Source organism: Scytonema sp. NUACC21, from assembly GCF_054684315.1.
On record NZ_BAAFZH010000085.1, the window covers coordinates 1 to 57671 of the forward strand.

Sequence of the window (57671 nt, forward strand, 5' to 3'; positions counted from 1 at the left end):
ATATTTGGAGTGCGATCCAGTTGTTTTCTGTCCCCATCCCGATGGAAAGTACTTCTTAGGACATAAATCTTTAGAAAAAACTTGCGCCGAAATCGCCCGTTACAGCGATCGCGATGCTAAAAAGTACGCAGAATTTACAAACTATTGGCAGCGAGCGCTTGGTGCAATGATCCCCATGTTTAATGCACCACCAAAGTCTGTTTTAGATATTCTTGGCAACTACGATATTGCAAAGCTAAAGGATTTATTTTCAGTCATTGGTTCTCCCAACAAAACGCTGGATTTTATCCGCAATATGTTGACCAGCGCTGAGGATATTCTGAACGAGTGGTTTGATTCAGAATTTTTGAAAGCACCCCTTGCAAGACTTGCTGCAGAACTGGGCGCACCACCGTCACAAAAAACCATTTCCATTGGGGCAATTATGATGGCAATGCGTCACGACCCAGGTATGGCAAGACCCCGTGGCGGGACTGGGGCATTGGTACAGGCATTGGTAAATTTAGTAACCAGTAAAGGCGGCACCATCTTAACGGATCAACAAGTTAAGAAAGTTTTGATAGATGATGGTCGTGCAGTTGGCGTGCAGGTTGCCAACGGTACTGAATATCGTGCTAAGTATGGAGTCATCTCTAATATTGATGCCAAGCGACTGTTTCTACAATTAATGGATGCAAGCGATGTTGATGCTGCCGACCCAAACTTAAGGGAAAGATTAGAACGGCGCATTGTTAACAACAACGAAACTATCCTCAAGATAGACTTAGCTTTAAATGAGCCTCTGCGTTTTGAACACCACCAACATAGGGATGAATATCTGATTGGTTCTGTTTTAATTGCAGATTCTATCACTCACGTGGAACAGGCTCATAGTAAATGTACCTTGGGAGAAATTCCAGATTCCGACCCATCCATGTATGTGGTCGTGCCAACAATGTTAGATCCGTCAATGGCACCCCCAGGAAAGCATACCGTGTGGATTGAGTTTTTTGCGCCATATCAAGTTGCAGGTGCAAATGGCACGGGGTTGAACGGTACGGGTTGGACGGATGAACTCAAGCACCAAGTTGCAGATAAGGTGATTGACAAACTAGCAGACTACGCGCCAAACGTGAAAAATGCAATGATTGCCCGTCGTGTAGAAAGCCCTGCGGAACTAGGAGAAAGATTGGGCGCGTATAAGGGGAATTACTACCACATTGATATGACTTTGGATCAAATGGTATTTTTCCGTCCTTTGCCAGAAATCGCGAATTACAAAACACCAATTGAAGGTTTGTTCCTTTCAGGTGCGGGAACTCATCCGGGTGGTTCAATTTCAGGAATGCCGGGACGCAATTGTGCGCGAGTCTTTTTGCAGACACAACGCCCCATAGTGCAAACTTTTAAGGATGCACGGGATTCTATTCGGTCAACTGTTGAGTCGGTGTTTAAGATTACCTGAGTTCGATAAAAAATGCTCGAAACTCAGCAGGGTAGAGTTTATAGTTTAATACGGTTCAGATTAGACCAAAACCCTTACTATACTAAATCCGGTTTATAAACCCCTTTTTTATGGAACCGCCAAGACGCGAAGAACGCCAAGAAAAAACAAATGAAGATAAAGGGGGTAGCTAACCCGGATTTGGTATTAAAACCTCAATGTAGAGACTAGCCATGCTTAGTCTCTACACATCGCGGAATCCCACCAAAAATCCTTAACTAACCTGAGTTTGGCGTAAGAAAAAGTCTGAAAACCAAGCAGGTAAAGATTGTAGCAACACATACCAGGTTGATGTGTATGGAATTAGAGAACCTATTTTGTGATGTAGATGGCTTTTGTCAACAAATGGTTAATATTATTGGTGCTTTAATTGCTTATACCTATTAAGATAAAAGACTCCATGAACACGCGATTGGTCGATTCACTAATACAAATAATCGAATCCCTCACCCCAGAGGAACGCATCTTTTTACAAGAGCAACTGAGCAGCAAGCCAATTCAAGTGACATCTGGGATCTGCGCTGGACAGCCACGCATTCGCAACACCCGCATTCCTGTGTGGACACTGGTTGCTTTTCGCCAACAGGGAGCAGATGACGAAGAGTTACTGCGAAACTACCCTACCCTTACCACTGATGATCTAACAGCTGCATGGGCATACTATGAACAGCACCGCGAACAACTAGATCGGGCAATCATCACTTTCACAGAGGATGAAGATGATTAAGCTTTATTCTAATGAGAACTTTCCAATGGATATAGTGCGAGAACTGAGACAGTTTGGCTGTGATGTCCTGACTTCCTACGAAGCAGGGCAAGCAAATCAAGGCATCCCTGATGAGGAAGTTCTTACCTTTGCCACTCAAAACCAGAGAGTTGTCATCACTCTCAACCGTGACGACTTCATCGCCCTACATCGTAGCAGTATTTCTCACAACGGAATTATTATCTGCAAAACTGATAGAGACTACATAGGACAAGCTCAGTTCCTCCACGCCAACCTGCAAGATATAGAATTACAAGGTCATTACACTGAGGTGATACTGCAAAATCGCCTGATTCGCGTCAAAAAGCAGAATCAGCCTAAATCCAGCAGACAAGTTTTCATTATTCAGGAATACCCAAGATAAAAAACTTTTAACTGAAAAAATATCCCATGCCTGAAGGTCGAAATAACGTCGAGGTTGACTAGAGGGGAGAATAATCTTATCCAGTGACACCTTAGTAGGAATTAAATTTTCATCATCAACCAATTGATTAATTCCTACCCAACAAATTAGGCTAGACACGCTAGTAGGTAGGGCACTGCCGCACAACAGTGAACGTGTGTTATTACCACGGTTTTCTTCCTTACCCAGCCAGACTATAAGGCAGAAATTGGGAGAAAGCAAAGTACAGTGAGGAATTTTGCACCATACTTGGATTACCACTGGAACCATCTAAGTAGACCAGAGTAGTAGCGATCGCCCGCCCCATACCAATAACATAATTAAATGGTACAGCTTAGCCTTTAGAGTTGCGATCGCAGATAATAGACCTGTCATTTCTGCTAGAAAAAGTAAAGTTAAAGGAATTGGGGTGAATGAAAAAGCTGAAGCAGATACGAGAGTCCTTAAAAGATTTAGGGAAAATTGTAGAATTTGGAGCAGAGGGGTCTAAAGCTACCTTAGAATTTGCAATGGCTGTAGGTGTATTAAGTGCTGCTGTAATTCCGGTTGCACAGCCGATTGCTGCTTCTTTAGCGTTTGTTGGATTAACAAACAAAGGGATAGACCTATACCGAAGTAAGAATAAGGAACCAGATTTAGAGGAGTGGGTCGCAATTGCATTTCCTCTAGCTTATATAGAAAGTTTTGATGCTTTGGTTCAAAAAAATGAATGGTTAAGACAGAAGATGAGTGCTGGCGTATCGGGTCAAGAAATTAAGCAGCACTTTGATGATGAGTTAGGAGAAGTTGAATTAACTCAGGAACTCGTTCAAGAGGCTTTAACGAAATTTCCAGAATCGCTGTTGGGACTTGCGCTCAATAATCAATTATCTGCTTACTTAAAGCAAGTGGGATTAGACCAATATACCATTCCTATAGTGACTGGATGGGTTGCTTGGGGAACCAGAGCAAAGATTGAACAACTTTTAGCTTATGAAGAATCAAGCAAGAGGAATATAGCTGTTCAAGTCAAACCGTACATAAAAGCAGCCCAAGAAATTGGTGCAACTCAAACATTTGGTAGTATCGAAGCTTACTTACTTGAACAGATATCTCCCAATCCTAGCGATTCATTGCGAGAGGACAAGTGGAGAGTCTTTGATGAACCCTTTAAAATTCCCGATGTCTACGTACCTCTCAGGCGCTTACCTCTTTCGCGCTTACCTCTTTCGCGCTAACCTCTTTCGCGCTAACCTCGTTCGCGCTAACCTCTTTCGCGCTAACCTCTTTCGCGCTAACCTCTTTCGCGCTAACCTCGTTCGCGCTAACCTCGAAGGCGCTAACCTCGTTCGCGCTAACCTCGAAGGCGCTAACCTCGTTCGCGCTAACCTCGAAGGCGCTAACCTCGAAGGCAACTATGGAGAGATTACTTGGGATGAGACGACAAACTGGAAGGATGTACATGGGTTAGAAACCGCAATCCTGCCAGAAAAATTAAAACAAGAGTTAGGTCTTGCTTAAAGGGGTTACCATGCCATTTTGCGTGTTGCTAGAGAAGCTGTCACCCAATGCCTACACAACTAATTTATTTCTGTATTTATGTAAATACGCTTACTCCCTTCCCGCTAGAAGATTACCTACAGATGTAGGTAGGGCTATGCCGCACGTTAACAGCTGGTGGGCAGTGCCCACCCTACAAAAATCGGTAATTTTGGAGTGGAAAATTTGACTTTGTATATAATTTGTCAATCCATTACTCTGTCGTGGTATGTTCCTACAAGTTTAGGCAGTCAAATAGTAAATAGCGATCGCTACTTTTTACAAAGTTTCATCAGTGCGATTTGTTTTTGATAGACTTCCACCATTGACCGAGAGAACTAGATTCAGCCTTTTGACGAAAATATTCAATCTGCTCTTTGGGAGTAAGACTTTTAATATCTTCTGAAATTTCTTCTTGAGCTTGCTGTTTAAATTCAAGGCAATCAAAATCTTTCTCAATTTTCGTTTGATTCATCGAATGTAACCTCTCTGGGGGAAACAATAGTTAGAATTCCGTAGCCGTTGAGTAAATTAACTTGGTTGTATGCCCTCATTCTATCAAGTCGAACAATGTGTTTGAAATTCCAAGATACAATCGCATCGGCTCTGGCTACCGTAGCCGCAGCCACATGAGTAGCATCATTAATAGATTTAGATGTAACAACTCCATTAGCTATATAAGTATCTCTGAGGGCTATGATTTCTTCTGTTAGTGGAACGTTTTCGATAACCTCAGTAGGAATTGTAGTAAGTATATTACGAACTTCTGGTGGAGCGTTTGCTAGCTCAATAATGACTAAATCACTCAAAAGCATGATTACTGTTTTATTACGAATAATCTCTATAACCCGTTGTGATTCTATTGCAAACTCTATATCCAGACAACCACCAATTACTGAAGTATCAACATAAATTCGTAAACGCTTCATATTTTATACGTCTGAAATTAAATATATTTTAGATAAAGCGAGCGCAGATGTTGCCATTCTTGCATCCTTGTTTAACAACCAGATTAAATCTCAACAGTAAAAATTGCTCCTTGTGGCTTGTTGTTTTCTACTTTAATGTATCCCCCATGAGCTTCGACTGTCATTTTACAAAAAGCTAAACCCAATCCAATCTGAGGTGTTTCTTGGATGGGAGTGCCCACTTGGTATTTTTCAAAAATAATTTGTTGCAATTCCTCTTTAACTCCCGGTCCCGAATCAGCTACCTGAATTCTTGCTCGTCCCGGTTTTGGATACTCAGCGCTCAGCACAATTTGGCTGTTTGCAGGTGAGAATTTAATAGCATTAAACAGTAGGTTATCAAGAACTCGACGGAAAAGATTGGCATCCAGACTGACACTACCACCAGGTGCTGGTAGATTTGCCAGCAATTGTAGTTTGTTTTGAACTGCAAATATTTCGATATCGGAAATGACTGAAGAACAAAGGGCAAACAAATCGACATCTCTTCGTTGAAGAACCATCTTGCCAGATTCTAATTTCGCAATGAGCAACAAACTATCAATCATGGATTGCAATTGTCGTCCGGCTCTAACAATCTGGTTGGTTTTCTGTTGCTGGAGTTCGGGTGAAAAGTTAGTGTTTCCTAAAATTTCTGCAGCCATTATAATTGTGCTGAGGGGGTTACGCAGATCGTGAACGATCATCTCGGAGAGGTTTTCCCTCAACCGCAGAGTTTCTTGCTGGGCATCGTATTGTTGCTTGATACGCAACATTGCTCTGATTCGCGATCGCAGTTCTATGCCATTCAGGGGTTTGCTAATAAAGTCGTCGGCTCCTAATGCGAGGCACTTGGATAAATCTTCTTTAGCAGTAAGAGCCGTTACTATAATCACTGGAATATGCTTCCATTGAGGATGAGACTTAAATTTCTGGCAGAATTCAATGCCATTTATTTGAGGCATCATCACATCTAGCAAAATGACATCGGGTTGAAACGCTTCTAGCAGAGCAAGGGCTTCTTTCCCACTTGAGACGTAGTTTAATTGATAGCCTTCGTTATCCAATAATGTATCAATAACATCAAAGTTATCGGGTTCATCATCGATAATCAAAATGGTAGGTGCAGTTCCCATAATTAGAATGAGTAAGAATTACTCTTTATTTAATAGGTGTTTTATTTTCTCTACTAGCTGTTTCAGCTTTACAGGTTTGGCTAAATAATCATTTGCTCCTGCGGCTATACAGTTTTCCCGATCGTCTGGCATAACTAATGCAGTCATGGCAATGATTGGAGTATGAATAAACCGTTCATCGGAACGAATAAGGCGCATTGCTTGCAACCCGTCCATTCCAGGCATTTGAATGTCCACGATCATGAGGTCGGGGCATTGCGCTTTGGCAAGGGACACGGCTTCTTCTCCGTTCCTTGCTAATAGTAAGCGATATCCACGAGCACTCAAATAACTGGATGTTGTGGCAATATTGGCTTCGTTGTCCTCTGCTAGTAAGATTAAAGCAGGAGCAGTGGCTTCGATGGGGGAAACTTTTGGAGCAATAATCAGCGCAGTTGTTGGGAACTGTTCTGGGTGCTGAAGTTTGTCTAGAGTATGGCGGAACTTTTCACGAGTAATTGGTTTAACTAAATATTCACTTGCCCCCAAGCATAACGCTTGCGATCGCTCATCCACCACCGAAATCACTACAACAGGAATGTTTTGCGTTTGTGGATGTGCTTTGAGTTGTTTGAGGACTTCCCATCCAGATAAGTTAGGCAACAGGAGATCCAAAAAAATGAGTGCTGGTTGAATGCGGAGTGCTGCGTCGATCGCCCCTTCGCCCTTAGGATAAATAGCAGCGTGCATATTCAGTTCCCTCAAATACCGGGCGATTTGTTCTGCTGCGACACTGGAATCTTCAACTATCAACACCTGTGAGTTATCATCTGACATGACACTCCGGTTCATTGATTGGGGAATAGGTGGGGTATGTGAGGTAGCATAAGGTAAGTAAACCGTGAAACAACTCCCCTGACCCACTTCACTGGTCACTTTTACCGTACCTCCATGAAGTTCTACCAGTTGGCGCACCAAGGCTAAACCCAAACCGGTTCCCGTATGCTGGCGGTTCAAGCTACTGTCAATCTGAACAAAGGGCTGGAACAATTTATTCATCTCTTCTTGAGCAATACCAATTCCAGTGTCAATTACGGAGAAGCAAAGAACTTCCTTTTCTTGCTGCTGCTTGGGTTGCACCACAAGCTTGACACTGCCTTCATTGGGGGTGAATTTCACCGCATTGTTGAGTAAATTAATCAGCACTTGGCGGATGCGTCGCTCGTCCACAACAATTTCGGGTAGCCCTGTTGGGACTTCTATAGTAAGTTGAAGGTTCTTCTTAATTGCTTGCTGCCTCACAAATGCCATACTGGATTCACACAGATAGCCAACGGCAACAGGAGTCCTTTGCAATTCTAGTTTGCCAGACTCAATTTTCGACAAATCGAGAATATCGTTAATCAATTCCAGAAGGTGTTTACCGCTGCGTTCAATGGTGGCGATTGCCTGTTGCTGGCGAGGGTTCAACGTCCCAAACACTTCTTCCTGTAACCCTTCTGACATCCCCAAGATAACGTTGAGGGGAGTCCGCAGTTCGTGACTCATATTGGCGAGAAACTCATCCTTGAGGCGGGTTGCTTGATGCAATTCAGCATTTGCTAAACTCAATTGCTCATTCATGTGCCTGAGCTGTTTCTCAACTTGCTTTCGCTTGCTAATATCGCGGCACACACAAATTAAATCCCCACTTTCTGTAATCGTTAAAGACAGTCCCTCTGCAAAAGTACTGCCGTCTTTTCGGGTTCCGGTTGCTTCTCCTTGCCAGTAGTGCTGCTGCATTAAGATGGGAAACACGTTTTGTTCAAAACGGTTGATTTCTTCAGGAGAGTACAATTTTCGCCAGGTACTGCCTATGAGTTCTTCATCGCTTTCGTAGCCGAAAAGTTCCAGGTGTGCCTTATTTAAATAAGTGTAGGTATCGCCCTCCAGAATAGCAATGCCATCAATGGCTGCTTCAATCGCTGCAAGCTGCCGGTTCAAGATTTCTTCTGCTTGCTTGCGTTCGGTGATATCAGTTTCAGAACCAGCCATGCGAATAGCATTGCCTGTCTCATCCCACAATGCTTGACCCCGATCCAACACCCACATATAGGAGCCATCTTTCCGTTGCACTTGGTACTCTTGTTGAAAAAAGGGAGTTGTGCGGGCAAAATGTTCTGCAAAAGCTGTAAGGACGCGATCGCGATCGTTGGGGTGAATTCGGCTCAACCATTCCTCAAGATCGTTACCAATCTCATCCTCTGCAAAACCCCGCATCTCTTTCCATCGGGGTGAGAAAAAAACTTGATTGGTTTGAAGATTCCAATCCCAGATGCCATCATTGCTGCCTCGAAGTGCTAATTGCCAGCGTTCTTCACTCTCACGTAAAGCAGAGGTACGTTGTTCTACCCTCAGTTCAAGCTCCTGATTGAGCTGACACAAAGCTTCCATTGCTGCCTGACGTTCCAGTTCAGCGCTAACTCTGGCTCCAAAAATCTGTAGTATTGTCGCGATTCGCGGGATATTTGTTAATGGTTTCTTGTCGAAAATGCATAAACTGCCAATAACATTACCGTGAATGTTGGTCAGGGCAGTCCCAAAGTAACTTTCAATTTTGAAGGTAGATAAAAATTCGTTTTTGGGAAACCTTTGTTGCATGCCCTCAGTACAGTAGAACATTCCTTCTGTCATCGATATATGACAGGGAGTATTCTCGAACAAGAAAGAAAAGTTGGGCTGAAGTTGTCCGTTTCCCCAGAACCCATAACTGCTTAGGAAATTGCCTTCTTGTTTGGCAACTAACACATAAGCCACATCCAAGGCAAGTGCTACGTACTTTACAAGAACTGGAAAAAAGTCTTGACCTGTGACAGATGCCGCTCCCTCAACCAAGCTTTGTAAGTCCATCTGTGCTTGTTTGCGATCGCTGATATCAGTAATTGTACCGATGTATCCCGTGGTTTCCCCATCTGCTCCTTGTTCTGCCACAACCTGACCAAACACCCAAGTGACTTTACCGTCTGGGCGCTGAAATCGGTATTCCAAACGAAAGGGTTCTTTTTCTTTGACAGAGCGATTCCATTCTTCAAAAATAAGGTCTTGGTCATCGGGGTGCAATCCTCTGACCCAATCAGTGCCCATCGCTTCTACCGGTGTTAGTCCCGCAATCTCACACCAACGGTCATTCACGTATAAACAATGCCCTTCGGTATCGGTACGAAAAATACCGACAGGAGCAGCAGATGCTAGAGACGCATACCGATGTTCGCTTTGACGCAAAGCCTCCTCTACTTGCTTGTGCCAAACGAGCTGAGCCAGTTGAACGGCGACGGAAGTAATGAGTTGCAAAAGGCGTTTATTGAGTTCATACTGTTCATCGGCAAAGAATACCAAGATTGCGATCGCCCTCTCCTTTGCCAAAAGCGGGACACCAAATACCCCTTTCAGCCCACATTCTCGGGCTACTTCAACCCTAAAACATTTCTCTGCTGACTCTTCGGAAAGATTGCAGATCCACTCGGGTTGCTGTGACACCCACACCCGCCCTGGTAAGCTTTGATTTGGAGCAAAGGTCAGTGCGTTGCTAGCAAGCCTAAAGAACTCTAAGTCAGGATTGCTGCAGTACCAAGCTGGGCTAAGTTGAAGATGGGTATTGTCTGGAGAAGGAAGCCACACCTCTCCAAAAGACCAGTGAGTGAATTCACAAATTTGACGCAAAATGACTTCTAGAGCAGCATTAGAATCCTTGACTTCACCAATTGCTGAGGTGATGTTGTAAAGCAGCTTGATTTTCTGCTCCATCTGTTGTCGCTCTGCCAATTGTTGTTCACAGCATTTTGGAGAGTTGGCTTGCTGGGTTTCCCTCGCCACTTGAGTTGCCAGATATTGGAGCAAGTTTTCGTGGGTGAGCACTCCAACGACTGCGCCACCATCATCTAGAACGGGGATATGACGAATCCGATGGCACTGAAATAGGTTTAGTGCAGCGAAAATATCGCTTAATTCTGACTTTTGTAGGGTGACAACAGAGCGAGTCATTACATCAGCGATCGCGACTCCTGCAATCTTTTGCCCATCAGCAATCAGACGTACCACATCCCGTTCGGTAAAAATGCCTACCAGTTGCTTTGCCTCCACAACCAATACACAACTGGCGCGAGCATCAGTTAATAAGTAATTGATATCAAATTTTGTATTTTTTAATATACTCGTTGCTTGTGCATCATTCATGTGCGCGATCGCATCAATTACAAGTGTATCGGTGGTAACAATCAGAGGGTTAAAAGTAATGACCTGTTCCAGATTGTTTGATTCTAGAAGGGAAGTGCAAAACATGAGTAGTTAACAGGGTGATAAGCGGTGTCAGGCGGTTAATATTATGCGGAAATTACTGATAAATTAAAAATAAAGTAATTTTAATAACGTTATTATAAGGATAATACTGCCTAAATTACCGCTACTGTTAAAATTAAAAGAAAAAATTTTGTCTATACCAAGGGTTGATCGATCTGTTTTTGGTAGGTTATGAATGTTCTCGTAGTGAATTGGGAATTGAAAATACTGAGGAGGAGGAAGATTTTTATGGAGAGTTTCAGCCTTGGTTACAGAAAAAGCTAGGAATAACAACAGTAAGCTCATGGGCGAAAATGATTATGCTTTACTGTCACGATGAAAAGGCGGGTTTTGAAAAGTTTTTTAATTTATTGTCAGAGTTTAAACAACGAAATCAGCATTTAGATAGAAATGAGGCTAATAATATATCTGAAGTAGCGGCGACTGTAAAACATTGAAACTAATATTGGACTTTAGACAAAAAACTGAGTTCGGGGGGATACTGGCGCTCTAGCCCATAGACGCTAAGAACGCTAAGGGAAGAAAGAGCGAAAAGCTTTATATAGCTAGTTTCAAGTTTGTTGGCTTGTCCGGAATAATGAACATTAAATTCGCTTTGTCTGGTTTTTCTTCTGTAGGTGGAGTTAATTTCAGCCATTCATGGAAACTAATTCCTAATTGCGCGATCGCTTGTACTTCTAACTGATACGCCTCAAAACGGCGATTTGTTTCAACCATAGATTCTACAACTTCCAAAATTTGAGGAAGTCGTTTCCAAGCTTCTTGCTTCAAATCATCTTTATTTGGACCAAACCAACCTCCTTTAACTTCAACAGGCGTCAAAATTGCTGCTGGTAGCGAGTCTATCCATTGATTGGGGTCTTGCACGAGCTTAACCAGATTTTCACGTTGCATATCAAATACAGCATTTTCATCTAACGTAGGATCGAGCCATTGATAAATACGAGTTAATCTACGTAAATCAATCTGACCTTTAAACTTTGGCTGTAAATATGCTGCTGGATTAGAAGTTAACAAAAGTTCAACATATTTTTGAATTCGCGATCGCAAAACTGTTGCCCCTTCTTGGAAGCGATGAAGCGCTGTTTCGTGTTCTTCTAATTCCAAATAGCAACGTGCCTCAGCAAGGTAAGCTAACGATAAAGTCAGCAGATATTCGTCAGCAATTTGGCTCTTTTGCTCAAGTTCTATATCTGTATAGTCGGTGTAAATATGTTCGGCTTCTAAGAAACGATTAATAGCTTGTAGGGCGCTGCTTCTGCGATTTTCGGGTTTGCTCATTGTAAAAGCATTAACTGCTAAATCTAGGGCAGCGCGAAAATTAGCATAATAGCCAAGGTCAATTTTACGGTTAATTTTGTTTAAAAGTTCTTGTGTTTGGTGTAAGCGTTGTTCTAATTCTTTAAGTCGCTGTGCTATGACAGCAAAACCCATCACAGAAACGCCAAGGTTAAGAATACTTGCAGCAGTCGTTACCTGCAAAATCCCTTGAGTAAGTTGCAGGTTTTGCTCTAACTGCCCTAACTGATTTTCAATTCCACCCAAGCGTTGATTGATATTAGCAAGTCCTTTTCCCGTCACAGCCGCACCAACAGCGGTTGTCACTAAGTTTCCTCCTGAGACAAGAAGATTATTTAAACTTGCTTGCTCTACTCCAATCAGTTGTTGATTGACTTCAGAAAGTCCTTTGCCCGTAATCGCTGTATTAGCGACTAAACCAACTGCATTTGCTCCAGAGAATATTAAGTTTAGTAAATTATTCGAGGAAGGAGACGAACTTGGTTGAGCATCCCTTAACCAAGCGGCAACTTGTTTTGTTGCCACATACCGAATCACGCCTCCAACTCTTTCTAAAGTTCCATTTGCCAGCCCTTTGGCAATCCAATCAGCAAGTACAAATGTTGCTGTCACCGCTAAACTCACAATTCCCTCCCAGTTACTAAATCATCAGCAGCGCTATGGTTAATTAGCAAGCATTGCGTAACCACCAACCATTGCGCTTGACTCAGTATTCCCAAGCACTGCTAGTATTTAACAATTCAAAAATCTGTGAGAGTCACAGACAACGCTAAGAGCACTGAATTGCTTGTATCTGTTTGATTTAGTAATTTTGTTCTACTATAAATAAAACTTTTACTTCCTAACTTGAGTTTATACATTTATACTTTACTTACTCAACGCGACTTCAATGCTGTGTCGTTTACTTTGAGGAAAAAAACCTCCTGAAAACCAGGAGGTTGATCAATCATAGTTAAGAGGTCAATTATATGATCAAACGTTTGAAATTGGCACCTATTTTAGGTGTAGGGGCATTTGCTTTGTCTTACCTCATACTCACTTATAATGCCTGTGGTAGGACAACGCTGAGAATTGACATTTACGGAGCTAAGGGTGAATTGTTAAGGGAGCAAGAATGCCTTTCTCGTTAATCTAAGTTGAAATTTGTAATCAAAAGTCAATTAACTGTTATTCTTTCCACCCACGTACTACTTACCTCAGTACGGGGTTTTTGTTTTGTGACACAATGTCAGTTAATTGGTTCTGAGAATTGAGCATCTTGGCTACCCCGTAAGCTTTCCCAATGAAACCTGCTTCAACGGTAAATTAGTATTTTGAGTCACCTATTCCACAATATGCGTATTTGGTGGAATACATGACTCAAACTACCATTTTTCGTGACCCCGATCGCACCCGATAAACCGCCCTTATCACTCGTTAAAGTCCCCGACCACGCAAAAAGCCAATACCGCGCAATACCCCTGAACAGTACTGGCTCTCAAATCCCTTGCTATTTCTTAGCTATGACAAGACTTGGTAAGAAATTAATTACTATATTTCTTAATGCTGTAGAACTTCATCGCCTCAGTAAAACAGCACTCACCTAGGTGATCGCTTCTTATTAAGGCGTAACGGTTGCTGGATGTATAGGGGTAATCTCACCAGAGTATCGAGTAAAGTCCCCAGTATTAAAAGTTAAAATGTGGGTTAGCCCATGAACACGCATGACTGCAACAAGACGGGCATCGTGAACATTTACGCCCATTACCCCATACTGTAAAACAATTCGTCTCCATTCAGGGTAAATCTCAGGCACATCGGGCAGTACGGGAAATAGCATTTCTAAACGTTGTAATTCTGTTGAGGCTTCCGCTATAGTTAAGCCTAAGCCGTTTCTATTTACTGGGCGGGTAGCACTTCGCCAAAACTCAACTAAGTTTTGAGATGTAATAAAAAGCTCAATTCCTGCACCGCCTAAAATAGAGATTGCATTTACAGTATCCCCATACATAGGGTGATGTAACCATAACAGGGTAAAAAGGCAGATTTTTTAAAGCCGTAGGGACCAAAGGTATCGCTAAACTGTTCTAGGGTACTTAGTTTGATATGTTCAGCTCCATTGTAAGCTACATCCCAAGAGGAGAAGGATAGTTGTTCCAATGAAGCGGGATCGATGCGTTTAACACAAAGATCGTAGGCAAAATTAGGCCCTCCTGTAGTTGTAACTTTTTTGTCTGAGATTGTTTTCAACCAAAGTTTAGGTCTTTGGAGAAAAGTCATTGGAGACATTAAATAACAAGGAAAACCCACATATAAAGGCTGAAAGATACTGCCAATCAGTCCCATGTCGTGAAATAGGGGAAGCCAAGCCAACCCTATGCTGCTGCTGCTGTGACCGAAGGTTCGCTGAATCATTTTTTGGTTAGCAATAATATTCTCATGACTCACCATCACACCTTTAGGAAAAGAAGTAGAGCCAGAGGTATATTGCAAAAAAGCAAGTTCGTTATTTGAACTGTCAACGGGAGCAAGCAAAGGGTTGAGATTTTCCAGACAGGGAAAGGTCTCGATTTGATGCAATGCTGTCAAATTCTCCTTCTCAAATAAGTCTTGGACGCTTGAATCAGTGATGACTAGACGAGCATCGCAATCATTAAAAATCCGTTGATAGTGTTCGCAATTATGCTTGCGGTTGGGTGAACTGAGGGGAACTGGAATACGTTTGGTGTAAAGACAAGCGAAAAAAGCGATCGCAAATTCAGGGCTAGTAGGTAACTGAATTGCCACGCGCTCGCCGCTTTCAGTCTTTTCAATTAACCATGCCCCTAACTTTTGAATTGATGCTAGTAAACCAGCATAGGTGAGGTGAGCATATTCCCTACCTCTACTATCTAGAAAGTAATAGAGGGGCTGATGGGGTTGATTTTCTGCTCTTAAGAGCAATTTGTCAATCAAACTATTCAAGTGACAAGAACGCATCAGTTTTTTCCTTAGAGTCAGGGTGTAATTCCCGTGACAGGTAGCAAATAGTAGTTTTAGTTAAGCCCTTTTGCTAACAAAATTGAGGTAGTTAAAAGGGCTAAAAACATTCAAATTGTGTGAGGTAAAATGGCTCTAAATTACCTAATTAGCAGGTACTAAAGTAACAGGTAAGTAGGTTAAAGTCCGGGTAATAAATCCCTCTGTACTCCAACGATAATCAGAGGAGGCTAATTTGATTTCCCGTACCTGTTCGCAGAGGTAATTAAACAAAAGTTTACCTTCCAATCGAGCAATCATCTGTCCCAAACAATTGTGTATACCATGCCCAAAAGCAATCTGCGAAGCTGCGTCTCTGGTTATATCAAAAGCATGAGAATTGGAAAATTGTTCCTCATCTCTGTTAGCAGAAGCAAGACAGAGTAGTATTTTTTCGCCTTTTTCAATAGTCTGGAAGCCAAGTTGTAACTCGCTGACCGCTAGACGTACCGTTTGCTGTAAGGGTGGATCGAAGCGCAGAATTTCATCAATAACTTGTTTGCTAGTAGCCCTTCCCTCTCGAAAAATTTGCCACTGTTCGGGGTGGTTAATAAAGGCTAGAACTCCATTAGTAATCAATCCCTTGGAGGTTTCATGACCGGCGACAAAGGTCATAGTACAGGCAATACTTAGCTCGTTATCAGAAAGCCGATCTTCTCCAATCCTGGCTTGAATTAATTTACTTAGTAAATCTTCTTCCAGATGGGTTTTGCGATAAGCGATGATTTCTTGGAAAATGGTTAGACAAGATTGCAAATCTTCTTCAATGCGACGTATACGCATCTTGGTCAACAAACTTGGTTCTAAGATAGACCGGACGCGGTGTATATACTCATCGATTGTCTTGATATACTCATCAGGAATGCCAAGCAGATGGGCAAGAGTATACAAGGGGATTTGATGGGCAATCTGAGCGAAATCGAAATTTTCTTCTTGAATGCTTGGAGCAATTAACTGCTCAATTAACTGCTGAATGTGGGCAGTGTAGGCGTTAATATTAGTGTTGCTAAAGGCTTGTCCTACCAACTTACGCAAGCGCCCATGATTGGGAGGATCGGTAAAGACGATCGCTTTTTTGCCCAATTCCACCAAACCTGGAATATCACCAACCTTTTGTTGCACTACGTACTGGGGAATATAGTTAACGCTGACCGCATCCGAGTTCAAGACTTGGATAACATCTTTATATTTGGTCACGATCCACATATCTAAGGTACGGTGAATCGGATTGTGTTGGCGTAATAGCTGGTAAGTGGCGTAAGGATCTTCCCTGAAACTGGGTGCAAAGGGGTTAAAATTAACGGGAGACTGAGGGGTAGTTATCATTTTAGACACGAGTCTTTGTGAGCAGATATGAACAGGCTATCCAGCAGTCCAGCTTTATTTAGCTAAGGATTGCATTTCAAAACGCAGTAGTAAGATTTGTCCGAAGTAAAAACCTGCAACTGCTAGCTTAAGATACTGTTCGTACTTGCGATAGAGCTCTTCACCAAACTGCTCTACAATTGGTAATCTTTGACGGCGGAGATTTCTCAGCCACAAATCGCAAGTCTTACCATAATGGAGGCGATCGTTGCGGTAAGTTTTAATCTCAAATAACCCATCGGATGCCATAAAAATCTCACCGGGACGAGGTAATTCAGAATCAGGAAAAATTTCTGTTTGGGTGAATAAATTTTTATCTGCGGCACTTAAGGAGCCATAGGCTATCGTCTGCAAAGATAACTTACCTTTAGGTTTTAGCCACTCTTGACATCTGCTGAAAAACTCCCGGTACACACTAACTTTTTCTTCTAGCTTGGCTTCTGGTTGGGCAAAGTGCTCAAAAGCTCCAATAGAGACGATCGCATCATAGGGTGTTGTCGGCTGATGAACAATCCAGCTTTCCTCGCAGACTTTGATATTGGGGATATTTAGAGAGCGAATGTGCTGGTATTGATTGTGGCTTAATGTCAGTCCTGTAGCAGAATAACTGGGATCTAAGCTGACGTGGCGCTGCATTAATGCTCCCCAACCGCAACCAATATCTAGGAGTCTTTTGCCAGTTGTTGCGCCTGAAGCATTGAGATGCCAATCAATTTTTTTCTGTTGAGATTGTTCTAAGTCGTCGTCCAGGGTGGAACCGTCCCATAACCCAGAAGAATAAGTGAGACTAGAATCTAACCAAAGAGCGTAAAATTCATTACTGACATCGTAGTGGTGCTGGATGGCTGCTGCACTACCGCCCCGGTTGCTTAGGCTTTTTACCGTATTAGACATTAGCACTCACATCTCCTTCTTGCACCATATTGGCTAGATGAGCAGCAACTTCAGTAATTGTACTGAATTCAAAAAACAGAGAAGGGCTGAGTTCAAAACCTAACCATTCTTCCAAGTCACCTACTAACGAGACAGCTGCTGAAGAATTGATTCCAAACCGTTCAAATTCATAGTTTTGGTCAATTTTTTCTGGCTCTACTTCGAGGATATCTGCTAAATAGTTTGCGATCCACTTGCTGATTTGTTCTTTAGTTTTCATGACATCTCCTTATGTAAAGTACTAAATGAATTGTGAGCGAAGTTCTAAATGAATTATGAGTGAAGTTCTCGAGCTTGAATTTTGTCTGTCGTAGGAACTTTAACATCCCAAACGAGGTGTAAAGCTTCCAGTAACTGAATGAACCAGTACCCAGGATCTAGGCGATACCACTCTAAACCGAAGGAAGCCGAACCGGGAAATGCATGGTGATTGTTGTGCCATGACTCACCAAAGGTCAATAGGGCAACCAGTCCAAAATTATGACTGTGTTCTTCGGTCTCAAAGCGGCTCACCCCAAAGCAGTGCAAGAAGGAGTTAATTGACCAAATAGTATGTCCTCCCCAAAGGATTCTAAACACCCCTCCCCAAAGAAATCCTGCTAACGCTCCTGCTAGGCTCCAGTGGTACAAACCTCCTAGGAGGGCAGGCAATACTAAGCCAAGAGAAGCCCATAGATAGTAATGGCGATCGACTCTGAGAAGGGTTTTGTTTTTGATTAAATCGGGGACATAGTGGACAACACTGGGATATTCATGTTTGTACATCCAGCTAAAGTGGGAGTGTACTAAGCCCTGAATGCGCGATCGCCAATCGCTACCGTGAAGATTTGGTGAGTGAGGATCGCCTGATTTATCGCTCAATTCATGGTGCCGACGATGTAAAGCTGCCCATGAGATGACACCCCCTTGACCTGCCATTGCACCGCAAATAGCGAGCATGATTTGGACTGCCTCATGAGCCTTATAGGAACGATGGGTAAATAAGCGATGGTAGCCAGAGGATACTCCAAATCCTGTGACTAACCAGAATAGAACAAAAAGGAATATTTCAAATTGTCCAAAAGGAAGATAAGGAATTAACGGCAAAGCTATTAAAGTTCCTACAAGGGGCAAGATTTGAAAGAGGATAAAGTGCTTCTTTTGGAGGCGGTGAATAAAAGGGTTATCAACCACTTTTTTTCGTTTTGTTCCGTCCGTTAAAATGGACTCAACATCGACTAATTCTGTATTCATGACAATTCGATTGAGGATTTACAGAAAACGAAATTCAGTATTTTCTCCCATTGAAAGGGCTGGAATAAGACAGTCATTGTCAACTCAACAATTTAAGAGTTGAGACTTCATTATTGGTATGCAGATATAGCAAACCTTTGTAAAGCTTGGAATGAAAATCTGGCATTATGGTTTAGGTAGACTCATTATTTTGGTCGAAGAGATTACTATTAAGAGTTGAATTTAGAGTGACTACTCTCTTCTCAGTATAAAATTACCGATACTGAACCTTGGAGTTCAAGGCATTTGCAGTTACGATACTATTGAGCATTGTCCGCCCAACACATCGCTTCTTCTTGGAGGTTTTAATAGGTAAGCTTCTGGCAGGAAGGGAGTAAACTCTCTGAACATCACTGTAATCTTTTCTTTCATTATTTGACAAGTCATTTTTTGTAAAAAATAAAATCTCATTTCGCCAAGAAATAAATGAAAAGCAGAATTAGGCTTTTTGGCACTGTTTGAATCACACCAAAACTCTTGTCACAATGTTTTGGCATTAACTTTAGAAATTGAAAAGAAGACTCTGGAGTCATTTCATTTAATTTGTAGTTTTGTTATAAACAAAAAGCCGCTAAGGTAGCAGTCAAGTTTTTCCTTGAAAACACCTTTTTGAGATAGTTAACTCAAGAATTTGCCTGTGCTGTCTGCTGCTATTCTTTACTTCACTTGAAGTTTTCACTTTTACGCAAAAAAACTCAAGTTATATTAGGGTAAACCCATACTATTTTTAAAATGCTTTATAGCAAAGGTTTTGGAGATTTTTTAGTTTTTCTAAGAAAACAAAAAACCTAGGTTACAGCATCTCAAAGCTCTTAAGTTCTTGCGTATACTCTTCTTGTGTTTGAGAACCAAATTCACTCCCAACGCGGAATAAGTTCTCCTCGTTCCCTAGGGGAGGCTACAAGCTCTCTGAAACCCTTGTTCAATAGAGAATAGACTAAAATTTAGTATAAATACATACAATTAAAATTGTATTGTTGTTAAACTTACTTTCAATAAGCAAAAGCTATAACCCTCATCTATGGTTAAAGTTCACACCCAATATAAATAGATTTACACCATCTCACTCCAGTAAAAATACTGAAAAATTTATGAAATTTGCATTAACACTAACTTTAGCTCTATAGCGATCGCAGTTCCAGGCGAATTCTTATGCACTTAGTTTATATGTCTTCGATCGTTCTACAAGGATTTCCTGCGGCAAAAACATTGGGCGGAATATCTGTTGGCTGTTGGTGGGCAGTGCCCACCCTACCTACTACCTACATCTTTAGGAGTTGTTATTGTAGGTTGCGTTACAACCAATTTTAAGAGCGTAAAAATAATTGTGTAATGTAGTAAGTCTTACCAATTTTCCAGACTCCTACACCAGTTTCCTGAAAAACTGAACGCAGAATATTCTCGCGATGTCCGGGGCTTTTCATCCAACCTTCTACCGCAACCGGTACGGGTTGAGGAATATTTGTACTTTTGAATAAATTCTCACCTACCACCCAGTAAGAAATTTTGCTTACGCGTACTCTTTGGGAAAGAGTACTACCATCTGCCCCCGTGTGGCTGAAAAAGTTTTTCTCAGCCATGTACCGACTGTACCGACGGGCAACTTGCGCTAGCCTTTCGTTATTTTTTAATGGTTTTAATCCGTGCTTAACACGCTGTTTGTTAATATCTTGCCTCACAGCTGCTTCAATATCCGCAGTTGCAGGAGTTTGAGCGAGAATAGGAGGTTTCGGCGGTTTATCCGATGGTACTTCTATTCTAGGTAAAGGAGGCAAATACTCAATAGCTTCCTCACACCCTGTTATTAAGAGTGTCAGTGATACTCCAAAAACCGAAACTATTTGTTTTAACAAGCGTTGGCGCTTTTGGCGCATAATCGTTCCTTTGTCGTCACTTTTGCTAGGGTAGCAAAAGGAAATTGGTTCGAGTGGTGTTGATATCTAGAAAAGTTAGTGGTTAGTAGTTAGTAGTTAGATTGCGTGATTGGTATTTCTTGATTTCTAGACTCACCACTAACACCCCTCAAAATCAATTGTGGCAATATGACTTTACTCTAGCTAGCAATCTATCAAAATTAATGGGTTTGCGGATAAAGTCATCTGCTCCTATATTCAATTCTTCTATAACCTCAGTCTCTTCGGAAGAACCTGTCACAAGCAGAATGGGAATAAAGGGTAATTTATCGTTTTGACGGATACATCGTGTGAGTTCATAGCCATTCATCCCAGGCATCATAACGTCTAACACCACTAAATCGGGTGGTGATGCTTCAATCTTTGCCAAAGCCGAATTACCATTTGTTGCTGTATCAACATCATATCCTTCAGCTTCTAACGCTGTTTGAAGCAAAGATACATTCAGTGCAAAATCATCTACAACCAAGATTCGACGACGCTGAAAAGATTGCATAAATGTAAAACCTGCTTGATATGGGTAAACAAAATTTTTAAGTATTTATGCTTAAACGTTACTATAGTTACATATTGTCTTAATCTTTAAATCACTACTAGGATAGTTGACAAAATATAGACACTCCTCGGTTAAGAAAAATCAATAAATAACACAGACAAAACAAAATTTTGTGTAAGTAAGTAAATAAATCTTCACAAATCAAAGTTAACTAGTTAAGACTGTCATAAGTCATAAGTCATTTGTCAGACGTAGGGTGGGAACTGCCCACCGTTGGCTGCTGAGTGGCATAGCCCTACCTACAAAAATCTCTAATTTTAGAGCGTCCAAGGAGTAGTTAAGACCGTTTTTTGTCAGAAACCACAAGACTGATATCTATATCGTTTACACTAGCGCAACCGCTCAATGCCATAGCTACATCTAGCTCATCCCGTAACAACTCAATAACGCGAGCAACACCCGGTTGTCCTGCCACAGCCAATCCCCACAATATAGGACGACCCACGAGTACGGCTTTGGCTCCCAATGCTAGAGCTTTTAAAATATCAGTTCCTCTACGAATACCGCCGTCAATGAGTATTTCAGCGCGACCATCAACTGCTTCTACCACCTCCACTAAAGCATCCAAAGACGCGATCGCTCCATCTAATTGACGCCCGCCGTGATTGGAAACAACAATTGCTTTTGCCCCATATTCTACCGCACGAGCCGCATCATCTCCCCGTAAAATCCCTTTCAGAACCAAAGGAAGGGGACACAAAGACTGCAACCATTCCAAATCTTTCCAAGTGACTGCCGGGTCTAATTGCTGGGCGAAATAGGCAAATAACCCAGATTCTCCTTCTTGATGGGGAATATTGAGCCCGGATACATTGACCAAATTAGCCAGTTCCAAACCTGGTGGCAAAGCAAACTCATTGTGTTTGTCTCGTTCCCGCCGCCCCAAAACAGGAGCATCTACAGTGACACAAAGTGCTTTATAACCTGCTTGGTAAGCTCTTTCTACCAACCCACGAGTCAGCCCTCGGTCTTTATGGATGTAAAGCTGGAACCATTGGGGAGTATCAGCAAGAGTGCCGTCAGGAGCAACCGCCACCTCTTCGATACTTTTTGTTGACATAGTACTCAACACCATCCCAACACCAGCTGATGCCGCCGCTTTTGCCGTAGCAATTTCTCCTTGAGGATCGGCTAGGCACTGAAATGCCATTGGCGCAACCAGTAGAGGCATTTGGATGGGTTGACCCAAAACTTGAGTTGCTAGATTGCGCTTGCTCACATCCACCAGCATTCGCGGACGAAGCTTGTAGCGTTCAAAAGCCGCCCGGTTATCTCGTAAGGTAACCTCATCCCAAGCACCGCTTGCATAATAGTCCAAAGCCATTTGAGATATGCACTCAACGGCTAACTTTTCATATTCAAATAAGTTTAACGGTTTGTCGCTGCTATCTTTAAACGATTGAATTTTTTCCATTTACAATGATTGTTGTTAAATATTGGCTGTTACTTCCCGATGCACAGTTTCCGGTGAAAAAGCAGGAAGACAAACGGCAATATACTCAGCGCCTTCCTCTGTGGGAGTGCTGTAACGAATCCATTCACCAGCTCTTGCAATTACAGCTTGTCCTGCTTGAATATCCATGTAACCATCGGAATACTCAACTCGAAGTGTGCCTTTAAGAACAATAGTGAATTCATCAAAATCGGGTTTTTGTCCCGGTTCAAGCCAACCACTGGGCGATCGCATGTGAGCAATACTGACAGCTTCAGTTTGAGTTGATACGCGACCAATATATTCGTCGATTAATTTTGGCTTATTGCCAGCTGCTTCAATGCGCTTCGGTTGAGATATCAGTTGTGGCATGGTTGTTTTCGTTTAATTGACATCTGTAGAGCATTGTTGCTTTTCTGTTAAACACATTGCAATACCTTTTTCATAATAGGCTGCTTCATTAATGAAAACCGGATAAACAGTTGATTTGCCTTGGTAAGGGATGACTTGACCGTCAAAGGTTAAAAACATTGGGTCACCGGGATTGAGGGGTTGATAATCCATAAATTGAAGCTGTGGGTGAATCATGGCTTGTAATTCACCCTGCTGATTTTTCGGATAATCAACGGTATCCACGCATTGATATACTGTCAGCGTGGCAGGAACTGATAAAGATGTTCCTTGATTGTAAGTTTCCAGATAATCCAAAACTACATTAGTGAGTTCTTCAGTTTGCTGAAATAATTTTGCATCCAACACACCTTGAGCAATTGGACCTACCTCGATGGTACAGCCTAATTCACCAATGGATCTGAGAAAAGGGCTTTCTTGTCCGGATTGTTGCCAACGGAAAACCTTGATAAGTGGATTTCTCGAAGTGAGGTAAGCAGCTAATCGAAGATTAAACGGACAAGCGTCAACTGGAATAATAGTTAAGCCCATGTTAGCAGTCGTACTGTGTAAATCGACAATCACATCAACTTTAGGGCGACCTTTTGGTCCTAAAATGTGATTAATAGCTTGGGCTTGGCTTTCTTCGTAACTCTCGGGTGTCGGGTTGTTCAGATTTTCAGTTGTGAAACAGCGATTCAAGTCGCGGTCGATGTATCGTCTTCGGGCTGCAAATGCTTGAGGATTAGCCAATAGTGCCATGCTTTCAAAGCTAGACCGTTTGATTAAGTTAGGGAATTGTTCAAACTTTTTGACCAAATACGCGCCCGTTAACTCATTGCCGTGCGTTCCACCTACAATTGCAACCCGTTGAATCTGATTCATAACTCACAGTGAATTTTGTTACTAATATAAGGCAGCTTTTAGTGCGATCGCTCTTGACTCCCGAACCGCCAGACGATTACCTGTGAAAAACCGTCAAGACGCCAAGACCACCAAGGTTCAAGATAGGTAGTTTTGTACCGGAAAGGGAGTCATTTTAAGAGAAATGTGCCAATACTGGTAGCGATGCCAGTGTGTAAAGTTTTGTCTCTTTTAAGTAAGATAGCTTTAGGGTCAACAGCAGTGATAAAATTTACAACAAAAAATCCTCAGTAACTACAGCATTCTTGAAAGTGACTTCTACCTTAAATTGTTTACCAGGGGCTTCACTAAATTCTAACTGAATGACATTATCAGCTTCTCTGGCAGTAACTTCCTGACTTTCTGACTCAGAGGTGTTGGGATTAAGAGTGACTTTCAGTTTCAAACCAGACGGTAGACATTCCTCATTGCGATGTTCATCATAACAAGGAGTAACCTGTACCAGCACATCAATTTCATCATTTTCTAACCTTTTGATATTGACAACTAAAGCTACTGATTGACCATTTAGTAATAGTCCAAAATCTATTTTTTTAGCTCCGGAATAATAATCAGATAGTGATTGGCTTCTTACATATCCCCAAGCATAGTTACTATCAACTGTCTTCCAAATGTTTTTTCCAGATTGCCAGCCTTCTGCAAAAACTTCATGCCACCAATTGGTTAAGTTGACTAGTGCTTTCGTCGCAATGCTTGTAGTGGGAGTAAGATTTTGTATTTTTGTATTATTGACTTCAAATACTGATGGTAGAGTAATAGCAGTTGGCGACAAGAAACGTGAGTATAACAATAGATTGTTTACTTCAGGATCGAACCAAGAAAGCGGTATCTGACAGCAATTGTTAGCTTTTCCCTCCAAATTAATTGATTGGCAAGATTTAACGAGTTGATCGTAACGCAAAAAACCAAAAATCTTCAATTGTTCTTCCTCTTCCAAAACTTCAAGCAATATATAGAAATGTGCCGCCCTTTTTGGTGAATTGATGGCTGCTTCTGGTAGAGTTATAAAATCATCAATCCAATTATCTACAATAATTAGGCAAAGGTGAAATTCACCCAATTTGAGATAACTGACATCATCAATCGCATTAGTACCGTTAGGTTGAAATATCGAATCCTTATCGCGATTAATTTTGAGATCTGGAACTCGTTCTCTCAGCCATTGTTCAAAACCAAGTAGTGCTAGCGCATTTAAATAGATTTTCCACTGGTGTGCTTCACTTAAATTTTGGTTGCTAATTTCTTTGGCTAATTCAAAGTGTTCTGTTTCCAAGTAAATAACTTCTGGTGAAGATTTCCATCTCATATATTGTGAATAAATAGAAACGTTTCTCATATCTTACCTCCTTAAGTAGCAGTAAACTTTGATAAAAAAATCGAGCCTTTTCTGGTAAATAAATTTCATCATGCTGCGTGATTGAGTGAATGATTAATATAACGACATATCATTTGAGCAAATAAACTGTTTCTTCTCTGTCTTTTTCCACTTAAAATTTCCGCATATGCATCGTTAAATGTTTTATTCAATGCGTAATCTCTTATTGATTCAGCAACATTTTTTAAACGTTCTGGTTCGCTAAAAATTGTTGTTTGCAAAAACATTTTAGATGTCTTGATAATTGTATCAAAAAATTTTTCTTCTGTTCGATATTGAATTTTTTTCATCAAACTTTCTAATATAAATATACGTCTAACTTTAGACCAAGGGATCTCCCAGAGTTTAGCAATATCTCCTAAAGTCTTATTTTCTTGGTAGTAAAGTTGTAAACCTTCATGAAATCGTTGAGCAAAACTTTTGTACCCTTTACTGTTTGCCAAATATTCAATATGCTGGTCAATGACTTCCGCTATTGCTTCATATAACATCTTTTCAAATAAAGTATGAAAATTTTCTTGGAGTTTGTCTATTTCAACTTCCTCGATATCTGGGTCATAATAGTCTAATTCTAAATTAGGCACATAATGATTAGTTGAGCGATCGTATACCTCTAAAGGTATTGTTTTAGGGCTACCTGTCCTTCTGGAAAGCGTATCCTGACGTAAAATTTCTGCGATTCTTTTGAAATGGCAAATGAGTTCTCTCGAAGAACTTACGGTAATATTTCGTTGCTGCAATAAATCGCGCATTTCTTGCAGCTGGTTTGATGTTGGTTCAGAACAACGTCCTTTTTTATCTGAATTGCGTCTGTCTCGGCGATAGACTGCATGAAAGACTTCTACAATTTCGCGGTCTCCTTGTTCAAGACGCGTATCCAGAGAACGGGGAATATGCTTACATAGTAACGACCAGTCACTGGGAGTTCTTACCCCGAAGTCCCATAAAAATGACTTTAAATTTTGATTTTGTTGAGTTAGCCTCCAAATCCAATTATCTAAGCTTTCACTAGAATTTAAGTTTGGGTTAAAGCTTCGCAAAATTTCTACGCTAAAAAGTTCTCCTCCTTTAGGGATTGGTCGAGTTGAATCATCATGATTCAAGATAAGTTGATTTTGAGCTTCACTATCCAAAATCACCAATTCTCTACCATCGTCGTTTAAAACGAATGGCAGCAGATCGATATAGCTAAAAGGCTTTTCAACTTCAGGTTGACAGGTGTGAGGGATTTTTTTACAGGTGATGAGAATTTTCTGAGATATGTAGCATCTCAAACAAAGACCAGCAAGGGCGCGAGCATGGATATTGGGAGCTGAGTGAAAAAGCTTCCACACAATAGCTTGAATGTGTCTGCTTTCTTCTGGCGATAGTGTGGGTTGATTGGCTAACTGAGGAAAATGTATCCTAAAAAACTCCCGTGCTGGTAATATTTGCTTGGTTTTGTAGCCTCCCTTTATTTTATTATTGCTTACTGTAGGAGAATCAATTATATGCATTGTCCAGTATCTTGACGGAGCTATCATAGTTTCTAATGTTACCTTGCTTCTCATCAAACGGGGCATAAACAGCGAAGCTCTTCACCAGAGACCATTCTTATCAATGTTCTGGAGAACTACATAATATATATATGTTTCGGTTTTTGAAACTTATACAGATATTGTTGGCAGTTGTACCAAAAAAACAGTTGTAAAGTCATTGGTTGTGTTGAAAAAACCAATGAGTTAAAATAGTAATTATGTACTAAAACTAATGATTTCCTAAAGCTTTATTGTCATTCTTCTTTAAAACCGCATAAGTTGCATTTGTTTGAACCTATTAAAAAAAATGGTGATGGAGTTGGTGAACTAATGTAGGGTAGTAGTCTATGGAAATATGGGTAAACTTAGAGTTTGGTGATGGGAACTTTGAGCACGGGTTTAGCAACATCAATCTTAAGGTGAAGATAGCAAACGGACAGCGTAACATCACACAACTAGAAGTGCAATTACCCCCAAATGCAGAAATTCCTGGTTTCTATGAACGTTGGAGAAAACAATACTACTTGTTACTGAACCATTCCAGAGGTCGTTTTAAAAATAACCAAGTCACGAATGTATCAAAAACAGATTGTTACGATTCAGCTGTGCGTTTGCGCGATCAACTTCATCAGTGGCTTCACTCTGTTCAGTTAAAATTAGAACGAGTGTTGCCACAAGCCCCCCGCCCAGAAATTCGTTTGGTTATCCACACTGAGAAAATTGCATCTCTAGCAACTAAAGACATCTTACATCGACTACCTTGGCAGGAATGGAATTTTTTTGCTCAAAAGTTCTCCTATGAAGCGGCTGTTTGTTTTTACTCTTCTGTTGCAAGTACTACCTCATCTGAAAAATCATTGACGACTGGTAAAATTAGAAGAGCTAGAATTATCAGTATTTTTGGAGATAGTACAAACATTGATACCAATGCTGATAAAGAATTACTCAAAAAATTGAAGAAACGAGCGGCAGAATTAATAGTTCTTACTGAACCAAATCGTTCAAATTTTAACGCCCTCTGGGAAGAACCCTGTGATATTTTGTTTTTTGCTGGTCATAGCGAAACTAAAAATGATGGTCAAACAGGTGTCATCAATATTAATCGCAATGATAGTTTAAGTTTGGTAGAAATCAAAAACACACTAAAAGCAGCAATTAACAAAGGTTTAAAATTAGCTATTTTCAATTCTTGTGATGGTCTGGGTTTAGCAAGGGAATTAGCTTCTTTAAATCTGCCCTACATCATTGTTTGGCGCGAAGAAGTACCAGATAAATTAGCACAAAAATTTCTCCAATATTTGCGGAAGCCGCGAATCTTCACCTGGTCGTCAAGGCGACCGAGATACTCAATGTCACCATTGGGTAAGTAGCGAGCATTGTCACCAGTTTTGTAAAGGCGTGCTCCCGGTTTTTGGCTGAAGGGGTTGGGGATAAACCTTTGTGCGGTGAGTTCCGGACGGTTGAGGTAGCCCCTGGCTACACCAGCACCACCAATGTACATTTCACCAGGGACGCCAATGGGCACGGGCTGCAGCTGGGCGTCCAGTAGGTATATCTGCGTATTCGCAATGGGACGACCAATTGGTACATCACCAGTTCCAGAGACTTCAGCCGAAACCTCATAAACGCAGCAGCCCACTACCGTCTCCGTGGGTCCATATTCGTTGATTAATCTGGTACTAGGGGCATTGGTTTGCCAAAAAGCAAGGGTTCGTGCAAAGAGCGCTTCGCCACCAATGACCAGTGTTCTTGTTCGCCCCGCAACTACCTCTGGGGACAGCTGCTGGTTGACGACTTCCAAGTGAGCTGGAGTAATCTTAATGAGGCTGAAATCACCATCAGCTTGTAAAGCAGCCCCAAGGGCTTCGACGCCCTTATCGTCAGGAATGAGCAGCACGCTGCGCCCCACGATTAACGAGGAAAACAGGCTTGTGACGGTGAGGTCAAAAGCAAGGGAGGAATGTACTGGAGAACCCTGCCCTTTTATTACTGTGTAAGCATTGCTACACCAGTGCAGGTAATTGACCAGTCCTTGGTGCGTAATTAAAACCCCCTTCGGTCTACCTGTGGAACCTGATGTGTAGATGACATAGGTTAAGTGGTCGAGGGTCACTCTACTTACCGGGTTCTCCTTGCTCTGTTTGGCAATGACCTCCCAGTTTGTATCCAGGCAAATTACACGCGCTCTGTGCTCCGGAAGTTTCTCAAATAGCTGTGTCTGCGTTAGTAGCACCAACACCTGTGAATCTTCCAACATAAAAGCCAGACGCTCGTGGGGATACGCTGGGTCTAAGGGCACGTATGCACCACCCGCTTTGAGGATGCCTAGAATCCCTACTACCATTTCCACTGACCGCTCCACGCACAGACCGACTAAAGTATCCGGTTCCACTCCCAGCGATCGCAAGTGGTGGGCGAGCTGATTCGCACGGCAGTTTAATTCCCAATAGGTAAGTTGTGTGTCTTCAAACACCACTGCCACCGCATCTGGCGTTTGTTCCACCTGAGCTTCAAACAACTGATGAATACAGAGATTCTCTGGGTAATCCACCTCCGTGCGATTCCACTGCACCAGCAATTGCTGGCGCTCTCGTTGTGTAAGCATTGGCAAGGAAGCAAGGCATCCACCCCTCTGGGCGACCATACCTTCTAGCAAGATCTGCAAATGCCCCAGCATTCGGGAGATAGCAGTCGCATCAAAGCGACGGCAATCGTAGGAAAGGCGCAGCGACAATTGCTCACCGGGCAGTACCACTAAGGTAAGGGGATAGTTTGTTCGCTCAACGGCACGAATATTACCGAACTGTAAGCTGCCGCAGAGCTCCTGCATTGAACCATCTACCGGGTAATTCTCAAATACCACAATGCTCTCAAATAGGGGCAGCCCTCGGGGTACATCGCTCCACCCCTGCACCTGCAGCAGTGGGCTGTATTCGTAAGAGCGTTGTTCCAAAAGCTGAGCTTGCAGCTGTTTGAGCCAGGACAACAACTCAGCCCTGGGCGACACCAACACTCGTACTGGTAGGGTGTTGATAAATAACCCCACCATAGACTCGACCCCTGCTAAATGTGCCGGACGACCGGAGACGGTAGCTCCAAAAACTATATCAACGCGATCGCTGTAGCGTGAGAGGAGTAGAGCCCAAGCTCCTTGTACCAGGGTGTTTAGCGTCAGTTGATGCTGTCGGGCAAAGGACTGCAGTTTGGAGGTGAGAGCTACCGATAGCTGGAGCAGTTGGTCATCGTAGGTTTCCTCTTCAGTGGACAAGCTCCCCAATGCTTTATCGACTCCTAACGGAGTTGGCGCGGTAAAACCCTTAAGTGTCTGCCGCCAGAACGCCTCAGCCTTGGCTAAATCCTGCTGTTGCAACCAGGCAATGTAGTCCTGGTAGGGACGGCTGCGTTTCAGTTGTAAATCCTTACCTTCACAATATGCCGAGTAAAAAGCAAAGACTTCCTTGAACACCAAAGACAGCGACCATCCATCCAACAGCAGGTGGTGGTAGCTCCAGACAAATTGGTAAGTTTTTTCGTCCATCTGGAGCAGAGCTATACCCATAAGGGGTGCTTTAGACAATTTGAAGCCTTGTACCCGGTGTGCTTCAAGGAAGGCTTCGAGTTTCTCTTGCTGCTCTACTGGGGACAAAGAACGCCAATCGTGCTGCTCCCACGGCAGTTTCACTCGTCTACCTACCACCTGAAGCGGCTTTTCGATATTTTCCCAAACGAAGGCGGTGCGCCAGACTGGATGTCGGTCTACCACCATTTGCCAAGCTCGCTGAAACGCTAAAACGTTAAGGTCTCCATAGAAGGTGCAGCTCAACTGCTGGAAATACATCCCAGACTCTGGAGTATAAAGGGTATGGAACAGCATACCTTGCTGCATGGGAGATAGAGGATAGGCAGCCTCAATATTTTTAGAGATCATCTTGCTTATTCCTCTTCAAACTCAATGCTTCCAAATGCTTTGTCAAGTTCATCCCGATCCAGCAACGCAAGTGGGAAATCGGAAGGTATGTAGCCCCCCGCCTCAGGAGATTGGCAGTGGGCAATGAGCGCTCGCAGTGTCGCCACACAATCTTGTGCTAGTGCCTCGACTGTCGCCCGTTGATGTAAATTCTCACTGTACGTCCAATTCAAGTGCAGACAACCTCCAGTCACAAACCCATTAACCTCCAACAGATGACTCCGGCTTCCCCGTGGGCTGTGGAGCAGACCGATGGGCTCATCGGTTGGTACGAATAGAGAAGAGTTGGGCATCCCTCGATCTAACTGACCCAAGTACAGAAAACTCACCTCTGCTTGGGGAAGAGAACGCAATTTCTCGGTAATTGCCCCATTCTCGCTTAAGTACCGCAGTATGCCATAACCGATGCCCTCATTAGGAATGCAGCGGAGTTGCTCTTTGACGGCATTCAACACGGCATCGGGATGGGCAACGTCTTCTAAATCCAAAAGTACGGGGTAGAGGGTGGTGAACCAGCCTACAGTCCGTGATAAATCTATATTTGGGAAGATGACTTCTCGTCCGCGACCTTCCAAATCAACTAGTAGCGATCGCTCTCCCGTCCATCGGGCAAAAGCTTGCACTAGGGCTGTGAGCAGCACGCCGTCAATCTGTGTTCGATAGGTTGCTGGAACTTCCTGCAGCAGAACTTCGGTCTCGTCAATACTGAGTTCTACAGACACAGTCCGAGCCGACACTACGGTATTAGCACACTGAGGATAGTCCACTGGTAAAGGGGAAACCCATCTACGGGGCTCTGTAAGCCAGTAATCCAGTTCTTGTTGCAATACGGGTGACTGAGCATACACCTTCAGGTGTTTAGCCCACTGCTTAAAGGAAGTTGTCTTGGGTGGAAGCTGAATTGCTTTACCTTGGCTCAGCTGATTATAAGCGGTTTGAAGATCCTCAAGCAAGATCCGCCAAGAGACCACATCTACCGCCAAATGGTGGATGACTACCAGCAGTCGGTCGGGCTTTTGTCCTCCCAGGTTAAAAAGGGCAACCCTCACCAGTGGACCTTCGGAAAGGTTCAGGCTAGTTTGTAATTCGTTAGCAGCAGCTTCTATCGCTCTTTCTTGCTCTACTTCTGGTAGCGCTGACAAATCCAGCCGTGAGAAAGGCACTGTCTCACCAGAGCCAGCAATCGCCTGCTGCCAACTCAATTGTTCTTGCACAAAACGCAGGCGGAGGGCATCGTGGTGTTGTAGCAAGTAGCACACCACTTGCTCCAATAACGTGGGGTCAATAGGTTGTCCCACCTTCAGTAACATTGCTTGGTTCCAATGGTGGGGGTCAGCTAGCTTTTGTTCTTTGAACCAATGCTGGATGGGTGTTAGGGGTAGCAAACCCATCACCAAGCCTTGTTCCGCTTGGATAGTGTCGATGGTGTCTACCACTGCTGCCAACTCGGCAATGGTTTGGTGTTCAAATACCTGCTTGGGGGTAAACTGCAGACCTGCTTGATTTGAGCGAGCGATAATCTGAATGCTGAGAACCGAATCCCCACCCAACTCGAAGAAGTTATCATAAATACCCACTGGCTCGATACCCAGTAATTGCTGCCAAATATCAGTCATGGTTTGCTCAACCTCAGTTCTGGGGGCAACATAGGTACTTTGCAAGTTAGGTCTGGAGTGGAGTGAAGGCGTACCTACTTGCTTTGAATGTTCTGGCTTTTGTAAAGATTGAGATTTAATCCATTGGTCGATTCTGGCTTGTAGGTCTCCCGTTGAAATTGCTATCTGAGTCACTCTATCCAAGGATAAAACTCGTTTAAAGACTTCCACCCCTTCTTGGGCTGTCATGACCAATTCTGCAGCTTTTGACGTAATTTCTGGGATCGCGTCTGGTGTTACAGCCAATTCAGCTGCTTGGGCGGTCAGCCAGTTATCCCAGTTGACGCTAAGCCAGGGTAGAGAATTTGTCTGGTTATGCTTGTAAACAAAGGCATCCGTGAAGAGGTGTGTTGCAGGATAGGCAGCCATGCCCAATACCCCCAAAATCGAGGATAATGAGGAGACTAACAAACAAAAATCCAAATTTTTCCCCTGCAAAACCTTTTCTAAGACAAAGAGCCCTTGCACTGTTGGTCGAAATTGCTCCTCGCATTCACTTCGACCGATCGCTTGAATATTTCCAACTAACTTGAGCCCTGCTGCGTGGACTACACCATGAATCTCACCAAAGCTCTTGGATGCTTGAGCGATGACCCCGAGCATTTGATTTTCATCGGTCACATCAGCGCCGATAACCAAGACTTCTGCACCTAATGCTTCTAACTCCTGCACTTTGCGGAGCTTGCGGCTAACGTCATCTCGATCGCCATGAGTTGCCAGCCATTGTTCCCACTCCTGTCTCTCAGGCAGAGCAGAACGTCCAATAAGAATCAATTTGGCTTGTACTGCTTGAGCCAGGTGCTCTGCAACTTGTAGACCAATGCCTCCGAGTCCACCTGTAATCAGGTATACACCTTTTTCTCGCAATCGCCTCCTGTTGGTGATGCTTTCATCCAGGTGAACTGGTTCAAAGGTTTGCACCCATCGATGATGACCACGGTAGGCGACAACTAAACCAGATGGCGGCACAAAGAGTTCGGCAATGAGTTGGTCTATAATTTGGTTGCTGTGGTCAGCCCCTAATTCGGGAAGAACCACATCAATACTCTGGCAGGTGATATGTGGATATTCTTGAGGAATTACCTTACAAGCTCCTAACACAGTTGCCTTCTCAGGACACAACCTCTCATCGCCAGTCACCTCGTGTACGTTGTTGGTTACTACCGTGATTGCGATATTATTTACAATATTATGTTGTCCAAGTGCCTGCACCAGGAAAAGCAAACTATAAAAACCTAAATTCTGACACTTTTCAAAGAACTCAATTCCCGATCGAGTTTCTGCTGTGATACTCCATAAATGAGCTATTGCTTGTGGAGTTTTATTCAGTGTGCGAAGTGCCTGGAGCAAGCGATCGTAATCCTCTCGTTGCTGGGGATTAATTGCATACACGCGATCGCTGAGTTTGATGAATTGCTCTCCTAGCATCACAGTAATGACATCTTGGCCCTCTTGTTCCAGCCGATTTGCCAGTTGCGAGCCTACCCCACAGGCATCGGCAAATACCAGCCAGCACGATTGTTGCTGTGTGAGTTCTCCCGCACTGGGTGAAAGTACCATGGATCGTTTCCAGGAGGGAAGATAAAACCAGTCTGCAACATTCGGCTTTTTGCCTAGTGTGCTTTGAGAATGAGTGGCATCGGCTGTTTTGGCTTGGGGTTCAATCCAGTAACGCTGTCGTTCAAAGGGGTAGGTCGGTAAGGGCAACCGATGACGGCGCTCTTGGTCATAGAACCCAGACCAATCTACCTGGACACCAACCAACCAGAGTCTACCTAAGGTATTCAGCAAAAATGCTAGATCCGACTGTGAATCTTTGGGATGGCGGAGCGAAGCAAGAACAACCACACCGTCCACCTTTTGAGCAAGGGCAAAGTTGCTCAACGTCCGGCCAGGACCCACTTCCAGCAGTATGCGGTTGGGTTCTTGCACCAGATGAGCCATTCCTTGGGCAAATTGTACGGTGTGCCTTAAATGTTTCCCCCAATAACTGGGATCGGTTGCCTGGTCTGCAGTAATCCAAGTGCCAGTAAGGTTGGACACAAAGGGAATTTTGGCAACCTTCAAATTAACTTTTTTGACCTGCTTCGTGAATTCCTCTAGGATGGGTTCCATCATTTGGGAATGAAAGGCATGGGAAGTGTGCAGGCGGCTACAGCCTATACCCCGTTCGGTCAATTGAGTTTGCAATGTATCAATTGCTTCAGTAGTCCCTGAAACCACACATACAGAGGGACTATTGCTAGCAGCCAGCGAGACGTTCTCCTTTAGGAAGGGTTGAACTTCTTGCTCTGGCAGTGAGATGGAAAGCATGGCACCTGCGGGTAATTGCTGCATCAGCCGCCCTCGGGCTGCTACCAGCTCCAACGCTTCTTCCAGAGAAAAGACACCAGCTAGGCAGGCAGCTACATATTCCCCGATGCTGTGACCGATCGTTGCCTGAGGACGCACGCCCCACGCTTCCCACAACTGGCTCAGGGCATACTCAATTACAAATAGGGCAGGTTGGGTAATTTCAGTCTGTTGAAGGTGTTGTGCAGCTTCTTCAGTTTTTTCCTTGCTAGGATAAAGCACTTGGCGCAGATCTAGCCCTAAGTGGGGTTTAAGCAGGTCACAGCAGCGATCGACACAGTCACGAAACGTCGGCTCGTTTTGATAAAGTTCCCAGCCCATGTTCGCGTACTGGGCACCCTGTCCGGGAAACATAAACACAACTGACCGATGACAAGGCTCTTGGAAGTGCGTCACAACTCGTTGTGGGTTCTGGGTCTCAAGCGCCGTAACAGCATCATCAATTGTCTCGCAAACCACCATCCGGCGATAACTCAAAGTTTTACGACCGACTTGGAGTGTATAAGCGACATCAGCTAAGTTCAATTCGGGTTGCTGCTTGAGGCAATCGACTAGATTGGCAGTGGCGGTTTCCAGTGCGGAACCTGTCTTGGCAGAAAGCACCAACAACTTTTGTGCCCGCCCAGGTTCACTAGTCTCGACGGTGGGCGCTTCTTCAAGAATTACGTGGGCATTGGTTCCTCCAATACCAAAGGAACTCACCCCAGCGCGGCGGGGAGTGTTGCTCTTTTTCCATTCTGATAGCGTGCTATTAACATAGAAGGGACTGTTAGCAAAATCAATTTCGGGATTGGGAACTTCAAAGTGCAAGCTGGGTGGGAGCAACTGATGTTTGAGAGCTAGAACGGTTTTGATCAAGCTGGTTACCCCAGCAGCTGCACCCAAATGTCCAACATTCGTTTTTACTGAGCCGATGGCACAAAAGTTTTTCTTGTGGGTACTGGCATGAAACACCTTTTTTAAAGCTGCAATTTCAATTGGGTCACCCAAAGCCGTTCCGGTTCCGTGAGCTTCGATATAGCTGATTGTCTCGGGTTCAACCCCAGCCAGGGCAAGTGCCTCTGCTATGACTTCCGCTTGACCATCTACACTGGGTGCTGTATAGCCAATCTTTAAAGCACCATCATTATTAATAGCTGAACTTTTAATAACTGCGTGAATGCAGTCGCCATCTGCGATCGCATCCTCCAATCGCTTCAAAACCACAATACCTACACCGTTGCCATTCACCGTTCCCCGCGCCTTGGCATCAAAGGCACGGCAATGACCGTCGGGAGATAAAACTCCCCCTGTTTCATAACGATAACCAGTTTTGTGGGGCACAGAAATCGAAACACCACCAGCTAGAGCAACATCGCTTTCGCCATTCAGCAAACTTTGACAGGCAAAGTGAACGGCAACTAATGAAGTAGAACAGGCAGTTTGGACAGTAACACTTGGCCCCTTGAGGTTTAATTTGTAAGAAACATGAGTGGATAGGAAATCTTTATCATTTCCAATCAACGTTTGGAAACTGGTCTCTGATTCTGAAAAATTTCGGTTTTGATAAAGGTTGTACAAAAAATAGGTGTTCAGGTCTACACCTGCGTAAACTCCAATCCGACCTGCATGGGTTTGGGAGTTGTAACCGGCACTTTCAAGAACCTCCCATGCATGCTCTAGGAAAAGACGATGTTGCGGGTCCATCATTTCAGCTTCTCTGGGAGAGAAACCAAAGAATGAAGCATCAAACAACTCTATGTCATTCAGGATAGCTCCTGCTTTAACATAATTGGCATCATTCCATACAGCACAGTCAATACCTGAAGATGTCAGTTCTTCATCCGTGAAAAAAGAAATTGATTCGACTCCATCTTGCAAATTCTGCCAAAATTCGGCAATATTTTTCGCTCCTGGAAAACGTCCAGCCATGCCGACAATCGCTATTTGCTCGAGGTGATTAAATGCGTCTGAGCTACTCATCATGAACCCCTTGCTAAGTTATTCGTTGCCCGATTTTTTTGTCTGAGTTGCCTTTGTTGCTTCATTAAGTCTTTACGACCTTGAGCTCGCTCTTGGGTGTGCTCAAAGGATGGTCGTTCGCTTTGCTGTTGACTGTAATAGTTAGCCAAAGCACTGATGGTTGGATATTGAAAGATATCAACCATTGATAATTCCCAATCCAAAGCTTGACGCAGTTTGCCATGTACTTGAATGACAAGTAAGGAATGACCACCGAGATCGAAGAAATTGTCATGTATGCCGACTTTCTCCACTTGAAGCACCTCTTGCCAAACAATGGCGATGGTTCGCTCCAATTCGGATTGGGGTGCCACATAATCTGCTGTCAATTCAGGGCGCACACCTTGTTGTGGAGAAGGTAAGGCTTTGCGGTCTACCTTGCCGTTAGGCGTCAGAGGTAGGGTAGAAAGCAGTACAAAGGCTGACGGCACCATGTAATCAGGCAACTTTTCGACCAGGAAACGGCGCATTTCAGCGATTGTGGGTTCCTCCCGATCCTGCTTCGGAACAACATAGGCCACGAGACGTTTGTTGCCGGGGGCATCTTCCCTAGCTGTAACTACAACCTCATGCACCGCAGGGTGATGGGACAGCGTTACCTCGATTTCTGGCAAATCTATCCGGAAGCCTCTCAGCTTGACTTGGTGGTCGAGGCGACCAAGGAACTCAATGTTACTATCGCTGTTGTAGCGGGCTAGATCCCCAGTTTTGTAAAGGCAAGCCCCTGGGTCTGAGCTAAAGGGATTTGGGATAAACTTCTTGGCAGTCAGCCCAGGCTGGTTGAGATACCCACGCGCTAAACCGTCTCCTCCAATATAAAGTTCCCCTGGAACCCCAATCGGCAAAGGTTGTAGATGAGAGTCCAGAATATAGACTTGCGTGTTACTAAGCGGACGACCAATGGGGACAGAAATACCAACCCGGTCAGCAGTCGTGATTGGATAGCCGCAGGTGAAAGTAGTCCCTTCCGTTGGCCCGTAACCATTAATTAATCGGCAGCCTTTTATCTTTTGGAGGACTGTCTGTACGTGGGAAACCGATAAAACATCACCACCTGCCAGGAGTTGCCGAACCTGCTCAAGACCTTCAATATAGCCCTCCACCATCTGGTTGAACAAGCCAGCTGTCAGCCACAGCGTTGTCACCTGGTATTGCTGCAGAATCCTTCCCAATTCTTCTAAAGATGGCATCCGAGCGGGGAATACTACCAGTCGTGCTCCGTTAAGGAGGCAACCCCAAATTTCAAAAGTTGAAGCATCAAAGGAAATCGGGGCAAACTGTAGGAAAACTTCTTCTGCAGTCAGTTCGGCATAGTTGGTCTGCTTGACCAAGCGTACCACGCCCCGATGCGGAACGGCAATTCCTTTGGGTATCCCTGTTGACCCAGAAGTATACATTGCATAAGCTAAATTGTTAGGCTGTACGTCATTAGTCAAGTTCTCCTCGTTCTGGTGGGTATAGTGGGTGGTAGAGTCGTAGGCATTTGCTTCCCATCCCGCGTCCAGGCAGACCACCTCGGTTTTCCCTATAGGTAACTTCGCCACTAGGTGCTGCTGGGTCAACAGGACAGGTACCTGGGCATCCCCTAACATGAAGGCTAGCCGCTCTATCGGTAACGTGGGATCTAAGGGAACGTATGCTCCGCCTGCCTTAAGAATGCCCAGTAGCCCGACTACCATCAAGAGCGATCGCTCCAAGCAAATGCCAACCAGTGCCTCTGGTCCCACTCCTAACGAACGCAAGTAGTACGCTAGCTGATTCGCCCGTCGATTCAGTTCGGAGTAGGTTAGTTGCTGGTCTTCAAAGACCACTGCTACTTTGTCGGGGCTTCGTTCCACCTCAGCTTCAAACAACTGATGGATACACTGCTGTTTCGGGTAATCAGTTCGGTTATCATTCCACTCCACTAACAGTTGGTGCTGGTTTTGCGGTGTCAGCAACGGTAAGTTTGCAAGCCGATGTTCGGGGTGGGCGACGATACCTTCGAGTAACGTCTGGAAATGAGCGAGCATCCGGTTAATGGTGCTAGCATCGAACAAGTCGCTGTTGTATTCCAACCACCCCACCAGTCCCCGGTCTGTGTCTTCCATCGACAGAGTTAAATCAAACTTTGCAATTGTACTGTCCATCGACAGGGGGTTTAAGGACAGACCGGGTAGTTCCAGTGTTGGCATCGGGGCATTCTGGAGGACAAACATGACCTGGAACAGGGGCTGGTGGCTGAGGTTGCGCTCGGGCTGTAGTGCTTCCACCAGTTGCTCGAAGGGCAAATCCTGGTGGGCATAGGCATTCAAAGCCACTTCTCGCACCCGCGCCAGTAACTCCGAGAAACTTGCGTTGCCTGAGACCTGAGTGCGTAGAACCAGTGTATTGACAAAAAAGCCAATTAATGACTCTGTCTCGCTGCGGTTGCGATTGGCAATTGGGGAACCAACACAGATATCCGACTGCCCGGTATAGCGGTAAAGCAAGGTTTGGAATGCCGCCAGTAGGGTCATAAACAAGGTGACCCCATAACGCTGGCTCAGCGCTTTGAGCCCTTGACTCAACGGTTCGGGCAACGCCAGAGATTGGGATGCCCCTCGGAAAGTTTGAACCGGTGGTCGCGGGCGATCGGTGGGTAACTCTAAGACGGGGGGAGCGCCAGCCAGCTGTTGCTTCCAATACTCCAGCTGTGCTTGCAGCACCTCACCACTCAGCCACTGGCGCTGCCAGTGAGCAAAGTCAGCATACTGGATGGGTAATTCTGGCAACGTCAAAGGTTGCTCTCTAGAATAAGCTTCGTAAAGCGCCGCTAGTTCCCGAATCAGTACTCCCATCGACCAACCATCGCTGATAATGTGGTGCATCACCACCAGCAGTACGTGTTCGGTTTGATTCAACTGCAGCAGTGTTGCTCGTAGCAATGGCCCGTTGCTCAGGTCGAAGGGTCGTTGAGCTTCAAGGGCGATCAGCCGTGAAACCTCAGTTGACTGCTCATCTGGTGCCAACTCGCGCAGATCTACCATCGTCAACTTGAAGCTGGAAACTGGGGCGAGCGCTACAATCGGTTCCCCATCCACCCTCATAAAGGTGGTGTGCAAAGTTTCGTGGCGGCGGACAATTTCATTAAAGCTCTGCTGTAGAGCCGCTACGTCGAGCGAACCGCTCAGGCGCACGGCGGCAGGTATGTTGTAAACAGCGCTACCTGGCTCTAATTGATCTAGGAACCACAGCCTTGCTTGAGCAAACGACAGGGGTAAGTGTGTGTCTCGCTTTATCGGTACCAAGGGCGGAGTGTGCAGACCACCCGAAGCGCGACGTGCTGTGTCGATGTGCTCGGCTAGCCCCGCCACTGTCGGTGCCTCAAAAAGTACGCGCAGGGGCAATTCCACACAGAAGGTGTCGCGCAACCGGGAAACCACTTGGGTCGCAAGCAATGAATGTCCCCCCAACTCAAAGAAATTGTCGTGGATACCTATGTTTTGCACTCCCAGGATATCAGCCCACGTCACAGCCAGCATTTCCTCAATGGGAGTTCGCGGTTTGACAAACTTACCTGATAATTCCGGTCGAGTTGTCTCAGGTACCGGGAGGGCACGGCGGTCTACCTTGCCGTTGGGTGTCAAGGGTAGAGTTTCTAGTATTACTATGGCAGAGGGCACCATGTACTCGGGTAGCTTTGCTTTCAGGAAGTGGTGCAGTTCCCCAATTGTTGAACCTGATGTCTCATTGACTACCACATATGCCACCAGGCGCTTGTTGCCCGGTACATCCTCCCGAGCTATGACCACACTCTCGCGAACCCCTGGATGCTGTTGCAGCACCGACTCTATTTCTGCGAGTTCAATACGGAAGCCGCGAATTTTTACCTGGTTGTCAAGGCGACCGAGGTACTCAATGTTGCCATTGGGTAAGTAGCGAGCATGGTCACCAGTTTTATACAAACGCTCCCCTGGCTTTGAGCTAAAAGGATTGGGGATGAACTTTTCTGCCGTCAGTTGCGGGCGGTTGAGGTAATCCCGTGCCAAGCCGTCACCACCGATATACAATTCCCCTGGCACGCCTATCGGTACTGGTTGCAACTGTTCGTCCAACAGATAGACTTGGGTATTTGCAATCGGGCGACCGATAGGGATGGAATTTCTTATCTCAGTTCCCCGTGGTACCGCGTAGCAGCTGGTGAAGGTTGTATTCTCCGTCGGACCATAGCAGTCGATCAACTGACATTCTTTGAGGAGTTGATGAACCTTTTGGACATGGGATACTGATAAAACATCACCGCCTGCAAGTAGTTGACCTACCAGCTCCAGGTCAGAGAGTCGCTCGTCTACCATCAGGTGGAACAATCCTGCTGTCAACCACAGTATTGTCACCTGGTATTGCCTCAGGGCAAGCCCTAACTCCTGCAAAGATGGCATATGGGCAGGCATGACCACCAGACGCCCACCGTTGAGCTGGCTGCCCCAAATCTCAAAAGTTGAGGCATCAAAGGAGATGGGAGCAAGTTGCAAGAACACCTGTTCTGCGCTCAGGTTGGCATAATTGTTTTCTTTGACTAACCGCACGACTCCCCGGTGTACAATCCTCACACCCTTGGGTGTGCCGGTAGACCCTGAGGTGTAAATGACATAGGCGAGGTTGTCGGGTGTGACTTTGCTCGTAAGGTTTTCTATGCTGTGGTCGGTGTGGCTCTGAGCACCGTCGTCGGCATTGGTTTCCCAGTTGCTGTCGAGGTAAACAATACTTGCCGTGTGTTCCGGAAGTTTCTCAGCCAAATGCTGTTGGGTCAGTAGCACCGATACACGGGCATCTTTGAGCATGAAGGTCAAGCGTTCTTGGGGATAGGCTGGGTCTAGGGGAACGTAAGCCCCGCCAGCTTTGAGAATGGCTAACAGCCCCACCACCATCAAGAGCGATCGCTCCAGGCAAATGCCAACGAGTACTTCTGGTCTCACCCCTAGGGAATGCAAGTAGTGCGCCAGCTGATTCGCACGACAGTTTAACTCAAAGTAAGTCAGTTGTTGGTCTTCAAACTCCACTGCCACAGCATCCGGTGTGCGCTCCACCTGTGCTTCAAATAACTGATGAATACATAAATCTTTCGGATAATCCGTCGCTGTGCGATTCCATTCCTCTACTAGAGTCAGGTGTTCTGCTTCTGCTAACAGTGGCAAGTTGGAAAGCCGATATTCGGGATGGGCAACGATACCTTCGAGTAAGGTTTGGAAATGGGCGAGCATCCGGGTAATGGTGCTAGCATCAAACAGGTCGCTGTTGTATTCCAACCACGCTACCAGTCCTTGCTCGCTGTCCTCCATCGACAGAGTTAAATCGAACTTTGCAATTGTACTGTCCATCGACAGGGGGTTTAAGGTCAGACCGGGTTCACCATCTCTACCCTAATCGTTGCCGTTCCCACTGGCGTCAAGATTTTTGGCTGGGTTGCTACCCTTTGGGGAGGCAAAATTCGCTTCACATCAGCCATGCTCTTCGCCATCGGCTTGCTATCTATGTTTGTCATGGGTGGTTTGAGTGGTGTGACGATGGGAACCGCTCCCTTTGATGTTCACGTTCACGATACATACTACGTTGTAGCGCACTTCCACTACGTCTTGTTTGGCGGTTCTGTATTTGGTATTTATGCCGGTATTTATCACTGGTTCCCTAAAATGACAGGACGGATGTTGAATGAACCTTTAGGTCGCATTCACTTTGTTCTGACTTTTATTGGTACAAACCTGACTTTTCTACCCATGCACGAATTGGGTTTGCAAGGAATGCCCCGACGGGTTGCAATGTATGACCCGCAATTTACCACGATTAATCAGCTTTGTACTTATGGCGCGTTTATCTTAGGAATATCAGTCCTTCCATTCACCCTCAATATCATTTGGAGTTGGATTGCCGGACAAAAAGCTGGAGACAACCCTTGGAATGCATTGTCCTTAGAATGGACAACCTCCTCTCCACCTCTAGTTGAAAACTGGGAAGTCTTACCCGTTGTGACAAAAGGTCCCTACGACTATGGCTTGAACGGTCATAGTGCTGCTCCACAAACAGGTGAAACGGCTGTTCCCGCTCAGTAGTTGCTAACAGCTAATGGCTAATAGTTAATGGCTAATGGTTAATGCTAAATGCAATTAGCAATTAGCCATTAACACAAAACAACTCCACTCTTTTTGGACATATTAAGGTTCACAATGGACGCAGCAGAAAATATTAACAACCCTATTGCTATAGAAACAAAGACGAGTGTAGCCCATCACGAAGAACATCCAGATTTACGTGTTTTGGGATTGTTAGCATTCCTCGTCTCAGAATCCCTGATGTTTGGCGGCTTTTTCGCCACCTATTTGTTCTTTCGCAGCGGTGCTGAGGTTTGGCCGCCAGAAGGAACAGAAGTAGAGCTTTTGTTACCTACAATCAACACCATCATTCTGGTATCCAGTAGCTTTGTCATTCATTTAGGTGATGCAGCAATCAAGAAAAATGATGTCCAAGGAATGCAAAAGTGGTACAAACTCACCGCAATCATGGGCGCAATTTTCTTGCTCGGTCAAGTTATTGAGTACTTAACTTTGGGATACGGTCTGACTACCAATGTATTTGCTAACTGCTTTTACTTGATGACTGGCTTCCACGGTTTACACGTTTTTGTCGGACTTTTATTGATTTTGGGTGTGTTATGGCGTTCCCGCCGTCCCGGTCATTATTCTGCTACCAAACACATTGGTATTGAAATGGCAGAAATATACTGGCACTTTGTAGACATCATTTGGATAGTTCTTTTCACCCTGCTGTATATTCTTACACAGTTTTAGGAAGAAGGGTTAGTAGTTAGTTGTTAGTGGTTATGAGTTTTATGCCTACTACCTACTAACTACTATCTACTAACAATTCCCGATGAAGGAGGTTTTCATGCAAGTCGAAGCGGAAAGATTTTCTTGGTTTCAAATTCCAGAAGATATCAAAAAGTTATTGATACTGGCAGCAGAAAACTGGGAAAATACTTTAGAATCAGAGAAATATATGAATCAAGCCTTAGCTAAAACGGAGGAATGTACAGACGTTTTGGTGGCTGCTTATAGATATTTTTTTTACAAAAACAATTACACAATGGCACTGCAAACAGCAGTCAAAGTTATAGATAAAATTAAAGAATTAGAAAAGCTACCTACTCAATGGGAGCAACTTAAACCAATATTAGCCAGCCAAAAAGACGAGCCCAGCATTAGACTATACCTCAATGCCTATGCTGCCTCTGGTTTGGTTTTAGCAAAGCTTGGAGAAATCGAGCAAGCTAAAGAAATCAGTGCTAAAGTGAAAGAAATAGATGAAAAAAATGAGTTTGGGGCAGGTATTTTATATGATATTTTGACACGTCCCAAAGACGAAGACTGATAAATTTTGGATTTTGAACCGCATCCTGTAGCAGATGGATACAAACAGACACATGAATATTGTTCGCGTTTGTTTGCGTCTATCTGTGGTTTCAATTTTACATTTATAATCCAAAACTCAAAATCTAAAATTACCTAATTCTTTAAAGTTATGAAAGGTAGGGATTGGCTTGTCACTGATGACGGACAGTATCAAGTCTGTAAATCTGTTAGGGCATGGGATTTACTGAGGGAGAATTATCGCCTGCATCGGTTTCTAACTGAGGTGGAAGATGCTCTCACTGGTGTTGAGGATGAAACTGCTCAACTTCCAGAAATTCGTATGTTGGTTAGGCGGTTAATTGTTAACTCATACTGGGTACAAAGCCGATATTTAGAACCTTGTCCCAAAACTGGAACTTCAATTCTACTCTTATATGATGAGTTAGGTTTTCCATTCACCGTTCAAACCGTGACATTTGCACCAGGAACTGTATCAACAATCCACAATCATGGTACCTGGGGAATAGTCGCAGTGTTAAAGGGAGAGGAAAGAAATACTTTTTGGCAGCGAATTCCTCATTCAGAGTTTAAAGACAAAATTGACCGAACAGGAGAGCTAACTCTATTTCCTGGTGACATTATTAGCTTCACTCCTAATGCCATTCATAGGGTGGAAGCTGTCGGTGACACACCAACTGTAACTTTTAATATTTATGGCGAAACTCGTATGCAAGAACGCTTTGAGTTTGACCCCGTCAAGCATACTGTTAAAAACTTTTAACTTTTGTCCCTTGTCATTTGTCCTTTGTTTTTACTAATGACCAATGACTAATGACTAATGAACAATGACTAAATTAGGAGATATTTCTATGGCAAGAGTCATTTTTTATGAAAAACCGGGCTGTAAAGGTAGTATTAAACAAAAAACTCTGCTAACAGCCGCAGGTCATCAAGTTATCGCTTACAACTTGCTGACTGAACCCTGGACTGCCGAGCGTTTGCGCTCCTTTTTTGGGAATCGTCCTGTCTCTGAATGGTTTAATCGCACAGCTCCACGGGTACAATCTGGTGAGGTAGTTCCGGAAAAGTTGGATGCGGAAACAGCTTTATTGCTGATGCTTAAAGAACCTATTCTCATTCGTCGCCCTTTAATGGAAGTGGGCGATCGCCGTGAAGTCGGTTTTGATGTTGCACTGATTGATTCGTGGATTGGTTTAAAGCCTGTAGATGAATCCTTAAAAGAAGTGAGTGAAACTTTAATGCAACAAGACTTACAAAATTGTGCTCACGGTCACGGTCACGGTCACGGTCATGGTCAGCACAAGCACGAACAGGGTTCTTGCAAGCATTAAAAGTGATCTTCTTCACAATATCTTCATTTTATCTGACTAAATTTAATAAATAAGAACGCTCCTGTAAATCAGGTTCGTTTTGAACACAGGTGCAGGTGACCCCTCTGCACCTTTTTTTATATTTGACAACATAAGTAAGTCGGCGTAAATCATCATAACTGATTTGTAGTTGGGACGCATGCGCTCTCAGCGCTACTACGAGCCACATCCAAAGATTTTACTTTTCGCTACATAGTTTGGTTTTTTCTCGCCGACTTACTTAAGTTTAAGTGTCTTTATTTTCCGCAAAGATTAACTGCCCCTCTTTATATGCCTGACGTAAGGCTATAGCTTCAGCTACAATATGCTGCGCGGTTAACCCTTCTTCATCCATCATCTTTTGTAAGGTTGTACCAGTCTTTTCATCTGCTTCATGAATGGGTGGTATTTGGCAGTATCTTCTACCATCCCTTGTCCGCCGCCAAATACTGGGTTTTTCAGCCTTTGTTTTTCTTGGAGTACGTTGTTCTTGAATCAAAGAACGGACAGCCTCTTGTGTGATTGCAGTTAAATCAAGAAGCTTGTCTATCACTGTCTGATACTTCTTACTATTTTCCGCTAGCTGATATACGGTTCTTGGTTCTATGTGTGCTAACTCACCGGGCAAAAATTTCCCGAATGCTGTAGCAATCTTGAGGTACCTTTTTTCCTCCCCTTTCCAGCCTTTGTCATTAAGTAGCTTTTTGTACTCCTTCAATGACAGATTCTGTTTTTGCTCTGCTAACCAGAAAGCATGATGCAAAATCGCCTTAGTTACTTCAGTTAAGCTTTGGAAGCCAAAATTCTCGTTACCAATGCCATTAATCGCATTTTCTTCAAAAGACTGTTGCTCAAACTCTGATTTTGCTTTAGGTGCTTTGTTAACTCGGGTTGCGATCGCACTGTGGGTTGGAGTCATAATCCAGCTTAAATAATTAGGTTTTCTTATTGGAACTCAGTTGTCAGGGCGCAAAGCCTTACACCCCTACCGATGGACTTCATTTACCTGAAAAGTGCTATATTGTTTACCAGTAAAGTGTTTTATAGTAGTACTTAACTAATAAACTAACGCGTGTCAAACGGCTGGGCATGTGAGAGACTCCTACCCTTGTTAAGGTGATAGCCGAACAAAAGCTTTCTTAGAACAATTGTACTATTTGTCAGAAAAGAAGAATCCCCGAACATACTTAAATTTGAAAATAAATTATGAAATTTTTATACAAATATTTAAGGGTGAGATAATTCTGCCCAATTTAGGGGCTTCCAAATAAAAAAGTCTCCAATATTTCTTGTGATTTCTTGGAGATGCCTTAGCTAAAAAATTGCCAAGTCGCAAAGATTTTGTTAACCTCTTTGGGACTTGGCGTGAAAGCTTAAGTAGCTACGATGTAAATTTTTGCACTATACTTGGAGATAATTATGCGATAGCTTCGCTACTGCCTTCGGCAGATCGGATCGACTCTAATCGTCATCTAAATCTATTCCTACATTGTCATCATCAGCATCGAAGGCGATATCATCAAGGTCTATTATGTCTGAGATTTCTTCGACTTCATTTAGATACTCAGATTCTTGAGGTTCACGCGCCATAAGACGACCATTTGATTTCAGCCATTCTATGAGAATAAACTCATTACTTGAACGAATGACCGTGGCTCGACGATTACGAGGTTCTTCACGTAAAGGACTGTTAAACATAAAAAACTCACTGTGAATTGGAGAAACTAGAATGAAACAAAAACTGGGATATTTGGGTATTTCAATAACATATTGCACCTCCTCAAGAAGGGGAAGCGCGGCATAGCTCTACATACTTTTCACTAGTTTTGCGTCCCAGACACTACAACCCTCTTCACACACCTATATTCCGAAAAACCTGTTTGAGGTCTTTCGATAGGTTGCCCATCATAATCTGAATAGAATACCTCCAGAAATATTAGATGTAGAGAGCTAAATTCGGAAAGGCGTCAGTTACATGACCGAAAATATTTCTCAACCATCGGATCGTAACACAGTTTGCTGTTAAATGCTTAAAGATAAGAATGTGGAGTATGAGGGGGTTAGCCTGTGGACAGAGTGTGGCCTACGGTTCGCCGATGTTGCAGGAAGTAAACACCAAAGTCCACATCTGTATATGTATGGGTAACTTTGGGTAGGTTTTATGTAACGGTAGGATGTAGTGAAGACTCTATGCCTTTTAAATCAAGTAAAAAGATTGTTTTAATCGCCTCTTTATGAGACAAAACAACTACATGACTGACCATGTCAGTAGCTAGGTTACTGTAACTGTCGGATTTTGGCAGCGGGCGTATTGTCTCCAGTGGTAACTCTATAAGATCGGGAGGCTCATTAACCAACACACCACACAATTGTCCCTGGGAATCGCAAGTAACCACCAAAAATGATGCATCTGGCATTGTAAGTAAGCTATCCGAACTCAAATGCTGGTGCAAGTCCAATAATTTAATCATATGTTTGCCAACTTGGACTAGCCCCATTGTTGTTAGCTTTTTAATGTTAAAATCGGAACAATTCACTACCTTTAGGACATTGTTAATCGAAAGTGCTAGGAGATAATCTGCCACTTTGAAAACAATAAATTTTTCTGTATTTATCTCGTTATACACAAATATCTCCCCCATCTTAATTCTGATATTTTTTCTCTAGTACATCTGTTAGTGTTGATAACAGCATATGCTCTAAATAAGGCTTAGTAATATAAGCATTGGCTCCTAATTTAAAAGCCAGCAAACGATGTTTCTCGCTACTTCGAGAAGTTAGCATCACGACTGGAATGTCTGCCAAAATAGGGTCTTGCTGGCGGGTTTTCAAAAACTCAAAACCATTCATGCGAGGCATTTCGATATCACAGAATACTAACTGAATATCTGCACAGTACCGGAGTTGTTCAATTGCCTCATAACCATCTTTAGCCTGAAGCACTTGATAGCCAGCTTTTTGTAAAGTTAGCGCTAGAGTTTGGCGTACAGTGATTGAATCATCTACGAGAAGAATGGTTTTAGATAGTTTTTCTTCTAAGCTAGGTGATGGTGATTCCGCTAAAGCAGCACGAGTTTGGATGGGTAGTTGCAATTGCTGATACTTTAACGCTGGGAGTGAAGATACCGAACTAACAAAGTTATGACTGGTACTGTCATAGGTTGGCTGCTTGGATAGACGATCTATTAGTGCAGTTGCATCAAGTACAAGTGTCAGACGACCATCAGCTAAAATACTTCCTCCATATATATAAGGAGGTGGTACGATCGCATTTCCTAAAGGACGGATGGTCAATTCCTGGTCGCCGAAGAGTTGGTCTACTTCGAGCCCTAAAAGTTGCTCCTGACACCGGACAAGAATCACAGGCGTCATTTTATGTCCCTTGACAACAAAAGAACCTTTAGGTTGAGGGACTGAGGGTTGAACCATTAATGATGAATAATTTAAAACTGTAGCCAGTTGGTAAATCGGAATGAGGGTCTCAGAACTCTCCTTACACCATCGAAGGGCTTTACCACCTTCCCAACATCTTACTTGGTCAGCCGTAGGGATAATAATTTCCTCGATCGCATTGGCAAACAAAGCATAGATTTTATCGCCGGCTTGGCAAACTAACAATTTATCAATGGTTAGGCTGAGAGGAATTTGCAGTCTAAACATTGTGCCCTGGCGTGGTTCAGAATAGACAGAAACCGAACCTTGAATCGCTTGTAAATGAGCGCGAACCACATCAAGACCAATACCCCGCCCGGAGAGGGCATTTACACCAGATGCTGTAGAAAAACCCGGTTCAAAAAGCAAATCAATAAGTTGAGCCTCACTTAATTGAGTGGCATATTCTTGCGATATCCGCCGCTCTTCTACTGCCTTAGCACGAATCTTTTCAAAATCCAATCCTTGACCATCATCCCGAACTTCAACAATCAAATACCTGCCTTGACGATAAGCGCGAATTTCAATTAGACCTTTCTCCGGCTTACCCCATTTTTCTCGAACAGCAGGGAGTTCGATTCCGTGGTCAAAGGCATTACGGACTAAGTGTAGCAGGGGATCGTATAACTTCTCAACCACTGCTTTATCAATGGGAGCTTCACCCCCATGAAACTCCAGCGTAACTTGTTTTTTATGTACAATTTCTAACTTTTCCAAGATACGAGGAAATCTCTCAAAAAGATTTCCTAAAGGTAGCATCCGAGCTTCCATGAAAGAGTCACGGGTTCCTGTCAGCAATCGATGCTGTTTTTCAAGAGACTCTTTAGATTGGCGGGCGAACATTTCTACAGCATCGGTAGCTTCTGCTAATTGTAAAGAATCTTCTACAATTGACTGGATAAAGCTTTGCAACTCATTTAATTTGGAATTTTTCACCCCAGATGAACGAAGTAGTGAGTTGGGTAGCTTTGCCAACTCGAAGGAAGTACCGTGCAACTCGATGGGTCTATTTATTAATTCGATTTGTGCGTATCTGTTACGAACTGCGGTTGTTGTTTGGAATTCTAAATTTTCTGTTTCAAATAATTCTAAATTTTCATCATTCAACCCCAAGCCAAAATCTTGTAATTGATTGAGTTGTTGTTGATATTTTGCAAGTCGGGAGGTGAGTACTCGAACTGCAGTCCAAAGCTGTTCAGTTTGTAGAAACTGGCGGTTTTGGTTGGTAAGCAATTCCCCAATGAAATAATTAAGTTGTTCTAAATGTTCAACATTGACTCGTACAGTTCCGGCGGAGGGAGGGGGCGAAGGGGGGTTTTGGGTGGCTTGGTCTGATATTGGGAAATTTGAAATTGGATTGCCGTTATAGGAGTTGATAATCGTTTCCCTCGAAGACGTTTGCAGCCCACTCAGTTGCTGTAAAGCTCGTGAGGGTTGACCGCCTTGGTCGCGATCGCCATTTAGTACAGATGTCCTTGCCTCCTGAAAGTTTACCAAAGCAATACGACCAATAGTCACAGCTTGGCTGGGATAATTTTCTAGAGCCGTTAGTACTGCTTTAGCAATGGCTTGGAATCCCGGCAAATTTAATGACTCACCCAAACCAAAGAAAATTTCAGCCTGATTTCTTAGGGTAGCGGTGATGTGTTCCGGGTTACCACTAGCTATGACTGCAGCAAGTTCATCTAACCGCTGGGTCACTCCTACTTCAAATACCGATTGTGTCAAATCAAAGCCCAATTCTTCTGAGTTAGGAATATACGCTTCTGGATCGAAAGCATTTCCTATCTTCTCTTGCAGTTGGGCAAGGATAACAGTAGTTCGGTGAACAAGCTCCGCCTCATTAATCGGTCTACCCGTGAACTCAGCATTTAAGACGAGGTGAAGACACTCATAGCCCTGAAAAAGTAAAGCTTCAACTTCTGAATCAATAAATAAATTGGGTTGGCAAATTGCTCTAAATACATCTTCTAAAGAGTGAGCAACTGTTGCGATCGTTTCCAAGCTAATGCTTGCAGCTGCACCTTTTAGAGTGTGAGTTGCTCGCATTAAGTTATAAGCTTTATTAATATCATAACCCTCTCGAAGACCGAGCAATTCTTGTTCTATTTCTTGCAGCAGTTCCTGTGCTTCTTGAAGGAAATATTGGTAAGTTTGTTCGTAAAATGATGGTTCGGTCATTAGTAGTTAGTAGTTAGTGGTTAGTAGTTAGTAGTTAGTGGTTAGTTAATGAATTAGTAGGGTGGGCACTGCCCACCATATTTAGTTAGTAAATTAGCACTGCCCACCATATTTAGTTAATGAATTAGTAGGATGAGCACTGCCCATCATATCTAGGTGCTGGTGGGCGGTGCCCTAGTTTATTGGTTGTTAGTGTTGGTGGGCGCTACCCTACACCAACCACCAACCTTTCAATTCACTTTGAATTGGTCAGCACTGGTCTGGAGGTTTTGAGCCATGACCCGAAGTTCCTTAAAGGAGGTAGAAATCTCGATAGAATTCTCCCTTGTGGTATTGGCAATAGTTGCCACTTCTGTCATAGTTTGAGTTACCGATTCAAACTGTTGAGTTTGTAGTTGAGTTGCTTGAGTAATACCTTCCACAAGCTGACTGATTTGGGCTGTCGCGGTAACAATAGCATTGAGGTTTTGGCGGGCGTCGTGAACTTGTGTTGTTCCTGTTGCAACTTGCTGGATGGCGTGTTCCATTGCGATAGAAACCTCTGCCGTGCCTTTTTGGATTTCTTCAACCAGTTGCTCGATTTCAGTTGCCGCATCAGCAGACTGACGGGCTAGAGTCCGCACCTCATCTGCAACGACAGCAAAACCGCGTCCGTACTGTCCGGCTTTGGTAGCTTCAATTGCGGCATTGAGGGCAAGCAATTGAGTTTGAGTTGTGAAATGACCGATTAAATTAACGACCTTGGAGACTTTTTGGGAAGATTCCGAGAACCGTTTGAGGCGCTTGCTGGTTTCTGCCACTGTCTCCCGAATGTCAAGAATCCCATCCACAGTGCGGTTCATAGCTGCATCCCCTTGCCGAACAATTTGGTTAGCTTGCTGTGCGGCTGCTTCCACCTGTTGGGCGTTTGCCGCTACAGCTTTAGTGGAATTCGCCATTGTTTGGATTTGCTCCAAAGCATTATTAAGTGACTGAAATTGTTGCTGTGATTGTTTGGCTAAACCAACGATCGCAGAAACGCTTGCTTGTGATGTTTCAGCGACTTTTCTCGAAGCTGTCTGCACCTGCATGACAATCTTTCGGAGACTCTGCAAGGTGTTGTTGTAAACATCAGCAATGGTGCCGACTTCACCTTCTGTAACTGTAGCCCGGACAGTGAGATCCCCATTCAGCGCTGGTTGTACCGCTGACAGTAACTGAATAACCTCCATCTGGAGTTGTTCTTTTGCTGCTCTTTCCCGTGCGCCTGCTTCTGTTAATTGCTGTGCGGAAGAGCGCAGTTTTTCTAAGTAATCTGCTTGTTGCAAAGCCAGACCGATTTGCACGCCGACTTGAGCCAGCAAGTTGATATCTATTTGCTCCCAATTACGCGGGCCATCATTCTGATAAGCCCCCAACAGCCCCCATAATTGGTCGCCCTTAAAAATTGGTGCAATCATGTAAGCTTTTGTGCCCCACTTTTCCAGCAGTTGGACGTGGCATTCCTGATGCCCAGCATTGTGGAGATCGTTGACGGTGAAAGTTTCTTTGCGGCGATACCGACCACCCTTCGTTTCTTGGAGGTAAGTATCTTCTGCTTTGGCTAGGTCGGTACCTACCACTTTAGGCCAATCACTGCCCACATCCTCGACTAAAAATTCACCACTCCAATCCGGGTCAAAACGATAAATACCTACCCGGTCAGTTTTAAACTGTCTTCGTAATTCCTGAACAGCCATATGCAAAAGGTTGTCCAGTGAAAAGTTTTCTTGAATCAAAGCTAGTCCCAATCTGTAAACGAGTTTGCTGTAAGCGCTTCCTTGTTCAACTGACTTGGCTAACTTCTGTGATTGCACGCGAAGTTCGTCAATATACTCCGCCTGTTGCAGTGCGACTCCCAACTGCAAACCTATTTGTGTCAGTATCTTAACTTCGGTTTCTTCCCAGTGTCGGGGTTCGCTGTGTTGAAAAGCCGAGAGCAATCCCCAAAGTTTCTGCCCTTGGAATATGGAAACAACGACACAGGATTTGACTCCAAAATTTTCTAAGGCTTCAACGTGACAATCAGCCAAACCGCCATTGTAAACATCATCAACAACAAAAGGTTCATTGTTGTGGAATCTGCCGCCCTGATGTTCGTTTAAATAAGGGTCTTCCCAGCCACTACCAACCAATTTAGACCATCCCCCAGATTGTGACTCAACGACAAAATCACCAAAATAATTTGGACGGAACTTATAGATGGTGACCCGTTCTACGTTCAGAAATTTCCGGACTTCGTGAGCCGTTGTTTTGAAAATAGTGTCTATATCTGAGGATTGGCGAATCTTATCGATCGCTTTAGCCGCCGCCCGCTCCATCTCTGCTATTTTGGTTATTTGGGCAGATTGCTCTTTGAGTTGTTTGAGATATTCAGCCTGTTGTATGGCTACCCCAAGTTGATTGCCAATTTGGGTAAGTGTCTTGATTTCAGCCTCTTCCCAATTTCGGGGGTTGGAGTTTTGAAAGGCTGCTAATAATCCCCAGAGCTTATTGCCTTTGATAATTGGAGTAATGACATAGGCTCTGGCTTGATACTGTTCTAAAACTTCAATATAACAAGGTGAAAACCCAGCTTGGTAAATATCGTTAACAGATCTAAAGTTTCCTGGCGTTGTGAAGTATCCCCCTTTAGTTTGTTGCAAGTAGGTGTCTGTAACTTTAGCGACACCTCCTCCAAGAATTTTTACGCTGCAATTGCTGACATTCTCTCGTATAAGGGGGTTTTCTAACTGTTCCTGCATGAGAGACGTCCAACCAGTTGCTACCGACTCGGCAACAAACTCCCCACTCCAATCTTCCTCAAAGCGGTAAATCACTGCTCGTTCGGCTTTCAGCAAATTTCGGACTTCTTGAGTTGCCATTTTAAAAATGGCATTAATGTCCAAGGGCTGGCGAATTCTATCGATAACCCGAACGACTGCTCTTTCCCTTTCTGCCGCTATTTGCTCTGATTTTTGCTGGAGTTGGGCGGCTGATTCTGCTAGCTTGAGGATAGTGCTGAGACGACCACTCATGAGTGACAGGAGTGTTATTTCAGAGTTTTGCCAGTGTCGGGGACCGGAGTTTTGAAACACAGCCAAAAGACCCCAGAGTTGTTCTCCTTCAAAAATGGGGGCGATGATGTAAGCCCTTGCTTGGTATGACTCTAGAGCTTCACGATAGCAGTCGGAAAAGCCAGCTGTTTGGACATCATCAACTCGCTTAATGCCTTTTCCCTTGACAAAGCTACCACCTTGTGTATCTTTTATGTGGGAATCGGTATTGCGAGCAGCTGGATTGCCTAACAACTTCACCGTACAACGGTCAGAATCTACCATATTGTTTGAATTCAAGACGGTGTCTTGCTCTTGAAGTAAGGAGACCCAGCCAGCTGCAACAGACTCGGCAATAAATTCACCACTCCAGTCAGGGTAAAACCGATAAACACTGACTCTGTCAGCTTTGAAAAACTGCCGTAGTTGTTGGGTGATGTTACCAAGAGTGACGCTGGCATCAGAGGATGGAGGAATTTTTTGTAGAATTTGAGCCAAGACTTTTTCTTGCTTGGCTTCTTCTTGTCTCTGACTTAAAAGTTCTACGGTTTGCAGATTGAGCCTCAGTTCTGTAAGAATCTGCTGTAGCAAGCTCAATTCTGCTTCCTGCCAATTACGGGGGGTGGCACATTGTTGGACAACAAGTAATCCCCAAACTTGCCCTTCCAGTACAATCGGTAAACTGAGACTGGTTTTGATTTGGAACTGTTTGAGAAGTTGCAGTTGGTAAGCGCTAAAACCACTCTCATAGACATTGTTGAGAGCGACAACTTGTTGTTGCTCGTAGTCCGCTAAGTATTCCTTCCCAAAAACAAGCGCTGGTAGGGTTTCTCCTAAAGTTGGAGTATAACCAGATACCAATGATTCTGCCAGCACTATGCCATGTTTTTCGGAATGACAACGATACACTAGGGCTCGGTCTACCTGTAATGATTTGCGAATCTCTGTAACTGTTGTTCGGAGTAAGGTATTGGTATTTCCTGCTTGCCTCATTTGATGAAAGATACCGAACAACTTTTGCCGTTCGTGCTTGCAGTGTTCTTCAGTTGCGATCGCTATATTGGTTTGAAACTGCGTTTGTAATTCTTGAATCCATTTTTCTAACTGCAGAACTTTGTCACGGGCTTCTGCTTTAACTGAATATCCCTCTTGTTGGAGGTCTACTTTAACAGCCGTCACTAAATCCAAAGCTTTGTGTAAATCAAAATTTTCTTTTAACTTAGCTTTGTCCCCATCACCATTGTTGTAACTTGGTGATTCATCAAAGGAAGATTGGTAATTTAGCATCTGTTCGGTTTGGTCAAAATCCTGCATGAAAATACCTATAAGAATTCACAATTGAAAATTAAGTAGGGTGAGTAGTGGTCATCATGATTGATAGCGGTGGGCAATACCTACATCTATAACTGGTGGGCTATCAATATACGGTAAGCAGTGTCCACCCTACACCCTATTTCCTTGATGTGCTTGCCATAGAGGGCATTGAATAATAGCTGTGACATCTAAAACGAGGTTGTCTCCGGGCAAAGCTCCCAAAACAAAAGGCAGTAGTGAACGAGGAAATAACCCAGCTACCGCCCTTTGCAGTTGTTGCAAGTCGTGTAACTCAATATCCTCAACTCGCTGTACCACCAAACCCACAGCCTGTTGATTCACCTGAACCACAACCGCCATTGGAGTTGCGACTATTGGCAAAGGGTAACCAATGAGATTGTTGAGGTCTATCAGCCAAAGCATTTCTCCTCGCCAATTACAAATACCCAAAACGCAACTTGGCATTTCCGGAATTGGCAGAATATCAATTGTGTTAACTTTGATAACTTCTGCAACCTGTTCTAAGGGCAGTAAGGCACTGTCTTGGAATCCCAGAGGACAACGAAGGAATTTAGAAAGGTTTGTTTCAGGAGGTAGTGGATCGAATCCTAAAGGGTCTAAATGACTGGCTGTTAGGGATGAGTTAATTTGCATATTCCATAAATATTAAAGATAATTTGTCATTTGTCATTTGTCTACTCTGCGCTAGTAGAAATCGTTGAACCACCAGTCACAAAACAGTTCTGGCAATTAACACTAACTAATCCGGGAATATACATAGTTCTTTCGGGAAAAGTCAGACTTTTAGATAGCGCAGAGAACTTAATTACAACGCTGAGTGCAGGGTCATCTTTTGGGGAGGCGTCGCTGTTTCCACAAGACGACTTTCAGCCCTATGCAGCGCGAGCTTCTTTCAACCTCAAGCTTTGCTATCTCAAGCAGGAGATTTTGCAGGCTTTGATGGATAAGTATCCCAGCTTGAGCGAACGCCTATTTCAACGAGCAGAACTATGGGATTTAGTAGTCTTATGTTGCCAAAACTCACAATTCCAACGTCAGGCGCTAGATGTGCCAGCGATGCTGAAAGCGTTGTCCTGTTTCTCACGGCACAATCTAGAAATTGGCAACTTAAATCCAGACCAAACGAACAATAGCAAGCTTTGGTTACTGCGTTCGGGGGAATTACAGCATTCTGACGGTCATCGATTGCTACCCGGTCATTTATATACTCCGACCAAGCAAGGTAGTTGGCAGGTTACAAAACAGACCATTGCCTACAGTCTTAGTGATTCAAATTGGCAATCCGCTATAAAATGCTTGCCAAACCTAGCACAGTTGGTTGACAACTCAGACAACCAGAATGCCATTGCACAACCTAAGTCTCGTCCAAGCAAGAAAGAACCAGAACGAATAACCTCCTCCCAGAAAGTTATTCCCTTTCCCCTACAAAGCCCTAAAACAAAAGAACAAAAGAAATTACGCCCTTATTTTCCCAGCCCTAAAGTTAGAGTCGGACAACTTTGGGAACGTCTGAGCCGTCGGTATCCATTTTATGCACAACAAAGTGCTGCAGATTGTGGTGCTGCCTGCTTAGTCATGATTGGTCATTATTGGGGGAAACACTTTAGCGTTAATCGATTGCGAGAGCAAGCCAACGTCAACCGTAGTGGTGCATCGCTGCGTGCTTTGGCAACTGCAGCAGAAAACCTCGGCTTTTCATCTCGACCGGTAAAAGCAAGTCTGGATAAATTGGCAGAACAACCTCTTCCGGCGATCGCTCACTGGGAGGGCAAGCATTATATTGTTGTCTATGAAATCACTAACAGGCAGGTCATTGTTGGCGATCCGGCTATCGGTCAACTCAGCCTAACTCATGCTCAATTCAAGGCAGGGTGGACTGGTTACGCATTGCTGCTGCAACCCACAGCACTCCTTGAACAATCTGAAGAAGCAAGCCCGTCATTTTGGCGGTTTTTTGAGTTAGTCAAACCACACTCTAAAGTCCTGTTAGATGTTTTTTTAGCTTCGGTGTTGATTCAGGTTTTTGGACTGGTGACGCCGTTATTGACGCAGCTATTGCTAGATAGGGTGATTGTACAAGGAAGTACAATGACTCTCAACGCCGTCGGTTTTGGGTTACTGATTTTTGGTTTGTTCCGCATTATCGCCAACGGTGTACGGCAATATCTGTTAGATCACACAGCTAATCGCGTCTCTACAGCAATGCTTGTGGGTTTTATCAAACACACCTTCCGCTTGCCCCTGGAGTTCTTTGAGTCGCGTTATGTAGGTGATATTGTCTCTCGCATTCAAGAAAACCAAAAGATTCAGCGTTTTCTCACTGGTGAAGCACTGTCAATTTGTTTGGATTTGCTGACAGTGTTTATCTATCTTGGACTTATGTTTTGGTACAGTTGGCAGATGGCATTGCTGGTGCTGTTG

Annotated in this window: 39 protein-coding genes and 2 pseudogenes (1 of these 41 running past the window's edge); 14 read left to right on the plus strand and 27 right to left on the minus strand. The window is 43.8% G+C overall.

Annotation, left to right across the window (positions count from 1 at the left end; all coding sequences use genetic code 11):
- The 5 genes from ACYRY3_RS20495 to ACYRY3_RS20515 all read left to right on the plus strand — a co-directional run.
- Positions 1 to 1444, plus strand: a 1444-nt coding sequence (locus tag ACYRY3_RS20495) for a phytoene desaturase family protein (RefSeq protein ID WP_460203462.1), incomplete at its 5' end; no start/stop codon positions are given.
- Between the two features lie 439 nt (positions 1445 to 1883).
- Positions 1884 to 2210: a DUF433 domain-containing protein gene (locus tag ACYRY3_RS20500; RefSeq protein ID WP_460203464.1), complete on the plus strand. Its 327-nt coding sequence runs from the start codon at positions 1884 to 1886 to the stop codon at positions 2208 to 2210.
- Complete coding sequence (locus ACYRY3_RS20505; protein WP_460203465.1) at positions 2203 to 2613, plus strand: DUF5615 family PIN-like protein; 411 nt, start codon at positions 2203 to 2205, stop codon at positions 2611 to 2613. Before ACYRY3_RS20500 ends, ACYRY3_RS20505 begins: the two co-directional genes overlap by 8 nt.
- 452 nt (positions 2614 to 3065) lie before the next feature.
- Positions 3066 to 3869 (plus strand): hypothetical protein, encoded by an 804-nt coding sequence (locus tag ACYRY3_RS20510; RefSeq protein ID WP_460203466.1) that lies wholly within the window; start codon positions 3066 to 3068, stop codon positions 3867 to 3869.
- Positions 3814 to 4152, plus strand: a complete 339-nt coding sequence (locus ACYRY3_RS20515; protein WP_460203467.1) for a pentapeptide repeat-containing protein — start codon at positions 3814 to 3816, stop codon at positions 4150 to 4152. Before ACYRY3_RS20510 ends, ACYRY3_RS20515 begins: the two co-directional genes overlap by 56 nt.
- 310 nt (positions 4153 to 4462) lie before the next feature.
- On the opposite strand, the gene ACYRY3_RS20520 is transcribed toward ACYRY3_RS20515, so the two are convergent.
- The 4 genes from ACYRY3_RS20520 to ACYRY3_RS20535 form a co-directional block, all read right to left on the minus strand.
- The gene (locus ACYRY3_RS20520) at positions 4463 to 4645 is read right to left on the minus strand and encodes a hypothetical protein (protein ID WP_460203468.1); all 183 of its coding nucleotides are present in this window, start codon (positions 4643 to 4645) and stop codon (positions 4463 to 4465) included.
- Entirely contained in the window at positions 4626 to 5099 is a 474-nt protein-coding gene (locus tag ACYRY3_RS20525; protein WP_460203469.1) for a PIN domain-containing protein, read from the minus strand. Before ACYRY3_RS20525 ends, ACYRY3_RS20520 begins: the two co-directional genes overlap by 20 nt.
- Before the next feature lie 83 nt (positions 5100 to 5182).
- Positions 5183 to 6253 (minus strand): hybrid sensor histidine kinase/response regulator, encoded by a 1071-nt coding sequence (locus ACYRY3_RS20530; RefSeq protein WP_460203470.1) that lies wholly within the window; start codon positions 6251 to 6253, stop codon positions 5183 to 5185.
- Positions 6254 to 6271: 18 nt separating this feature from the next.
- On the minus strand, positions 6272 to 10549 hold the full coding sequence (locus tag ACYRY3_RS20535; protein WP_460203471.1) for a PAS domain S-box protein: 4278 nt from the start codon (positions 10547 to 10549) through the stop codon (positions 6272 to 6274).
- 179 nt (positions 10550 to 10728) lie between these two features.
- Here ACYRY3_RS20535 and ACYRY3_RS20540 point away from each other — a divergent pair, with 179 nt between their 5' ends.
- On the plus strand, positions 10729 to 11004 hold the full coding sequence (locus ACYRY3_RS20540) for a hypothetical protein (RefSeq protein WP_460203472.1): 276 nt from the start codon (positions 10729 to 10731) through the stop codon (positions 11002 to 11004).
- A gap of 100 nt (positions 11005 to 11104) precedes the next feature.
- On the opposite strand, the gene ACYRY3_RS20545 is transcribed toward ACYRY3_RS20540, so the two are convergent.
- Entirely contained in the window at positions 11105 to 12490 is a 1386-nt protein-coding gene (locus tag ACYRY3_RS20545; RefSeq protein WP_460203474.1) for a hypothetical protein, read from the minus strand.
- 344 nt (positions 12491 to 12834) lie between these two features.
- Here ACYRY3_RS20545 and ACYRY3_RS20550 point away from each other — a divergent pair, with 344 nt between their 5' ends.
- The gene (locus ACYRY3_RS20550; RefSeq protein ID WP_460203476.1) at positions 12835 to 12996 is read left to right on the plus strand and encodes a hypothetical protein; all 162 of its coding nucleotides are present in this window, start codon (positions 12835 to 12837) and stop codon (positions 12994 to 12996) included.
- Between the two features lie 470 nt (positions 12997 to 13466).
- Here ACYRY3_RS20550 and ACYRY3_RS20555 read toward each other — a convergent pair whose 3' ends face one another.
- From ACYRY3_RS20555 to ACYRY3_RS20615, 13 genes are all read right to left on the minus strand, one after another.
- Positions 13467 to 13856 (minus strand): type II toxin-antitoxin system VapC family toxin, encoded by a 390-nt coding sequence (locus ACYRY3_RS20555; RefSeq protein ID WP_460203477.1) that lies wholly within the window; start codon positions 13854 to 13856, stop codon positions 13467 to 13469.
- Positions 13838 to 14824 (minus strand): AMP-binding protein, encoded by a 987-nt coding sequence (locus ACYRY3_RS20560; protein WP_460203479.1) that lies wholly within the window; start codon positions 14822 to 14824, stop codon positions 13838 to 13840. The genes ACYRY3_RS20555 and ACYRY3_RS20560 overlap by 19 nt, the downstream gene beginning before the upstream one ends.
- Before the next feature lie 144 nt (positions 14825 to 14968).
- Positions 14969 to 16189 carry a cytochrome P450 gene (locus ACYRY3_RS20565; protein ID WP_460203566.1) on the minus strand — a complete coding sequence of 407 codons (1221 nt, stop codon included), beginning with the start codon at positions 16187 to 16189 and terminating at the stop codon, positions 14969 to 14971.
- A 54-nt stretch (positions 16190 to 16243) separates the two neighbouring features.
- On the minus strand, positions 16244 to 17122 hold the full coding sequence (locus ACYRY3_RS20570; protein WP_460203480.1) for a class I SAM-dependent methyltransferase: 879 nt from the start codon (positions 17120 to 17122) through the stop codon (positions 16244 to 16246).
- Positions 17115 to 17381 carry an acyl carrier protein gene (locus tag ACYRY3_RS20575; protein WP_460203481.1) on the minus strand — a complete coding sequence of 89 codons (267 nt, stop codon included), beginning with the start codon at positions 17379 to 17381 and terminating at the stop codon, positions 17115 to 17117. The genes ACYRY3_RS20570 and ACYRY3_RS20575 overlap by 8 nt, the downstream gene beginning before the upstream one ends.
- Before the next feature lie 53 nt (positions 17382 to 17434).
- Positions 17435 to 18394 carry an acyl-CoA desaturase gene (locus ACYRY3_RS20580; RefSeq protein WP_460203482.1) on the minus strand — a complete coding sequence of 320 codons (960 nt, stop codon included), beginning with the start codon at positions 18392 to 18394 and terminating at the stop codon, positions 17435 to 17437.
- A gap of 1346 nt (positions 18395 to 19740) precedes the next feature.
- Positions 19741 to 20307, minus strand: coding sequence for a CAP domain-containing protein (locus ACYRY3_RS20585; protein ID WP_460203483.1), 567 nt, complete (start codon positions 20305 to 20307; stop codon positions 19741 to 19743).
- A gap of 154 nt (positions 20308 to 20461) precedes the next feature.
- Positions 20462 to 20842: a response regulator transcription factor gene (locus tag ACYRY3_RS20590; RefSeq protein ID WP_460203484.1), complete on the minus strand. Its 381-nt coding sequence runs from the start codon at positions 20840 to 20842 to the stop codon at positions 20462 to 20464.
- Between the two features lie 337 nt (positions 20843 to 21179).
- Positions 21180 to 22316: an alpha-hydroxy acid oxidase gene (locus ACYRY3_RS20595; RefSeq protein WP_460203485.1), complete on the minus strand. Its 1137-nt coding sequence runs from the start codon at positions 22314 to 22316 to the stop codon at positions 21180 to 21182.
- A 15-nt stretch (positions 22317 to 22331) separates the two neighbouring features.
- On the minus strand, positions 22332 to 22706 hold the full coding sequence (locus ACYRY3_RS20600) for a cupin domain-containing protein (RefSeq protein WP_460203487.1): 375 nt from the start codon (positions 22704 to 22706) through the stop codon (positions 22332 to 22334).
- Between the two features lie 12 nt (positions 22707 to 22718).
- On the minus strand, positions 22719 to 23609 hold the full coding sequence (locus tag ACYRY3_RS20605; RefSeq protein WP_460203489.1) for an aspartoacylase: 891 nt from the start codon (positions 23607 to 23609) through the stop codon (positions 22719 to 22721).
- A 250-nt stretch (positions 23610 to 23859) separates the two neighbouring features.
- The gene (locus ACYRY3_RS20610) at positions 23860 to 24984 is read right to left on the minus strand and encodes a DUF1822 family protein (RefSeq protein ID WP_460203490.1); all 1125 of its coding nucleotides are present in this window, start codon (positions 24982 to 24984) and stop codon (positions 23860 to 23862) included.
- Positions 24985 to 25052: 68 nt separating this feature from the next.
- On the minus strand, positions 25053 to 26519 hold the full coding sequence (locus ACYRY3_RS20615; protein ID WP_460203491.1) for a hypothetical protein: 1467 nt from the start codon (positions 26517 to 26519) through the stop codon (positions 25053 to 25055).
- A 368-nt stretch (positions 26520 to 26887) separates the two neighbouring features.
- On the opposite strand from ACYRY3_RS20615, the pseudogene ACYRY3_RS20620 reads away from it, so the two are divergent.
- Positions 26888 to 27778 (plus strand): annotated as a pseudogene (locus tag ACYRY3_RS20620) (hypothetical protein); the annotation flags it as partial.
- Here ACYRY3_RS20620 and ACYRY3_RS20625 read toward each other — a convergent pair.
- From ACYRY3_RS20625 to ACYRY3_RS20635, 3 genes are read right to left on the minus strand one after another with little or no spacing between them, the layout of a single operon-like run.
- Positions 27778 to 30468 (minus strand): non-ribosomal peptide synthetase, encoded by a 2691-nt coding sequence (locus tag ACYRY3_RS20625; RefSeq protein WP_460203493.1) that lies wholly within the window; start codon positions 30466 to 30468, stop codon positions 27778 to 27780. The pseudogene ACYRY3_RS20620 and the gene ACYRY3_RS20625 sit on opposite strands and share 1 nt — an antisense overlap.
- A gap of 5 nt (positions 30469 to 30473) precedes the next feature.
- Positions 30474 to 36476, minus strand: coding sequence for a type I polyketide synthase (locus tag ACYRY3_RS20630; protein WP_460203567.1), 6003 nt, complete (start codon positions 36474 to 36476; stop codon positions 30474 to 30476).
- Positions 36476 to 41815 carry an amino acid adenylation domain-containing protein gene (locus tag ACYRY3_RS20635; RefSeq protein WP_460203568.1) on the minus strand — a complete coding sequence of 1780 codons (5340 nt, stop codon included), beginning with the start codon at positions 41813 to 41815 and terminating at the stop codon, positions 36476 to 36478. Before ACYRY3_RS20635 ends, ACYRY3_RS20630 begins: the two co-directional genes overlap by 1 nt.
- Positions 41816 to 41881: 66 nt before the next feature.
- Here ACYRY3_RS20635 and ACYRY3_RS20640 point away from each other — a divergent pair.
- The 5 genes and pseudogenes from ACYRY3_RS20640 to ACYRY3_RS20660 form a co-directional block, all read left to right on the plus strand.
- Positions 41882 to 42583 (plus strand): annotated as a pseudogene (locus ACYRY3_RS20640) (cytochrome c oxidase subunit I); the annotation flags it as partial.
- 114 nt (positions 42584 to 42697) lie between these two features.
- Positions 42698 to 43318, plus strand: a complete 621-nt coding sequence (locus ACYRY3_RS20645; RefSeq protein WP_460203494.1) for a cytochrome c oxidase subunit 3 — start codon at positions 42698 to 42700, stop codon at positions 43316 to 43318.
- A 97-nt stretch (positions 43319 to 43415) separates the two neighbouring features.
- Positions 43416 to 43898, plus strand: coding sequence for a hypothetical protein (locus ACYRY3_RS20650; RefSeq protein ID WP_460203495.1), 483 nt, complete (start codon positions 43416 to 43418; stop codon positions 43896 to 43898).
- A gap of 150 nt (positions 43899 to 44048) precedes the next feature.
- On the plus strand, positions 44049 to 44660 hold the full coding sequence (locus ACYRY3_RS20655) for a cysteine dioxygenase family protein (protein ID WP_460203496.1): 612 nt from the start codon (positions 44049 to 44051) through the stop codon (positions 44658 to 44660).
- A gap of 88 nt (positions 44661 to 44748) precedes the next feature.
- The gene (locus ACYRY3_RS20660) at positions 44749 to 45231 is read left to right on the plus strand and encodes an ArsC/Spx/MgsR family protein (RefSeq protein WP_460203570.1); all 483 of its coding nucleotides are present in this window, start codon (positions 44749 to 44751) and stop codon (positions 45229 to 45231) included.
- Positions 45232 to 45496: 265 nt separating this feature from the next.
- Here the strand turns inward: ACYRY3_RS20660 and ACYRY3_RS20665 are convergent, their stop codons facing one another.
- From ACYRY3_RS20665 to ACYRY3_RS20690, 6 genes are all read right to left on the minus strand, one after another.
- Entirely contained in the window at positions 45497 to 46171 is a 675-nt protein-coding gene (locus ACYRY3_RS20665) for a hypothetical protein (RefSeq protein WP_460203571.1), read from the minus strand.
- Positions 46172 to 46710: 539 nt separating this feature from the next.
- Complete coding sequence (locus ACYRY3_RS20670; protein WP_460203497.1) at positions 46711 to 46947, minus strand: DUF3134 domain-containing protein; 237 nt, start codon at positions 46945 to 46947, stop codon at positions 46711 to 46713.
- Between the two features lie 461 nt (positions 46948 to 47408).
- Entirely contained in the window at positions 47409 to 47876 is a 468-nt protein-coding gene (locus ACYRY3_RS20675; protein ID WP_460203499.1) for a chemotaxis protein CheW, read from the minus strand.
- A gap of 16 nt (positions 47877 to 47892) precedes the next feature.
- A complete protein-coding gene (locus tag ACYRY3_RS20680) occupies positions 47893 to 50862 on the minus strand; it encodes a hybrid sensor histidine kinase/response regulator (RefSeq protein ID WP_460203500.1) in 2970 nt (989 codons plus the stop codon).
- 230 nt (positions 50863 to 51092) lie between these two features.
- Positions 51093 to 55229 carry a GAF domain-containing protein gene (locus ACYRY3_RS20685; protein WP_460203501.1) on the minus strand — a complete coding sequence of 1379 codons (4137 nt, stop codon included), beginning with the start codon at positions 55227 to 55229 and terminating at the stop codon, positions 51093 to 51095.
- A gap of 129 nt (positions 55230 to 55358) precedes the next feature.
- Positions 55359 to 55883 carry a chemotaxis protein CheW gene (locus ACYRY3_RS20690; protein ID WP_460203502.1) on the minus strand — a complete coding sequence of 175 codons (525 nt, stop codon included), beginning with the start codon at positions 55881 to 55883 and terminating at the stop codon, positions 55359 to 55361.
- 30 nt (positions 55884 to 55913) lie between these two features.
- Between ACYRY3_RS20690 and ACYRY3_RS20695 the strand changes: the two genes are divergently transcribed.
- A protein-coding gene (locus ACYRY3_RS20695; protein WP_460203503.1) for a peptidase domain-containing ABC transporter crosses the window boundary here: on the plus strand, positions 55914 to 57671 show its 5' portion. 1245 nt of this gene lie beyond the right edge of the window; 1758 of the gene's 3003 nt are visible here — the first part of the coding sequence; it begins with the start codon at positions 55914 to 55916; the stop codon falls past the right edge of the window.

Excerpts from the sequence above, each read along its gene's own strand:
- ACYRY3_RS20510 (WP_460203466.1), top strand. The coding sequence starts at position 3,066 with ATGAAAAAGCTGAAGCAGATACGAGAGTCCTTAAAAGATTTAGGGAAA.
- ACYRY3_RS20625 (WP_460203493.1), bottom strand. The coding sequence starts at position 30,468 with ATGATCTCTAAAAATATTGAGGCTGCCTATCCTCTATCTCCCATGCAG.
- ACYRY3_RS20670 (WP_460203497.1), bottom strand. The coding sequence starts at position 46,947 with ATGTTTAACAGTCCTTTACGTGAAGAACCTCGTAATCGTCGAGCCACG.
- ACYRY3_RS20630 (WP_460203567.1), bottom strand. The coding sequence starts at position 36,476 with ATGAGTAGCTCAGACGCATTTAATCACCTCGAGCAAATAGCGATTGTC.
- ACYRY3_RS20520 (WP_460203468.1), bottom strand. The coding sequence starts at position 4,645 with ATGAATCAAACGAAAATTGAGAAAGATTTTGATTGCCTTGAATTTAAA.
- ACYRY3_RS20615 (WP_460203491.1), bottom strand. The coding sequence starts at position 26,519 with ATGCATATAATTGATTCTCCTACAGTAAGCAATAATAAAATAAAGGGA.
- ACYRY3_RS20660 (WP_460203570.1), top strand. The coding sequence starts at position 44,749 with ATGGCAAGAGTCATTTTTTATGAAAAACCGGGCTGTAAAGGTAGTATT.
- ACYRY3_RS20530 (WP_460203470.1), bottom strand. The coding sequence starts at position 6,253 with ATGGGAACTGCACCTACCATTTTGATTATCGATGATGAACCCGATAAC.
- ACYRY3_RS20610 (WP_460203490.1), bottom strand. The coding sequence starts at position 24,984 with ATGAGAAACGTTTCTATTTATTCACAATATATGAGATGGAAATCTTCA.
- ACYRY3_RS20590 (WP_460203484.1), bottom strand. The coding sequence starts at position 20,842 with ATGCAATCTTTTCAGCGTCGTCGAATCTTGGTTGTAGATGATTTTGCA.
- ACYRY3_RS20535 (WP_460203471.1), bottom strand. The coding sequence starts at position 10,549 with ATGTTTTGCACTTCCCTTCTAGAATCAAACAATCTGGAACAGGTCATT.
- ACYRY3_RS20550 (WP_460203476.1), top strand. The coding sequence starts at position 12,835 with ATGATCAAACGTTTGAAATTGGCACCTATTTTAGGTGTAGGGGCATTT.
- ACYRY3_RS20655 (WP_460203496.1), top strand. The coding sequence starts at position 44,049 with ATGAAAGGTAGGGATTGGCTTGTCACTGATGACGGACAGTATCAAGTC.
- ACYRY3_RS20580 (WP_460203482.1), bottom strand. The coding sequence starts at position 18,394 with ATGAATACAGAATTAGTCGATGTTGAGTCCATTTTAACGGACGGAACA.
- ACYRY3_RS20575 (WP_460203481.1), bottom strand. The coding sequence starts at position 17,381 with ATGAAAACTAAAGAACAAATCAGCAAGTGGATCGCAAACTATTTAGCA.
- ACYRY3_RS20605 (WP_460203489.1), bottom strand. The coding sequence starts at position 23,609 with ATGAATCAGATTCAACGGGTTGCAATTGTAGGTGGAACGCACGGCAAT.
- ACYRY3_RS20685 (WP_460203501.1), bottom strand. The coding sequence starts at position 55,229 with ATGCAGGATTTTGACCAAACCGAACAGATGCTAAATTACCAATCTTCC.
- ACYRY3_RS20585 (WP_460203483.1), bottom strand. The coding sequence starts at position 20,307 with ATGCGCCAAAAGCGCCAACGCTTGTTAAAACAAATAGTTTCGGTTTTT.
- ACYRY3_RS20570 (WP_460203480.1), bottom strand. The coding sequence starts at position 17,122 with ATGTCTAATACGGTAAAAAGCCTAAGCAACCGGGGCGGTAGTGCAGCA.
- ACYRY3_RS20600 (WP_460203487.1), bottom strand. The coding sequence starts at position 22,706 with ATGCCACAACTGATATCTCAACCGAAGCGCATTGAAGCAGCTGGCAAT.
- ACYRY3_RS20515 (WP_460203467.1), top strand. The coding sequence starts at position 3,814 with ATGTCTACGTACCTCTCAGGCGCTTACCTCTTTCGCGCTTACCTCTTT.
- ACYRY3_RS20595 (WP_460203485.1), bottom strand. The coding sequence starts at position 22,316 with ATGGAAAAAATTCAATCGTTTAAAGATAGCAGCGACAAACCGTTAAAC.
- ACYRY3_RS20635 (WP_460203568.1), bottom strand. The coding sequence starts at position 41,815 with ATGGAGGACAGCGAGCAAGGACTGGTAGCGTGGTTGGAATACAACAGC.
- ACYRY3_RS20565 (WP_460203566.1), bottom strand. The coding sequence starts at position 16,189 with ATGATAACTACCCCTCAGTCTCCCGTTAATTTTAACCCCTTTGCACCC.
- ACYRY3_RS20505 (WP_460203465.1), top strand. The coding sequence starts at position 2,203 with ATGATTAAGCTTTATTCTAATGAGAACTTTCCAATGGATATAGTGCGA.
- ACYRY3_RS20680 (WP_460203500.1), bottom strand. The coding sequence starts at position 50,862 with ATGACCGAACCATCATTTTACGAACAAACTTACCAATATTTCCTTCAA.
- ACYRY3_RS20555 (WP_460203477.1), bottom strand. The coding sequence starts at position 13,856 with ATGTATGGGGATACTGTAAATGCAATCTCTATTTTAGGCGGTGCAGGA.
- ACYRY3_RS20690 (WP_460203502.1), bottom strand. The coding sequence starts at position 55,883 with ATGCAAATTAACTCATCCCTAACAGCCAGTCATTTAGACCCTTTAGGA.
- ACYRY3_RS20650 (WP_460203495.1), top strand. The coding sequence starts at position 43,416 with ATGCAAGTCGAAGCGGAAAGATTTTCTTGGTTTCAAATTCCAGAAGAT.
- ACYRY3_RS20525 (WP_460203469.1), bottom strand. The coding sequence starts at position 5,099 with ATGAAGCGTTTACGAATTTATGTTGATACTTCAGTAATTGGTGGTTGT.
- ACYRY3_RS20560 (WP_460203479.1), bottom strand. The coding sequence starts at position 14,824 with ATGCGTTCTTGTCACTTGAATAGTTTGATTGACAAATTGCTCTTAAGA.
- ACYRY3_RS20500 (WP_460203464.1), top strand. The coding sequence starts at position 1,884 with ATGAACACGCGATTGGTCGATTCACTAATACAAATAATCGAATCCCTC.
- ACYRY3_RS20645 (WP_460203494.1), top strand. The coding sequence starts at position 42,698 with ATGGACGCAGCAGAAAATATTAACAACCCTATTGCTATAGAAACAAAG.